Here is a 57,671-nt window from a genome sequence, read left to right on the forward strand (position 1 = left end):
CAAAATGACAATTCGAGCTTTGTTACTAATATCATTTGTTTCATTGTGCCCAGGGAGTATAACAGCACAACCTCTGGACAGTTTGCGGCATCTGCTCGAAGGCATCAACGATACTGGCCTTTCCTATCGAAGGCATGTCATGAAAACTATTCAAAAATATGGTGCGTCTTCATCGCAAATGGATAGCCTGAATAACTTAATAATTCATTTCGATAAAGAATCGCTGGTTACGGTAACTGCGATCATTGAAAAATATGGATGGCTCGGAAAGAGCCAGGTTGGATACAATGGCAATAAAGCTATATTTTTTACCATCCAACATTCTGAAATTAAATACATGGATAAGTACCTGCCCTTGTTAAAGAAATCGGCCAGGCAAGGAGAGTCAGACAAAGGAGACGTGGCGTTAATGATTGACAGAATTCGGGTTTCTTATAATAAACCACAACTTTACGGTACACAATATACTTATAATGAAAAGGAAGGTAAATACAACATTTACCCAATCAAGGATATTAAGCATGTAAACAATAGAAGAAAATCTGTTGGGCTTAATCCACTGGAAGAATCATTTGAGGCGGGCAACTATACTATATTGCAAAAATATTAACTGCTGTGCGTACGTTGTTGTTGAAGAATACCAACAGGGAGCCATTACATATTGATCGCATTTAGCAAAAGTACACCTGCTAATCCGATGATTGATATAATCGTCTCCATCAATGTCCAGGTGCGAAATGTATCGCGGACTGTTAATCCAAAATATTCTTTGAAAAGCCAAAAGGCGGTGTCATTCACGTGCGAGCAAAATAAACTGCCGGCACCAATGGAAAGTACCAGCAGGTTAGGATCTACGGCTTTGTCCTGCATTAGCGGATAGACAACGCCTGCAGCTGTTAATCCGGCAATCGTGGCTGATCCCAGCGCTAAACGCAAAGCTGCTGTGGCAATCCATGCCAGCACCAGGGGAGGTAAGTCAAAATGTTTAAAAGCATTTGCTATCTCGCTGTTCACGCCACTGTCTACAAGAATTTGTTTTAGTATACCTGCACTTCCTATAATCAGCAGAATCATGGCAATGTCTTTTACAGCTTCACCATATACCATCATAACCTGCGATAGTTTCTTTCCCATACCAATGCCGAGTGTGCACGTTGCGATCAATATAGTAAGTGTCATGGCTGTTGTTGGGTCGGCAGCAAATGCTAAAATCTTTACGATTGAATCATGCGTGGCAAAGATGCGCGAAAGGAGGGTGGTGATGGCTATAATCAGCACAGGTAAAAGAGAAGAGACAAAACTGTTACCAACTCCGGGAAGGTCGCACGCAGGCTTGTGAACAAGAACAGGCGCAACCTCCGGTTTAGACGAAATGTTTTTCAGCGTCTGAGCAAACAATGGTCCGGCTATAACAATGGCAGGTATAGCGATAAGCAAACCATACAAAAACGTAGTGGCTATATTGGCGTTGAACTGCATAACAAGCGCCACAGGCGAGGGATGCGGCGGCAGGAAGCCGTGCATTACCGACAGCGATGCCATCATGGGTAACCCGGTATATACCAGTGGAATTTTGTATTGGTACGCAACCGAGAAAATGATGGGTATCAAAAGCATAAACCCCACGTTGTAATACAGCGGTATACCGACTATAAAGCCGGTGAGTGTCATAGCCCAGACTAAATACCGGGTGCCAAAGATGCGTTGCATAACGAGTGCAATGCGCTGGGCTGCGCCGCTCTCGGCCACCAGCTTTCCGAGCATGGCGCCCAGTACAATTACGATTACCAGTGAACCGAGTGTATCGCCGATGCCTTTATTCACCGACCTGGCCACATGTTCAATAGGAATGCCCAGAAGTATAGCTGCCAGCATTCCAACCGCCAGGAAGGCAAGAAATGGATTTACCTTTGCCCAGGTAATGAGCAGAACGAGTAAAGCGATGCAGGCAACCAGCGTTATGAGCGTCATTGGGGAAGTGCTGTCAATGACTATCTCTTGTAACTTTTGAGCCCGACTTGCCAACAAGAAAATCAAGATCAGCACCTTTGTCTGCCTGCTGTACGTGATTTACATAGAGGTTAACATATCCGCGTTCCATGATAGCATCCGGTTGCTTCCAGTTTTTTCTGCGCCTGGCGAGTTCGTCATCCGAAACATGAAGATGAAGTAATTTTGCTTTCACATCCAGCTCGATCAGATCACCGTTTTCAACCAACGCCAGGTTTCCGCCAATGGCGGATTCAGGTGAAACGTGTAGCACCACTGTGCCGTATGCTGTGCCACTCATGCGGCCATCCGAAACACGAACCATATCAGTTATACCTTTGTCCAATAATTTTTTAGGCAAAACCATATTGCCAACCTCAGGCATACCGGGGTAACCAACAGGGCCAACGCTTTTCAATACCATCACGCACGTCTCATCTATATCCAGGTCGGGGTCATCTATACGACTGTGGTAGTCTTCTATATTTTCAAATACTACTGCTCTTCCTTTGTGTTTCATCAGCGCGGGAGTGGCAGCAGAAGGTTTTATAACAGCGCCGTTCAATGCGAGGTTTCCTTTCAATACAACAATGCCTGCTTCTGCTATTAACGGATTACTATAGCAGGCAATTACATCGTTATTATAGCACTCGGCTTTGCCTTTGATATTTTCGCCATGTGTTTTTCCATTTACAGTAATGGCATTCATGTGCAGTACAGACTGCAGTTCTTTCATCACTACGGGTAAACCTCCTGCGTAATAAAAATCTTCCATCAGAAATTTACCCGATGGCATGAGGTTGAGCAGCAATGGTATTTTACTGCCAATGGTATCAAAGTCTTCCAGGTTCAGCTTTACACCAACGCGACCGGCTATCGCTGTGAGGTGGATAATAAAATTGGAAGATCCGCCAATAGCGGCGTTTACTTTAATGGCGTTTTCAAATGCATGGCGTGTAAGGATCTTCGAAATCTTCAAGTCTTCTTTTACCATTTCAACAATGCGTCTGCCCGAAAGCTGCGCCAGCACTTTTCTACGCGAGTCAACTGCGGGAATTGCTGCGGCTCCCGGCAACGTCATGCCTAGTGCTTCCACCATACACGCCATGGTAGAGGCAGTGCCCATTGTCATGCAATGTCCCGGGCTGCGCGACATGCAGCTTTCTGCGTGAGAAAATTCTTCGTAGGTGATCTTGCCGGTTTTCAGATCATCGGTCAACTTCCACACGGCGGTTCCGGAGCCAATGTCCCGGCCCTGATGTTTACCATTAAGCATAGGCCCACCGGGAACAACCAGGGTTGGCAAATCGACACTCGCGGCACCCATAAGGGTAGAGGGTGTTGTTTTATCACAACCGGTTAGCAGCACTACGCCATCAATCGGGTTGCCCCGTATCGATTCTTCAGCATCCATGCTCGCGAGGTTTCGGAATAACATCGCCGTTGGTTTCAGCAACGTTTCTCCCAGCGACATAATGGGAAACTCCAGTGGAAAACCTCCGGCTTCATATACACCGCGTTTTACACTTTCTGCTATATCGCGGAGGTGCGCATTGCAGGGTGTAAACTCAGACCATGTATTGCAGATTCCTATTACCGGCCGGCCATCAAAAAGATCTTCAGGAAAGCCCTGGTTCTTCATCCAGCTCCTGTAGAGAAATCCCATTTTGTCTTTCTTGCCAAACCATTCCGAGCTTCTGTACGTCATACTGTTATTCTTAAAATGAGCCAATGTTTTTACTTCCCTGCGAGCGCGATGGCATTGATCATCGGAGAGTATTGCAGTCTTTATTGAATCCTGTCCTTGGTGCGTATACCGTTAACGAGTCGCCAGATGCCGAGTGGATTTTCATTTTGCAGTTCGGCCGGTAATAGTTGATCCGGCATATTCTGAAAGCATACAGCACGTGTAAAGCGGAATATAGACGCAGTGCCAACCGATGTACTTCGACCGTCTGTAGTGGCCGGATAAGGCCCTCCATGAACCATGGCATGGCAAACTTCAACACCGGTAGGGAAACCGTTGATCACGATGCGTCCCGCTTTCTGCTCGAGTATATCCAGCAGATCCCGGTGAGATGCCAGATCGTTGTCGGTGCCGTGAACCGTTGCCGTTAAATGACCGGAAAGATTTTTGGCTGCTGCCAGGAGCTGAGATTTCGATTCCATCTCAACGATCGTGCTGGTGGGGCCGAAAATTTCTTCCGCCAGATCAGGATGTTTCTCGAATATATCTCCGGTGGTTTTGAAAAGCACAGGATCAGCGCAGTGCTTGCCCGTTGTTTTTTTTCCATCGGCAAATACTTCCAGGTGTTGCAGGGTTGCGCGGTGTGCTATACGTTGCTCGTAAGACTTGAAAATAATTTCAGTAAGCATTGGTCCTCCCGAAGTATTTTCAAACTCCCTGGCAAGACGTTGAAGGAAAGCCGCTGCCGAAGTATTTTTCTCATATACCAGTAAGCCCGGGTTCGTACAAAATTGCCCGACACCGAGTGTAACCGATGCAGCAAATCCTTTCGCGATTTTTTCCTGTTGTGTTTGCAATGCTTCCGGCAGAATAAAGACCGGGTTGGTGCTGCCCATTTCGGCATATACAGGTATAGGTTCTTTTCGCTTTACGGCTGCATCATATAGTGCTTTGCCTGCTGTGAATGATCCTGTTAATCCTACAGCCTTTACTTGTGGATGGGTTACGAGTTTGATGCCCACCACTTGTCCGTCACCATGCAACAGCGAAAATATACCATCGGGCATTTGTGTTTTTGTTGCTGCAGCACGAATGGCTTTAGCAACGAGTTCGGCAGTAGCAGGGTGTGCTGAATGAGCTTTGACAATTACCGGACATCCTGCTGCCAGCGCAGACGCTGTATCTCCGCCGGCAACTGAAAATGCCAGAGGAAAATTACTCGCGCCAAAAACAACAACAGGTCCGAGACCAATGTGGAGATAGCGTATATCGGGCTTCGGTAACGGACTTCGCATCGCATCGGCTGTTTCGATCCGGGCATCTAACCAGGAGCCTTCGCGGAGCATGGCTGCAAACATCAGCAGTTGATGAAGCGTGCGACTTCGCTCTCCTTCAATTCGCGCTTTGGGCAGCGCTGTTTCTGCACAGCATGTTTCGATAAGCTGGTCGCCCAGGTTTTGAATTTCATCAACGATTGTTTCCAGAAATATAGCCTTTTCAATGCCTGACTTTCTGCGGTAAATTTGAAAGGCACTCGCTGCTTTCTCGCTCGCTATATTTACTTCGCTTTCGGTCGCTTTTCGAAAAGTATATTGGAGCACTTCGCCGGTAGCAGGATTGATCGAACTAAAATGTTCATTGCCTGCGGCGCTGTTATCAAATCCAATGAGTTGTATTCCTTCTATCGTTACCATATAATGTTCAGGCTACCGTGTTTTCCAGTGTACCTATATTTTCAATGGTTATCCTGATCCGGTCACCCGATTGTAATGTGAAGTCATCAGGCGGAACAATGCCGGTACCCGTCATGAGAAAAGCACCGTATGGAAACGTGAGCTCTTTAAAAAGATATTGAGCGAGTTCAGTGTGTTTTCGCTTCATGCGGCTGATTGAAATTTGTCCGGAGAAAACAGGTACTGCATTTCGATAAATGTCTATGCTGATATTTGAATTAGCGTCAATCGGATGTTCCGGTATATACACACACGGGCCGATGGCCGTTGATCCGTCATAGCATTTTGCCTGCGGAAGATACAGGGGGTTTTCTCCTTCAATGTCGCGCGAAGACATATCATTGCCAATGGTATATCCTTCAATAGAACCCGATGAGCAGATGAATAACACCAGTTCCGGCTCGGGAACATTCCATTGTGAGTCGTGACGGATGCGAACGGGATCGCCCGACCCAACGGTTCGGTGAGAAGGCGCTTTAAAAAACAGCTCGGGCCGTTCAGCTTCATAGACGCGCGCGTAGAAATCACCGCCACCTGCGCTCTTGGATTCTTCCATGCGTGCTTCACGACTTCGGAGATAGGTTACACCCGAAGCCCATACTTCCTGTTTTGATATAGGAGCCAGTAAATTCGGTTTCGAAAAATCTTCAAGCGATGGATCAGGATTTAATGTTCTGATTTCTTCCAATATTTTTGCGAACAGTTTCTGCCTGTTTATAAAAGCATCCCAGTCAGATTCACGTGATAAAAAAAAACTTCCCAGATGCTCGATCACAATTCCGTGTTTGGTATTATAGGCTTTCATGAGGCAAGTAGAATTATAGTATAGATATAGTTGTTTTTAATACGTTTGATGTGCCGCCTGCCTTTGTATCGGGTTGACAGCCTCCGGCACTGATGTGAAGTATAGGGGAAGAACCAGGCGGAGGTTTTACAACAAATGTTGCTTCGCGCGATTCACCGGCTTTCAGATGAATGCGCCTGAATCCAACCAGCGAGCGAATCGGAAATTTTTTGTTTGCCGATGGCGTTGACGATGCATATACCTGAACAACCTCATCGCCTTCACGTTGGCCAATATTTTTTACACGTACAAAAACCTTTATTGAATCACCGGAAAATTTTGTGGCGTGAAGGTCTGAATACTGAAAGGATGTGAAGCTAAGCCCATAACCAAAAGGATATAGCGGTGTTCCTTCAAAGTATCGATACGTCTGGTTGCTGATTCTATAGTCAGCAAAAGAAGGCAGCTCATCGGTCGATTTATAAAATGTAACGGGCAATCTTCCTGCGGGATTATAGTCGCCAAACAGAACATCCGCAATGGCGCGGCCGGAAGCCTGCCCGGGGTACCATGCCTCTACAATTGCCGGCACGTGGTCATTTTCCCAATTCACGGCCAGTGCACTTCCATTTAATAAAACAAGTATTACCGGCTTGCCCAACGCAGCGATATCTTTGATCAGTTGTTGCTGCACTGTGGGTAAATCAATGCTGGTTCGGTCACCGCCACGAAACCCTTCTATTTTTAAATCCATCTCTTCACCTTCCATGCGTGGCGTAAGGCCCATGCACATGACTACAACATCGGCTTTGCGTGCGGCATCGAGTGCTTTCTTTTTGAGATCCGGTTTCGGCGCTGCCCATACAAGTTCCACTTGTGCATCTGCAAAGGTTTCAATCGCTTCAACCACCACTTTATATTTCTTACCCGCCTTCAGTTCAAGCGGCGCAGACTTTCTAAGCCGCGGGTCGCCATATTCATCACGGAAATGGTAAACGGTTTTCACAACAAGACTATCATCTATATACAACCTGGTGTTGCATGTAGTAATGAAACCGAGCTGGTATGTTCCTGAAATTTCAGGTTTAATTTCTCCCGTCCAGCGTACGCTAAAGTTGTCATCGTCCATTCCTTCTCGCGGAGCTTTATCTTTCCAGTTAGCATTCAGCGTAGGCGTTACTTCTGAAAAAAGTGGCTGACCTGACAGTGTAATGTTGTTAAAGACTTCGGCATATATACCGGGTTTATTTTCCGGTGTGAAGAGTATATTTTCAGGAACGGTATAGAACATCGGCATACCCTCCGCCAGTTCAGAGCCTTGGGCAAATAGTACCTTGGTGTGGTCAGAAATTTTCTCCCGAATGCCTTGCAAGGGAGTGATTGCTTCGGAGGGCACACCATTATAGTTTCCCAGAAGCATCAGCCATTGATCTGCATTTGGTCCGATAACTGCAATGGTGCCAATGTCTTTCTTCAATGGAAGTATATTGTCTTTATTTTTCAGTAGAACAATAGACTCACGGGCTGCTTCCAGCGCGAGTGTGCGATGTTCCTTGCTGTCTACAACAGTATATGGAATCTGTGCATACTTTACTTTGTCTGCGGGATCGAACATGCCTAATTTGAAGCGTGCTGTAAAAAGTCTTTTTACGGCGGCATCAATTTCTGCTTCTGTAATCAGTTTTTTTTCAACAGCCACTTTCAGGTGTTGATATACCTTTCCGCACTCCAGATCGGTGCCGGCCTTCACAGCTATACTGGCGGCTTCTTCGGGCGTGGCTACTACTTTATGGTATTTATAAATATCAGTGATGGCCTCACAGTCGGAAACAATATAGCCGCTAAAGCCCCAGTCATTTCGGAGTATATCGTTCAGTAGTTTGTCGCTCCCGCAGCATGGCTTACCATTGTATCGGTTATAGGCACACATAACCGAGTAAGGCTTGCCCTGCCGGATAGCCATTTCAAAATGTGGCAGATACGTATCATATAAATCATGTTCATTTGTTACCGCATCAAAAACATGTCGTTCAGGTTCAGGCCCGCTGTGCACCGCGAAATGTTTTACGGTAGCAATGGTCTTGAGATACTGCGGATCGTTTCCCTGAAGTCCTTTTATAAATTCAGTGGCAAGCGATCCGGTGAGGAAAGGATCTTCGCCATACGTTTCCTGACCGCGGCCCCAGCGCGGATCGCGAAAGAGATTGATATTCGGAGACCACAGTGTAAGGCCCTGGTATATAAACCGTTTTTCTTTGCTTATAAAATTCTGATGCTTGGCGCGGGCCTCATCGGAGATAGCTGTTGATACACGGTAGAGTAAGTCCTGGTTCCAGGTAGCGCCCAATCCAATAGCCTGCGGAAAAACAGTTGCTATACCTGCACGCGCCACACCGTGCAATCCTTCAGACCACCAGTTATAGGCCGGTACTCCCAGCCGCTCAATGGCGGGAGCATCGTTCATCATCTGACTGATCTTTTCTTCCAGTGTCATTCTCGACATCAGGTCATCAACACGTTGATCTATAGCAAGGGATGTATCTAAAAACGGAAACGCTGCTTCTGATTTCTGAAACGAGCAATCAGTAACCAACAGGCATGACGATAGCAATACCAGGAAAGAATATATAGTCAAACGGACGCTCACAGAATAGAATGTCTGGCTTAGGTGTGCAAGCTGACCAGACTACAGAAAACAAACTTCTAATAAACAACGGTGATGAATTTTAAACACCTGGCATACTTGCTATAATATTAGTCATCATCGTTTGCAGACCGCGCTGTTTTTTCCACATTTGCCATCAGGTAATGTCAGATTACAACGGGTAAGTCTTTAACGGGTGACTATAGATGAATCAGTTTTACTTACGTCAGGAGCATTCGCCAGAGCTGATAGGCTTTCGTCATATCCGTGAATTTGGCGTTCGGAAAAATACCAGTATACAGCTCGACTCTCTCAGCACCACGATTACAGATAGTATAAGGATTTATTATATACTCGATGGAAAATTCGAATGGCTGATCAATGATCGGTGCCATGTTCTTTATCCCGGTGATTTGGCCATCATTCTTCCCGGGCAACCTTTTGGCGGCAGCAAGGGATTTATAGACATCGGTACTTTCTGCTGGATTTGTATTGATGTTGAGCGCGTTGGGCAAAATAGAAAAATGGTACTGGGCAAGTGGAGCGGATTATCAGAAACCGAAAGCCTTACCATAAGCAGTATACTACAACTGAACAACACAGCGGTGCTTGTAAGAGTTAAAGAAGCGTTTGTTACGTTGCAGGCGATCCGAGATGAATTGTTTCAACAGGAGATAGGGTATACTACCCGTGTAAATCATCTTATTGATGACCTTTTGATTTTAATTGTCCGGCAATCAACACATCAAACCAATTTACGAAGAGACTTTCCGCAGACATTTACAAAACTGGAGGAAACATTGAGACAAAACCTGTCGCATCAATGGACGGTAGAAGAAATGGCGGCCCTTATCGGGTTGGGAACAACAGCATTTTCTGAAAAAGTAAAAAACTATACCGGGTTCTCTCCGCTGAATTATCTTATCAACATTCGTATTTCAGAAGCCATAAAACTGCTGAAGAAACAGGAGATGAATGTAACCACCATAGCATTGGAAACCGGTTTCTATTCTTCTCAGCATTTCTCCACAACCTTTAAAAAACTAACCGGATATACACCGGTTGAATTCCGAAAAAAGACATAAACTTTATTTATACTATACCATGGAATGCATCATTACGATAGAATTGGGAACAAATGCGGTGCGCGTTTTTGCATTTGATTTGAAGGGCGATGTAGTTGCATCTGCAAAGGGATCGTATCCAACGTTTCATATTCAGCCTGACTATAGCGAGCAGGACCCTGAGCAGATTTTTATTACCATGCTATATGTGCTTAAAAATCTAATCACCGAGAAGCTGCATCCGAAGATGTATAGCATTCGTTCAGTTTGCTTTCTGGCATCGATGCACAGCGTACTGGCAATTGATCACCAGGGTGTGCCGCTGGGCAATGTGATTACCTGGGCCGACAACCGCGGAAAGAAGGAAGCCAATGAGTTAAAACAATCGCCTTTAGGCAAAGTAATTTACAATGCCACAGGCACACCTATACATCCCATGTCGCCGTTGATTAAAATAGCGTGGCTGAAAAATAACGACAGCGAAAGGTTCTCCAAAGCCTTTAAATTTCTGTCGATGAAGAGTTACATCCTGCAACAGCTTACCGGTGAGTATGTGATTGATTATAGTCTTGCATCGGCTACCGGTTTGCTTAATATACATACCATGGAGTGGGAGCCAACGGCCCTCGAATTTGCAGGCATTACCTCCGATCGATTGCCGCGACTCATGTCGGTGTTCAGCTCACCGGGTAAATTGCGTAAAGAATATCAGACTTCGCTGGGATTATCGCCTGATACGCAGATTATGATCGGTTCAAGCGATGGCTGCATGGCTACATTAGGAGCCGGTACGTGGCGCGAAGATAAAGCAACGGTAACCATCGAAGACAGTGGCGCGGTACGCGTGGTAGGAAAGGAAGTATTGCGCGATGAAAAACAGCGTTTCTTCAATTACCTCATTGCCAAGAACTGCTATGTTTCCGGTGGCCCGACCAATAACGGTGGCGTTGTATTTGAATGGTTTGCAAAACAGTTTGGAGATTTCAGAATACCGTTCGATACCGAGCAGATTATGGAAGGACTTATACGGGAAGCCTGTAACGTTCGTGCGGGTTCTGACGGACTGATATACCTGCCTTACTTACTGGGCGAGCGCGCACCACTGTGGAATGCCAATGCTCGCGGATCTTATTTCGGTATAAATATCAAACATGAACGATCGCATTTTATACGCGCAACCATTGAAGGTATATTGTACGAGATATATAGCATTGGAAAAATATTACAGGAGCATCGCGCCATAAACAGTCTTTCCATCAATGGCAGTTTTGCCACTATTCCCTTTTGTGCGCAACTGATGGCCGATATTTTTAATAAGCCTGTGCATACGGTAACGAATTTCAGCAGCGCGGCAAGAGGAGCTTTTTTACTGAACGCGATCGACATGGGTATATATTCCGATCTTGAGCAGGCTGCGGGAAGCACGCCATTTCAGGAAACTCTTTACCCGAGGGAGCAAGACCATGCAACCTATACGCGTTACTTCCGCATCTTTGAAAGGCTGAGTGTTAAGCTGGAAGATGAATTTGAAGAGATTGCTGACCTTCAGCAGGGAGGGGAATGAAATGATTGATTTCGCCCGATTTTGTACAACTATTAAGGTTCCTTCCCGGAGAGGCCAAAAAAGTTACAATCCGCCTCGGGACAAATGAAGAAAGCTAAAAACGCAAGGGCTGATTTTAAAAAAAACGTTAAGTTTGAGTTTTTGCAATCGTACTTATGGCAGAACTTGAAGTAGTTAAACACTCCAAAAAGGCATATCGTATCTTCGGTAGTGATAATACCCTCATTCATAAGATAAAAGAGTTCTTTGTTGAAATATTCATCATCGTATTTGCGGTGGGTATTACTATTTGGTTTCACGACATGGCCGAACACCGGCATCAACAGAAGGAAGTGAAGGAATTTTTAATCGGACTGAAAAACGATTTAACGAATGACCTTTCTGAAATGCAGGCTGACAAAGCGGGATACAAATATCAGCAAACTGCATTTCTTTATTTTCGCTTTAGGAAAACAGATGCTGTTGGTGCATCAGATAGTTTGAAAAAGTACACAAACGCGATCTTCAATAAGGTAGAACTCGTTCAGAACAACGGACGTTTTGAAGGATTCAAATCTTCCGGCAAGATTGGAAACATCGAGAATAAGAAACTGCAGAACGATATTCTTGATCTTTACCAGGAGTTAATTCCATCCCTGCTTAGCGCAACACAGTTGTATAACCTGCAGAAGGACCGGCTTATCATTCTTGTTGAACAGAACGCCCGTATTGACGAAGCTCAAAAGCGATTGATGATTGAAGATGTTATAAAACTGGATCAGGCGAAAATTATGTTGGCTACATTGAGCGCTTTCCCGACAGAGATTATTAATCGCTATAATACCTGCATATCAAGAATCAATGATATTGTGAAGGGTATTGACGAACAGTATACCGAGTAAGTTATAATATCTATTTCTTTCCCCCGGAATAAATGCCTTAATCAGCATAACAGTATGCTTCATATCGTGATATATAGCTGATAACATTATCACTCGAATCGGTGGTTTCGCGGGTATTATACTCACGTTACAATAACAGAGTGATTGCCGGCTTCCGGTATAAGAAAAGTCCCTGAAGAAATTGCAATTAATATTTACTTAATCTGCAACAATATCCTTCAGGAAAATCTTGAATGAGGTACCCATATTAACCTGACTCTCCACTTCAATTTTGCCGCCCATAGCTTCTGCATGTGTTTTTACCAAATACAATCCCATGCCTTTGCCTTCTACGTGTGTGTGAAATCTTTTATACAGGTTGAAAAGCTGTTGCTGATGTTTTCCCAGGTCGATGCCTAAACCGTTGTCTTTTACCTCGAGACAAATATACCCGTTCTGGGTTGCTGTTTGGAGGATGATGCAGGGAGTGCGGTCGGGATGCCGGTATTTAATCGCATTGCTAATGAGATTAAACAGGATGCTATAGATATAGGGCTTCACACCGTGAATGGTATTGATTGCTGTGAAGTCTGCCCTGATTTCTGCCTTGGTCTCGGTAATTTCATTTGTTAAATTGGCTTGGACCGCGCGCAGCTCCTCTTCCAGGTTTATTTCCGATACATCAAGCTTGTTGTTATTTCGTATTTCCAGAATTGTATTGAGGTCCTTCACGACTCTGTCTAACTCCTGTGTAGTAATAATCAGTTTGTTAAAAATAATTCTTTCATCGTCAGGCTTATTTTGCGAGAGTTCCATGACTTGTCCAAGGCCGAGAATACGCGCTACTGGCCCGCGGAGGTTGTGGGCGGCAATAAATGCAAACTGCTCCAGTTGATGATTGTAAGCAACCAACTCTTTGGTGCGCTCTCTTACTTCCAGGTCGAGGATCTGGTTGTGTGCTTCAATAGTTTCCCGTGCCTCGTTTAGTTTTTGATTCTGTTCGGCCAGCAGATCGCGTTGAGAGGCAATTTCTTCCTGCTTGCTGACGAGTTCATTGTTACGGGCAGCAAGCTCTTCATTCTGTACTTTAATTTCTTCCTCCCGGATCATGAGTTCCGTGTTGATTTTACTAATTTCCTCGTTTGCCATTTGCAGCTGATGGGTTCGCTGAACAACCGAATTTTCCAGCTTCCGGTTTTGTCGTTTGATGGCACGCATTCGCAGCTTATAATACCCGATCGCTGTTCCGCCCAGGAACAGGACAGCAGCGGCTTTAAACCAGGCGGTCATCCACCAGGGAGGCAGGATGTGAATAATTATGAAAGTTCCTTGTTCATTCCACATCCCATCGTTGTTGGAAGCTTTTACCCTGAATGTATAGGTGCCAGGATCCAGGTTTGTGTAGGTTGCCGTGTGACGATTGCCTGCATATATCCAATCTTTATCAAAGCCTTCCATTATATAGGCATATTGATTATTAGCCGGCAATGTGAAATCCAACGCAGCAAACTCAAATGAAAACACCGAGTGTTTATAAGACAGTGTAATTTCCCTGGTCTCGTTGATAGCCGTTTTGAGTACCGAACCTGCTTCTGCCGGTAAAACCGGTTTATTGAATAGCTGAAACCCTGTAATTACAACAGAAGGTAAATGGGGATTATCGTGGATGCTATCCGGATGAAATACATTGAAGCCATTGGTGCCCGCAAAAAACATAAAGCCATCAGGAGCTTTATAGCAGGCATTCCGGTTGAACTCATTTCCCTGCAGTCCGTCTTTTACATCATAATTACGAATTGTCTTTTTAATGGGATTATACCGGGAGATACCCTTGTTTGTACTGATCCAGAGATTTCCCTTATCGTCCTCAAGTATGCCATTGATAACATTATTGGGCAATGCTTCCAGCTCAGCATGGCGAACAAACTGATTGGTTTTGCGATCCAAAGACATAAGGCCTTCTCCCGATGTACCTACCCAAAAAATTCCCCTGCTGTCTTCAAACAAAGAGAAAACGGTATTGCTTACACCATAGTCGAAACGGCTTTTTTTCTGATACCGGATAAACCGTTTACTTTTCTTGTCAAAACGATTGAGTCCCTTGTCGGTGCCAATCCATATATTTCCCTGTTTATCTTCATAAACAACGAATGCCTGCGTACCGTTGAGGCTGGTATTGTCTTTCAGATCCTGAAAATAGTTGGTAAATTTTTTAGACTTCTTATCGAGAACATTCACGCCAAAACCCCAGTCGGTTATCCACAAATTTCCTTCATGATCCTTCAGGATACATGTCTTCGTAAAACCAATCAAATTGCCAGGTATAGGCGGGGAGGGAGTAGCATTATTAGGTTCTCCTTTTTTTGCGAAGTAATGTGTAAAGAGTTTTTTCCGTTTATCGAAAAAGGCAAAGCTGCCCCGGTGATAGCCAATGGCCAGCGTATCTTTGTTATACTCCGAGATGGAGAAGATTACGTTGGTGAGGAATTCTCCGGCATGCTGGTTTGGATAAAAGGTAAAATTTGCTGTCTCCCGATCGAAGCTTACCAATCCTCCATCTTCTACTCCAATCCAGATATTGCCTTCGGCATCTCCCTTTACTGCATAAATGTTCGGGTTATCAAAATTGAGTACTCCATTGTAGTTGGTAAACTTGTTACCATAGCGTGAAAAAAGATTGACGCCACCGGCCCAGGTTCCTACCCACATGTTGTTGCTGCGATCGCGGTAGAGGCAGTGAATGGAATTATTACTCAGCGTTGTGGAATTGCTAATATCCTTCTTCAGGGTTTTGAAACGATTTTTCTTATAGTCGAAGATGCTGATTCCTCCATTTTGTGTACCGATCCACAGCTCACCATTCTCGGCCTGTGTTATGGAAAGCACTTCATTATGACAAAGGCTATTGGGATTGGCGGGATCATGCAGATACCGGGTAAAGCTGTCATCGGCAGGATTATAAAGACAAAGTCCACCGCCTATTGAACCAATCCAGATGTTCCCATCTTTATCTTGAAAAGTAAAGGGGCGTGGTCCGAAGCTCAGGCTTTTCGGGTTGTTTGGATCGTGAAAGTAATATTTCAGCCTTTCGGTTAAAGGATCAAATTTTGCAATAAACCACAACGAATTTATCCATAAAAAACCCTGATTATCCTCCATAATCTGAGGTACATCCATCCGGATAGTGTCTGGCTGTATGTGAAAAAGCATAAAGCGATTTTCCCTTGCATTAAATTTATATAGGCCGTCCCAGCTGGCCAGCCACAGGTTGCCCTTTTTGTCTTGAACGAACCTCGATGCATCTATATCACCTTTATTTGTTCGATAATGAATAAAGATTTCCTTTTGTCTGTCGAAGCGGTCTATTCCCCGGGTGGTTGCAATCCACAAATTATTTGCCTTGTCCTCGAAAACGTGATTGATTTCGCTGCTGGATATACTCGTTGAATCTTTGGGATTATGATGATAAACGATAATCTTATTTCCATCATAACGGTTTAAGCCATCCCGGGTGCCAAACCACATATAGCCTTCGCTGTCGTTTAAGATAGTTTCAACGGTGCTTTGGGAGAGGCCCTCTTCAATGGAAAGTTTTTTAAAGCGGATCTGTTGCGGCTGGGCAATACCGGCGGAGATAATCAAAGTAAGAATCAGAACGAATAATCCCGTTTTCATTGCCGGAATGCCTCCTATACAATAGTTCATAATCTCGCTCGTCCAATTTACTTACTTGTTCAGAAAATACTGCGCCTGACGATTCCAACAATAATCAAAGAATTAATATCACGTTAAGTATTCTGTTCTTTTCCCATTTACTCAGATTCTGTTACGATCAATTTAATAACTTTATTTTTGCCTGAGAAAAAATTAACGTATTCTTCTGGTATATTTTGAAATAAAGCATTGAAATGCTGACTCAAATTACATGCGCTGATGAACAAAGAAGCAGGAGATGTAGTAATGGTGAAAATAAAATGCAGGTGAGTTCACCCTGGCATGTTATCAAAATTGAATACCAGAAATAAAGTTGGCTTACAATTTACAGGCGATTTTCTTTACTCAGTCCTGAGCATAAAAAAACATAAACGCTACTTCTCCGGCCGGTCAATGCTATAGAATTTTGCTGCGTTGTTGTAGAATAAATTCTGCTTTTGTAACTCGGAAAGAAACGGAGCAGCTTCTACATTTTTAATCGAAAGGCTGATAGCATCAGGCCACCCCATCTGATCTGACCCGTACATAATCCGGTCGCCAAATCCTGCATCGATAAGAGCTTCCAGATAATTGTAAAATTCCTTTGCAGGAAGTATCCAGTTAACGACAGACATATCTGCATATACGCGAGGATACTCGTACAGAATTGCTTTGGTCTCTGCAAGATACGGATAGCCCATGTGCATCAGTTGAAGTTTTAATCGCGGATATTTTATTAACACTTCTTCAACCAGTTGCGGATTGCCAAGACTTGTACGGAATTTCGGACAACACATATAGGGTGTATTGGGCGCTCCTAAACCGGTATGAAGTGCGACCGGAATTTGTAGTCGTTCGCATATCTTCAGGTATGGATCGAGTATCGGGTCATTTAACTGCCGCCCTTCATATTGAAGGGCCAGTTCGCCAAACACCAGGAACTTTCCTTCTTTGAAAAGCCGGACAAAGGTTGATGTATCCGGAAGAGGATTGTTTTTTGGATCGGGGTAATCCAGTGAAGGAATAATTACTTTCGGATCAGCTTGATGGAATTCGCTTATCCGATCAAGGCTTCCGGAAGTAATGGCTTTAACGACATTATATTTTTTTAATATCAATAACGTTTCTTTTACCACTTCATCATCACTCTTCCACGCAGGTGCCTGGCCTGTTATCGGGTTGGGAATGGGAGGCTTGCCGTACGAATCAAAGTGACGGGCATGAAGATGTACGTCTATTATTTTTCTTGTTGCATTTTTGGATTGAGCACCGCTAAGAAAAAATGAAGCGGCCAAAAAAAGTGTAAACCAAAATTTCATAAGCATAGCACAGTAGGATAAGCAAACGTTAATGAGTCGTGTAATTCACTTGTAAAACTGTCTTTGTTTAAGGATATGAAGTCTCTAAATATATATTATCACTTTTAAACGTCCATCTTTATTCTGGATAAAGTAATAAAAGAGAAGCTCTCCTGAAGGCTCAGATGTCAGACGGAAAATTTGAAAACTAACTTAATTAAAATTAGCCGGCTTTCCATTTACTGCAAATATATTTTTGATGACAGGCTCTATTCTCCGTTTTATCCAACGGTCTCAATCGGTAAATCAAAATCCACTCACCCTAAATATACCGGCGGAGAAAACATTATTGTGGTTGTTATCAGCAACCAAGACAATTAGGAGGGAAGATCGCGAAAGGTTAACAACCTTTCGCGGTTATCTTACCACTTCGCTAATCAGAATTACAGGTGTTGCATTGGTATAATTTGCGAAGTCGGCTCTTATAGCATCTCTGTTGGGAGCAATGGCCGCCTGGTACTCGCTGAGGTTCTTCACATAGAAAGTTCCAATTGCCATATACGGTAATGGCTGGTTGGGAATGCCGCTGGCAACTCCCTTTTCAATGGTATATTTTACCAGGTTCGAGCCGAGAAATGCTGCAACCATGGGCATGTGTTTCGTTTCGTAGTACTCCATATTGAAAGTCTTGCCTTCTGCAAAAGGATACATGACGGACACTTTGATCAATCCTTTCTCTTCAACAACGGGGCTGTGCTTTTCGGTTTTGCGGGATTGCTTTTCCTGGCTAAAAGAAATAGAACAAGTGCCGGTAAGTAAAAACAATATAAGAAGTGTGTATTTCATAAATGTTCTCTGGTTAATGTTATCTGAAAGTATATACCAATGTACGCAACAAAGGTCATACAGGATATTTACCTGGGTTGTCGTTTAAATTCAGTTAGAAACTTTTATACTGGTTCGTTCACGCCTGCAGATTTGTCCAACGGTATTTACTGAAAGGCGATTAATCGTTTAAACCCCTGTAAAGGTTTAACAAGACTACCTGGCAGAAGGATTTGAAAGTCGCGCGAGGAGTAAAATGATGCAGCAACACTTAAAGGGGCTGGTCACGCGTAATGCGTTAAGACAATAGTGGACAAGACCACAAAACCTGGGCAAAGTAGGATTATAATAATCCAAAAATGCTATATAAAAAGTATACCTACAACGATTGCAAATCAAAAAATCATACCTTCAAACAAAGGATTACTTGACATACTGATCAGGGTAGATCAATCCCACAAGTGGTAATCCGTTGTGTTTGTTGTTAGCCCAAGGTTGAACCGGTGAATTACCGAAGCTGTTGATCTGGAAACGGGTTAATGAAATGGTGCATGCGATAAAAACGCAAGGCTGTTTCATTGTTTTGTTCCCGGTTTTCCATCGCGGTAGCTGGCAGTTTGAACTACCCCATTCAATGCTTTTGATGATGGAATTTCGAACGGGGAATAGAATGAGATTATCAACGTTTTTTTGTGCTGCAGTTTTATCGGTCTGCAGTGGTGTCGGAGTGTTTGGGCAGGATTACCGGTTTACACACGTCAATGCGACTCACGGGCTTTCTCATAATCGGGTTACTGGCATTTGTAAAGACAAAACGGGTTTCTTATGGGTCGCCACGATTTCAGGCCTGAACCGCTATGATGGAAACACCGTCAAAGTTTATCGCCATGATCCGAACGATTCAACCTCGCTTTTACATGATGATATAAGAAGTCTTTTTGAAAGCCCCGATGGAAGAATGTGCGTTGTCACCTCATCCGGTATTTGTTTTTATAATTCCGGGGATGAAACGTTTTCCTATAGCCCATCACAGCTCCGCGACTCCTTTGGACTTCCAACTGAAAATCTGACCAGGATTGTGAAAGACAACGATGGAGAGTACTGGTTCTTACTTTCAGACTCGGGTGTTGTGCGTTATGATCCCGAGCGTAAGCATTCTTTACATCTCAGGCATAATCCACACGATATTACTACAGTATCATCCAACAACGTTACGGCTATCGTACAGCATCCTGACAAATCCTATTGGTTGTTTCATTCGAATGGAGTACTTGAAAACCTGGTATTGACAAAGTCCGGCTCCAGGGTTGTTTACAGGGATCGCACGTTTACCCAGGAAATAAACAGCAGCGATTCTCACCTGTATGGCAATATGCTGATTGACAGTGATGGCAACCTTTGGATTTACTTCGTCAACCGCCCCTTGGGAGCTTTCTTTTATGATGTAAAGATGAAGAAGTTGACACATATCCATTCGAGGTCTGCAGGAGCAAGGCTTACCAATGATATTGTCACTGCCATTGTACAGGACAACAGTGGCCAGATTTGGATATCCACTGATCACGGTGGAATAAACGTAGTGGATAAAAAGACATTCCGCGTTCGCAATATCCAGCACCACTCGGAAAATGAAAGCAGTCTTTCACAGAACAGCATCACTACAATGGTTAAAGACGATGAGGGGATCATCTGGGTAGGCACTTTTAAAAAAGGAGTGAGTTATTACCACGAAAACATCCGGCGGTTTCCGCTATGCAATCAATATTCAGAACCTTATGGTCTGCCGTTCGAGGACATCAATCGCCTGGTAGAAGACGATCTGGGTAATTTATGGATTGGTACGAATGGAGGAGGATTAATTTATTTTAACCGGCAAAACGGAAAGTTTACAACATACCGCCATGATCCTTTGAATGCAAACAGTTTGAGCAGTGATGTAGTTGTCAGCCTTTTTATTGATCATCAAAAGAAACTGTGGATAGGGACTTATTTTGGCGGCCTTAACTGCTTTGACGGAAAGAATTTTACACACTATAAAAACGATCCGGTAAATCCCCAAAGCCTTTCAGGAACCAGTGTGTGGGAGATACTGGAAGATTCTCAAAAGCGCCTCTGGATCGGCACACTGGACGGAGGCTTGAATTTGTTCGATCGCGAAAAAAAGGTTTTCAGGCGTATCCTGGGACACGGTGAAACTACATTGTATTGCCCTTATATCTCCGTGCTGATGGAGGATGACGAGAGGAGTGTTTGGGTTGGAACATCGAATGGTATTTATGTTCTGAAAAAAGGAAGTGAAAATTTTGTTCATTATCACCAGGAAGGAAACAAATCCTCAACATTGATCGACAACAGTATTCTGTGCATATACCAGGATGCAAGGCGCAGAATCTGGGTGGGAACGCTGGGAGGATTGAGCCTTTTTGATAAAGCCACCGAGACATTCAGGACGTTTACCCAAAAAGACGGACTTCCGCATAACGCCGTGGTTACGATGCTGGACGACTCATCTGGACACCTTTGGTTCACTACACCCAATGGACTCACGCAGATGATTATTACAGAGGCAATGAACCTGACGTTTCGCAATTACTCAGAAGCCGATGGACTTCAGGGCAAGCAGTTCAATGAGAATGCAGCGTTAAGAACGCGGGCCGGTGAGCTGATTTTTGGTGGTTCCAATGGGTTAAACATTTTCCGTCCGGAGAAAATCAGGCAGAACGATCGAAAGCCCAAGGTAATCATATCTGATTTTCAATTATTCAATAAAACTGTACGCCCGCTGGAACACATCGATGGACAAGTAATTCTCAATAAATCTGTTGTTGAACAGCCATCCATTGTATTGCCTTCCGGCATGAACGTTTTTTCGATCGAGTTTGCAGTCTTGAATTTTATTCAGCCTGAAAATAATGCGTGCAGGTATAAACTGGAAGGTTTTAATAAGCAGTGGCTGATGGCAGACAGCAAGTCGCGTAAGGTCACTTTTACTAATCTTGATGCCGGAGATTATGTATTTCGCATTATGGCGGCAAACAATGATGGCGTGTGGAATGAAGAAGGCGCGTCTTTGAGAATAAAAGTGCTACCGCCTTTCTGGAAGAGCAACACCGCCTTCGTGCTGTACGTGCTGGTTGTCATTGCTCTTTTATTGGTAGTCCGCAGGATTATCCAGGAGCGTGAAAAAATGAAGTATGCGGTGGAGCAGGAGCGGGAGAAAACACTTCGTGCACGTGAATTGGATAGTATGAAGACAAAGTTCTTTACAAACGTGAGTCACGAGTTCCGAACTCCGCTTAGCCTGATCCTCTCGCCACTTGAAACGATGATCGCACAGACACGCGATAAAGAACAACGGCGATATTTTGAACTTATGCGGAGAAACGGTAAGCGCCTTTTGAACCTCGTTAACCAGCTTCTCGATTTTCGAAAGCTGGAAGTATACGATATTAAATTACATCCCACGCAGGGCGACATCATAGCGTTGATCCGCGATACCGTTTCTTTCTTTTCAGATCTTTCCGAAAAGAAAGACATACGCCTCCATTTCAGTTCTCCGGTTACTTCACTGCAAGCCGTTTTTGATCATGATAAACTTGAAAAGATTCTGTTTAATCTTTTATCGAACGCATTTAAATTCACACGGGCCCAAGGGGAAGTGTCTGTTTTACTGAAGCTCGTGGAAGAGAACAACGTAAACTTCCTTGAAATTAATGTGAGCGATACCGGGATCGGCATTTCGGCGGAAAAAAAGAAACAGATATTTGAGCGTTTTTTTCAAAGTGATCTGCCCCGAACCGTGATAAACCAGGGAAGCGGAATAGGACTGTCCATCACGAGGGAGTTTGTTCAGATACACGGAGGAACAATCCGGGTGGAGAGTGAACCAGGAAAAGGTTCATGTTTTACCGTAAGAATCCCGTTAAAAGAGATGGGGCATTTGCCGGAATATATTCCCCAGGAGGTAACTGTTAGTGAGCCGGAAAACGAGGCTACGGCCCGTGAACATGCTGTACTGAGAGATAAACCCGTGGTGCTTTTGGTTGAGGATAATGAAGACTTCCGTTTCTATCTCAAAGATAACCTGAAACACGAATATTGTATTGCCGAGGCAGACTCTGGCGAGGAAGGATGGAAAAAAATATTGTCCGATCCACCGGATATTGTAGTGAGCGATGTGATGATGCCTGGCATAAGCGGGGTTGAACTTTGCGCGAAGCTGAAAGCTCACGAGAAATTTAATCATATCCCGGTTATTCTGTTAACCGCGCGCGTTGCCGATTCCGATCGCCTGGAAGGAATTGAAAGCGGAGCCGATGATTATATTAACAAGCCTTTTAATTTTCAGATTCTCGAATCGAGGATGCGCACGCTTATTTCTCAGCGCGAACATTTGAAAAATGCATTGATCAGGAAATTTGGTATACATGTTACCGAACTTGATATTACGTCGCAGGATGAACAGTTTATTCAAAACATTGTAGCACTGGTTGAGAAAAACGTTTCCAATGCAGCTTTGAGCGTAGAAGATTTATGGCAGGAGCTCGGGGTGAGTCGTTCCGTTTTTTATAAGCGAGTGCACGAGCTTACGGGAAAATCGCCGAGGGAATTTATTCGCAATATCAGAATGCAGCATGCCACGCAACTCCTGGAAAAAAGCCAGCTTACAATTTCGGAAATTGCCTATCGGGTGGGCTTCAATAACCCGCGGTATTTCGCCAAGTATTTCAAGGAGATTTACCAGGTTCTTCCGTCTGAATATGCCAGCAGGAAGAGAAAGGTTGATGTATAAATTGAAGTTTGAGACCGCATCTAAGCTTATAGAAACGGCAATTGATGGGAAATCTTCGTTTTGGAATTTGTTTAAAGGACTTCTCCATCACCCATTCTGGACGTTCAATACACATTAAACAAACGTATTCGTTATATTTTGCTGGCCTTTCCGTGGATACACGGATGATGTTGAAAACCCATTTGAATCAGAATATGCGCACAATTTTTACGACTACCTTCAAGATCCTTGTAGCGACTTTACTTTTTTTAATTTCTGTACGGGAAGGAAGATCCCAGACGGAAACTTACGTTTCGAAAAATGCACCCATTGGTGGTGGCGGATTTGTGACAGGTATCATTACCCATCCAACCTCTGGCGACCGGTATTGCCGCACGGATGTAGGCGGAGCCTACCGCTGGGATGCAGCGAACAAGAAATGGATTCAGTTGCTCGACTGGCTCAACGAATCTGAAAATGGATTTATTGGCGTGGAAGCTTTAGCGCTCGATCCCCAGAATGCCAATAATGTGTACATGCTTTGTGGTACTTCCTATATCAACAACGGGAGAACAGCGATATTGAAATCCACCGACAAAGGAAATACATTTACCTATACGGATGTTACTGCCAAATTTAAAGCCCACGGAAATGGAAGCGGACGCGGCAACGGAGAACGCCTTGTCGTAGATCCTAAAAACAGCAACATACTATTCTGCGGCACCCGGGCCAACGGATTGTGGAAGAGTACCGATGCCGGTGTTACCTGGAACCAGGCATGGAGTGACGTGACAACCACTCCCAATGGCAACGGGATATGCTTTGTGCTCTTTGATCCTTCGGGAAATGTGGTAAGCGGAGCCAGCCAAACTATTTACATAGGTGTTTCCCGCACCGGTAGCAGCAATATTTACAAAAGCACAGACGGTGGTGCGACCTTTACCGACATTACTGCCACTACCGATTTTATGCCGCACCGGGTAGCTCTGCAGGGAACTACTATGTATGTTACATATTCAGATAATGAGGGGCCATCATCCACGGATGGATATGGAAAACTATACAAGCTTAACACCGCTACAGGAACATGGACAAACATAACCCCGGGTGCAAATGTTACACCGGCGCAAGGGCGCGATTATCCTTATGGAGGTATAAGTATAGACCCTGCAAATGCCAACCGCATAGTAGTCTCTACCTGCGGTATGTACTGGAACAACCAATTCGGTACTGGCTGGGGAGACTTTATTTTTCTCAGTACCGATGGCGGATCTACCTGGACACTTAAAAACGGAAAGAACGCTACCTATGACAATAACGGCATGGCCTGGACGGACGGTGGTGCGGTTAACTGGATGGACTGTATTGAGTTTGATCAGTCCAGTCCCAACAAAGTAAGAGTAATAGGAGGCGGCGGAATATATACCTGTTCGGATATAACTGCTGCAAATCCTTCCTGGAAATATGATGTGATCGGAATTGAAGAGACAGCATTCCTGGACGGCATAAGCATTCCCGGAGGGCCGCTTATTTCTTCCTTTGGAGATGTAACAGGTTTCGTACATGAGCCGCTCACTTCTTACCCGAAAAAAAGACTTTCTCCTTCAGATGGAAATAACCAAAGCATTGCCTACGCCGGGAGTAACACAAGCCGGGTAGTAAGGGCTTCTAATGGCGGAAGTGTTATTTACTATTCGAATGATAAAGGCGCATCATGGACAGGTGTAGCCACCAATAAGGGAACAGATGGAAGAGTTTCCATCAGTGCAGACGGAGGCACGATACTGTACTGTCCCAGAAGCTCGACAACAACCTACTATACCACTAACAACGGAGGAAGCTGGTCGGGCTGTTCAGGTGTATCGCTGGGAGACGCCATTCCGGTAGCCGACCCGGTGAATCCGAATTATTTTTATATCTATCATCCCAACACCGGACAAATGCTAAGAAGCTCCGACAAAGGAATAAGTTTCTCAGCAGCAGGTACACCAGGCGTAACAACGTTGTTTCATCCCTGGGTGGCAACTTTGATACGCACCGTGCCGGGTTTGGAAGGACACGTTTGGGTGCCTCTTGGCGACAACGGATTAAAATATTCTACTGATCATGGAGAGAATTATACAACTGTTTCCAATGTAACCTACTGCAAAGCGATTGGAATCGGAAAGGCAATGTCAGGCTCCGGCTACCCGACTGTTTTCATCTGGGGTACGGTGTCAGGCGTCACAGGTCTTTTCAGATCAACGGACAAGGGTGCTACATGGCTCCGGCTGAATGATGATGCACATGAATTTGCAGGTGTATCATTTCTGATTGGAGATATGAATGTTGACGGAAGAGTATATGTAGGTACAGGTGCCGGAAGAGGTGTAGTTTACTGGGAACCTGCAAATACAGAACCAGTAACCGGTGTCCTCAATGAAAAGACACAGGGATTCCAGATGTATCCCAATCCTACAACGTCAACAATCATAATTCCCAATGCAAGCACATTGCGCCGCGTAACGATTCTTGATGCGCAAGGTAAACCGATCAGTACTGTTGGTATTCAGGGTGATAGTGCAATTGTATCTTTGAAGGATCTGCCCGCCGGAATCTATCTGATTGAATTGGTGGATCACCGGGGCATTACAACGATCAGAAGGGCAGTTAAGAAATAACTTTTTTGCGTTAGACCGGATAGCGCCACAGTAGAGAGTGCGCCTAAAGAGCAAGTGTTCATCCCTTGCAAGGGAAAGGTTTGTGAAAAAGTATGCTACTTTGGTATTTTACTTCAAAGCCTGCTTTATATTTTATAGCATGAAACAGATTTACCATGTCACCGCGATGCTGCTATCATTATTTGTCATTGGATGCACATCTAAAAATTATGAACAAACAGAATTGGGGGTAAAAACCCGCATTGATTCTACCGTTGTAGAGATACAATTTATTACTCCGAAAATTGTTCGCGTGCTGAAATATCCACTCGACTCAGCAATCCATAAAACAAGCCTGTCGGTTATAAAGAAACCTGAAACTGTAGATTTTAAGATAGCGGAAGATGGACATACTGTATCCGTGGCAAGTGATGCTATTAAAGTACTGGTTGATATCAAAACAGGAAGTATATCGTACAGTAAGCCGGATGGCAGCACGCTGTTACAGGAGAAGGCCGGCACATCTGCTTTTAAACCGTTCAACGATGCGGGAAGTTCAACCTACTCGGTAAGTCAGACTTTTACGTTGGAACGAGACGAAGCCATTTACGGATTGGGAATATTGCAGAACGGTAAGATGTCTCAACGAAATCAAAACGTTAAAATGATTCAGGCTAACACCTGGGACTATATTCCCTTTTTTCAATCTGCGAAAGGATATGGACTCTTTTGGGATAACTATTCTCCCACAACTTTTTCGGATGATTCAACCGGTACGCAGTTCTATTCTGAAGTAGGTAATTGCATTGATTATTATTTGATGTATGGAGAAAATGCCGATGGCGTTATTGCCCGCATGCGTGAGTTAACAGGTAGTGCTCCCATGTTTCCACTGTGGACCTACGGATTCTGGCAAAGCAGAGAACGCTATAAAAGCCAGAAAGAAATTGTAGACGTGGTAAAAAAATACCGTGCATTACAGGTGCCGCTTGATGGCATCATACAGGATTGGCAATACTGGGGAGATAACTATCACTGGAACGCGATGGAGTTTTTGAACGAAGAATTTCCAAAGCCACAACAGATGGTGGATGAAATACATCGTCAGAATGCACACATCATTATATCCATCTGGTCTTCATTCGGGCCAAAGACCCGGCAATACGAAGAGCTGAAGGCGAAGGGTATGTTGCTCGATTTCCTTACCTGGCCGCTATCTGCAAAAGATGTGTGGCCACCCGACATGAATTTTCCTTCCGGTGTGCGGCCGTATGACCCTTACAATCCGGAAGCACGTGACATCTATTGGAAGTATCTCAATACCGGATTGTTCTCTATGGGAATGGATGGCTGGTGGATGGATTCGACAGAGCCCGATCACATGGAATTCAAACCGGAAGATCTCGATCTTAAAACACACCTCGGATCGTTCAGAAAAGTACGCAATGCCTATCCGCTCATGACGGTGGGAGGGGTGTACGAGCACCAGCGAAAAGTTACTGCCGATAAGCGAGTATTTATACTCACGCGCTCTGCCTTCGCAGGACAACAACGCTTCGGTTCCAACACCTGGTCTGGCGATATAGTGGCTTCCTGGAAAGCACTGGCAAACCAGATACCTGCAGGTCTTAATTTTTCGCTGTGCGGTATTCCTTACTGGAACTGCGACTTAGGCGGTTTTTTCCTGTGGGAGTTTGACAAAAAACTCGATGACGCCGAATATCGTGAGCTATATACGCGATGGCTTGAGTTCGGTACGTTTTGTCCAATGATGCGTTCTCATGGCGCAGACGCACCACGTGAAATATACCAGTTTGGAAAGAAGGGCGATAAGGTATACGATGCCATTGAAAAATTTATCAATCTTCGCTATAGCCTGCTTCCTTATAGCTACTCTACCGCATGGCAAGTTACCCATGAACATTCCAGCATGATGCGAGCATTGGTAATGGACTTTGCATCAGATCGCAAGACGCATAACATCAATGACCAGTTTATGTTTGGAAAATCGTTGATGATTGCCCCCGTTACCACTCCCATGTATTTTAAGGAAGTAATACAAAAAACTGATACAGTAAAGGTAGAAGACTTCTCCCGGACAGGCTCGGAAAAAGTTTATTTGCCATCAGGAACGAGCTGGTTCGATTTCTGGACAAATGAAAAGCATAACGGCGGTGATAGCGTTGAGAAGAATGTTCCTCTTGATATTATTCCGGTCTATGTAAAGAGTGGTTCCATTATACCGTTTGGTCCGAAAGTGCAATACGCTACGGAGAAGGATTGGACTACTCTTGATATTCGTGTCTATACAGGGCAAGATGGTTCATTCACACTCTATGAAGATGAAAACGATAATTACAACTACGAGCAGGGTGCATACTCCCTGATCAACTTCACATGGGATGACAAGAACAGAAAACTCGTGATCGATAAACGTGAAGGAAAATTTGACGGAATGTTGGTAAACCGCTCATTCCAGATCATTGTAATTGACGGACAGGGCAATCCGGTTTTAAAGAAAGTTGATTACTCAGGTGAGAGAATCATATTGGAGTTGTAACAGTACCAATCATTTCATTTGAGATCAGTTGCCGCTTCTGTGGCCTACACGAGAATATTTAGAAGCAGAAAACCAATTGTGTCGCCAGCGGCGCAACTGGTATTTCTGCTTTTCTCTTTTTCATACATCCTGACAAACACATCGAGGTACAAAAAGTGACGAAACAACCATAGCAGGTAACGTATAACGTCACAACCTTTAACTCTGAACGCCTCTGTTCTCCATTTTGCACCTGCTGTAAATTCCTGAACAGGGTATAAAATGTCCTGAATGTGTAATTCCACGTCCATATCATCAGGTCTGTAGCCTTTGTGGACTCCTGATACTATTAATCAGGACGTATTGATTTTTTGATCTCTATATTTTTATTCTGCAATCGATTACGAATGCCTTTGCAATCCGTTGCGCCTGAAATGGCGGCAGGCAAAGAAGAAATCAAAAAACAATTATTCACCTTAAACATTAAATGCACCTATGGACAAATTTCGACGAATTGATGAGCCTCGAAGGCTGTCACAATCAAAATGGCGCCACCTTAGCCGGCCACGATTTATGGTGGCTTTGTGGCTGATTCTTTTTTGCTTTTCACAAACTAAACTAAGTGCGCAAACAATTGGGAATGTAGCCTTTGGGGGAGGTGGTTTTATAACCGGGATCGTACACCATCCAACATCAGGCGATGTTTACTGCCGCACCGATGTTGGAGGTGCTTACCGCTGGGATGCCACAAATTCTAAATGGATTCCTTTGCTCGATTGGAATTCTGAGGATGAAACTACCTACCAGGGAGTGGAAGCGCTGGCGCTGGATCCTCAGAATGCAAATAATCTATATCTATTTTGCGGGACTGATTACTTTAATGGTGGAAAAACAGCCATTTTAAAATCCACAGACAAGGGAAATACATTTTCTATAGTGGAGACAACGTCACAATTTAAGACGCACGGAAATTCTTTGGGAAGGGGTAATGGCGAACGTCTGGCGGTGGATCCTAATAACAGCAACATCCTTTTTTGCGGAACACAAGCAAATGGCTTGTTTAAAAGTACCAATGGAGGAGCCAGTTGGACACTGGCGTGGAATGGAGTAACAACTACCAGCAATGGAAACGGAATCAACTTTGTAGTGTTTGATCCTTCCAGTGCAGTGGGAGGAGTCACCAAAACGATCTATATAGGAGTTTCCCGCACAGGGGCCGGTAACATATACAAAAGTACCGATGGCGGTGCCACGTTTACGGCTATTCAGCCGGATAATTCATTTATGCCTCACAGGGCTGTTTTATCGTCCGATAATTCTACTTTATATGTATCCATGGCGGATTCTGAGGGACCATCGAACGGCACCAGCGGAAGAGTTTATAAACTTGCTACGGCTACGGGAACCTGGACCAACATTACGCCCAATGGCAATAATTTTCCTTATGGAGGCGTGAGTGTTGATCCGACAAATAAAAACAGGGTCATCGTTTCCACGGTTAACGTCTGGAATAACAACGAGTTTGGCGACACATGGGGAGATTTTATTTTCTTGTCTACTGATGGAGGAAGTACCTGGACTTCGAAGTTGACATCTTCAAGTACCCTGAACACCAATGGCATTGGCTGGATCGCTCCCTATGGGATACATTGGGCAGATTGCATTGACTTTGATCCGAAAAATACGGCAAAAGTAAGGGTTATGTCGGGGAATGGACTTTTTACCTGCGATGATATCAATGCTTCCACTACTTCCTGGAAATTTGATGTAAAAGGACTGGAAGAAACGGTACCCCTTGATGCTATAAGCATTCCCGGTGGTCCTTTTATAGAAGGCGTGGGCGACCAACACGGAGCGGTGTATTCTGATATTTATGCCTATCCGACTCAGTTAATCAACCCTTCTCCGAATGCGATCAGTGGCGTAGCCTATGCCGCGAACAACACGAGTAAAGTGGCAATGGTTACAGATAATAAAATAAATTACTCTACCGACCAGGGAGCAACCTTCCCAACACAGGCTACTGTTAATGGTACCTATGGGAAAATCGCATTGTCGGCAGATGGAAATACAACGCTTCATTGTCCCAGCGGCTCAAGTACCACGTATTATTCAACCAATAATGGAGCATCCTGGACAAGCACCGGAGTTACGAATGTGCAGGACGCTTGTCCGATAGCAGATTACGTCAATGCCAACAAATTCTATATTTATAATTCTAGTAGTGGACAACTACTGGTAAGTACCAATAAAGGAGTAAGTTTTAGCGCTTCTTCCTCTAATCCTGGTGCCGGTGGGTCACTTCGGGCAAGAGCTGTTCCCGGTAATGAGGGACATGTATGGATAGCGTTGGCGAACGGATTAACCTATACGACCAATAATGGATCCTCATGGACAACGGTTCCCAATGTTACGTATTGCAAAGCAGTTGGATTTGGTAAAGCTGCCACGGGCGCTACTTATCCCGCTGTCTATATTTGGGGAACGGTTAGTGGAGTGAAAGGTCTTTTCCGTTCTACGGACCAGGGCGCTTCCTGGACACGAATAAACGACGATGCCCATGAGTACGGTGGCGTGGGGAACGGTAACTTTGTAATAGGCGATATGAACGTATATGGCCGGGCGTATATGGGTACCGTGGGACGTGGTCTGATTGCTTTCGAATCCGGTGGCAGCAGCTGTACGCCTACAACTATTACTCCCTATATCCAGGTTAATGGCGGCACGTGGACTCAAACCAGCAGCGCCACTGTGTCTTCAGGAGCAACCGTAGTCCTGGGCCCTCAGCCTACTACAGGCGGATCATGGAGTTGGAGTGGACTAGCTTCTGGTACTAATCGCGAAGTAACAATAACGCCTACATCGTCAGGCACAGCAACGGCGACCTATACTAATGCATCAGGTTGTCAAAGCACGCAGGTGTTTACCATCACAGTAAGTGGAGGCACAACTTATGTAACGATTACGAACAGAGCCACAGGATTATTAATAGATGGAATGGGAAGAACTTCCGCCGGAGACCATTGCGGACAGTACGCCAGCAGTGGAAGCACGAACCAGCAGTGGACACTTGAAACCAGTGGGTCTTATGTTTATATCAAGAACCGCGCTACTGGATTATACATCGATGGAAGAGGTGTCAGTACGAATGGTTCGTATGCGGGCCAATGGACCAGTTCTACCAGCAACAATTTGCAATGGCAACAAGAAACAGCAGGAAGTTATGTCAAGTTCAAGAACCGCGCAACCGGATTATATCTTGATGGCCTTGGCAACACAACGAATGGCGCGGACCTCGGTCAATGGGCAAGTAGCACGAGCAATAACCAGCAATGGACTGTAACGACAACAAGTGGACGCGTGGAAGCACAATCTGAAACTGACGAGAGTGAAGTTTATGTCTTACAGGTGTTCCCGAATCCGTTTACATCTGCAATCAATGTTACTGTGAAAGAACCTTCCAAAGTTAGAAGCATCGTGCTGTACGATCTTGCTGGCAAACAAATGGAAATCATTGGTGATGGTCACGTTGCAGACCAGCAAACTATGGGTTCGCTTTTAACACGGGGTATTTACATTCTGAAAGTGAATGGTGTTAAGAGAACACAAACAATAAAAGTGATTAAGAATTAACGTTTCAAATTCCGAGTCTTTAACACATTTCACCAGGGAATGCTTCCAACGAAGCATTCCCGTTTTTTTTAGAGTAGCCGAAATAGAACTATGCTCGTAAAAACGCTGCTGTAGGCAGTCTTGTAGATGAGTTCAAGTTTGTGGTGCAGCCGCACATTATGGGAACTCGAAGCGGTAATTTTTTTAGCGGAATGAAAAGCGAACTGGAATTGACGTCTATGCAAAAGATCGACCATGGAGTTATGGTGCTTTGTTACAGCAAAAAAACATTCGATCGTAAAGTAGCTGTTGCCGGTTGGCTATATTATAGCCCTGTAATCAGAACTCAATTAATAATTTCTGACAGTCGCGTAGACTCCATATATCTCGCCTTCAATTTCATACAGCGGCTTGAGTGAATACACTTTTCCTCCGTTCTTCAGATTGAAGGTCTTGTGATCAGCGGCCACCGAAAGGTTACGCAAAATGTCTGCCTGATCGTCTTTTAGTATAAGTTCTGAGCGATAATCAAATGCCAAAAGAGTAGGGCCGTAAAATATAGCGATTACATTGTTGTCGTCCGGCATGGATTTAATATAAAAGTTATAATGAAAAACCAGACGTATTTTATCTTTATTCTTCCATTCTCGATTCAGACTGATGTACGAGTTCGGAGCAGTGTTAATATTTTGTTTTATGTTGTTGATATATACATCAACGTTATTAGCCCACGATGGTGTAAGGAACTTAATGGCAAGTGAGAACTTTCTTTTCGTTTCCACTGTAAAATTAACGACAGAGTCCTGGGGGAAACTTCCTTTTTGTTGAAGTGTAAAACCTTTCTCTGCCCAGGAGACATGGGAGGGAACATACAGATTTACCCATAATGCCGAATCGCTATGATAGTATATTCCGGAATTAAGCAACGAAAAAGCCTCTATACTGGATCCATTGCAACACCGAAAATCATTATTTTTCAAGAATGATTTTTGTCGTGGTGAGCCTAATGGCAGGTGATATACACAAGCACCTGTATGGGCGCTTTGTAATGCTAATACAGAATTGTAAAATGTATTCATGTATGCATTTGCAAATTTTGGATCAACCGTCCAGGTGAAAAGTGTTGCGCTTAACTTTTGTGTATTGTGCGATACGCATGATTCTGCAATCTCTTTGGTCATCGTGCTGCTTAGATGGCCGGGTACACCCCAGTGTTCTGAGGTTAATGACGTTGGTGTTGTTACGTTTGGTCGCGGGCCACTACTTGAGCCATTAGCATATGCATGATTATTAATAAGCATAGACCAAAAATTTACGACAGCATCACGATAAGAAATTTCTTTAGTTATAGAATATCTTTCCGCAAAGCCATTCACAAGTACCAAATGGGTGTTTGAATGAAGTCCGGATAAAATGTCAACATTGTTGGATAGGGGATTGAAAAACCATTCTCGGTCAAATATGTGTGCAAGTGCCAGGTGTTGAGGATCCTTTGATATCTTATATAGTTTGTATAAGACTTCATTCATAGCGCCAGCTTCATTTGCCGGATTAGCTTCCGTAGTATAAAGCATTTTTTCGATAGTCTCTGCATCAAGTTTGGCCATCCGATTGCTGGCATATGATGCCATACCAAGCACCATGTCATAGGCCTTTTTGTTGTTCGTCCGTACAAAGACATCCAGTAAGCCTTGCATGAGTTTATGGTAAGTGTAGTAAGGTGCCCATACTCCGCCAAATTTAGTCTCGAGCGTATCGAAATCATGCTCCGGAAAAGCGCTTAGATATCCATGCCCCAATGCCTGTTGACATTTATAAAGTTCATCAACAATATAGTTTAAGCGATTATGAAGCAGCTTGTCATTTTGTTTTTGCACAACATTCGAAAGAGCAGATAGGTAATGGCCAACGAAATGGCCTCTAAGCCCAATGTAAGGAGCTTCCCAACCCTCTAATGGTTGAGCATTTGATGGAAGCCCTGCATTTATTTTGAAGTTATGGAGTAGCCTGTCAGGATCAAGCGATTTCAAATATTCTGTGTTTAAATCCTCCCGATGTTTTACCCATGACGAATCAAGTTTTACTGCGATGTTAGAAAACGGTAAAGCTTTATATATATTGGTATTGTAAGGGGATTGTGAATACAAGCATAGCTGACTAAGCACAAAAATTAACCCTAAAAGAACTGATTTCATAAAGACTGTGCAATGAGTAAATGGTTTCTCTAACTACCGTTGAAATTTAACTAAATCACCGATGATAAAAAAACAATTACTATGCCTGCCGAAATGAAGTTTGCCCTATCAACATTTGCGAGCGTGAGGTTACTACGGCAATAATTGAGTTACGCTGTAAGATGAAGTGCTGATTATTTCACTATCCCTGCTAATATTGACGCGTTACCTAATAAGTAAGATCTATATTATTTCCTGAAAAATACTTTGACGGTCGTCCCTACATTCACTTCGCTGTCAACTTCAATTTTTCCACCCAGCGATAAAATCTGGGTCTTTGCCAGATACATACCAATTCCTTTACCTTCAATGTGTAAATGAAATCTTCCGTAAAGAGTGAAAAGTTTCCCTCCAATTTTTTGCAAATGCATGCCTAGTCCATTGTCGGTTACTGCAAGGCATATATAATCTTCAGTATCGGTGGCAGTTATGCGGATATCCGGTATTCGATCAGGATGCCGGAATTTTAAGCAGTTGCTAAGCAGCTGATATAGTATATTTTTCAGATATGCATGCGAAGTAGTTATGACCTCCACGTCTGATACATGACATGATATTATTGCATTTGTATTGGTAATTTCTCTTTTAAAAAGTGAAATTACTTCACTGATTTCCGACTGCAGATTAAATTCTTCCAACTGGTTAGGCGTATTCTTTACCTCTAAAATCTTGTTGAGATCTTTAACTACAGAATCAATTTCTTCAGCGGTGGTTAACAGCTTGTCAGTTATAGATTTCTTTTCTTCAGGGTTATCACCTGTCATCCGCAAAACAGTACCCAGTCCCAGCATCCTGGCAACCGGTCCACGTAAGTTGTGGGCCGTAACGAACGCAAATTGTTCCAATTGCTGGTTATATTCAACAAGTTCCTTTGTTCTTTTGTGAACTTCGTCTTCAAGCGTTTCGTTCCGGTTTTTTATTTCTTTGTTTTGACCTTCAATTATTGTGTTGGCATTCTGGAGTTGATCGTTTTTGCTTAATAGTAGGTTGTTGACATAAATCAATTCTTTTGTTTTTTCATTAACAATCCCTTCCAGAATCATTTTTTGTTTTTTCTCTCTTCTTACGCTGTACTCAACAAGTAAATAACCTAGAATAAAAATGGAGCCTATATATACAAGGTAAGCAAGGCGGGTGTTATACCACGGTGGATTAATACGGAACGGAAATGAAGCCGGTTCACTGATAACATCGTAAATATTTTTTGCACGTACGTAAAAAATATAATCTCCTGCCGGTAAATTAGTATAATGTGCCTCTCTTCCGGTAGTCCATTCGGACCATTTGCTTTCAAACCCCTCAATTTTGTATTGATACTGATTCATTTCAGTATTCTCCAGTGAAGAACAAAGAAATTCAAACTTGAGATTATTGAAAGCAAAACGCAGGGCCGGACTTGTTGTGTTAGTAGAATGCTCATAAATCAAAGAATCACTGGCCCACACTTTTTGTACAGATACATGTATAGGATCAATATAAAATGTTTTTTGATCCGGATTGTAACTATAGACTTTTTGGTCACTTCCAATCCAGACTTCACCGGAATTTGTAAACAGTATAGGAGCGTCAACGCTTACTCTTAAATTTCGGAATGACGTAGCAATTTTATTAAAAGGAGTTAGCAGCAGCTTCATTTCTCCATTGGATTGCTTTTGCAAAACCCCGGCTGTCTCTTTGCCTTTCGCATGGGCGCCCCAGAAATATATATCACCTTCCGGACTTTCTGTAAGCGTGTAAATGCAAAAACTGCTACCCAGCGCTTTGTTATATACAGATTCCTGTTCAAAAGAATTGCGCGTCTTGCTATAGCTATATATGCCGTTGCTCGTTGATACAACAATTTTTCCCTGCAGGCGATGTATTTTATTATAAATGTTCGATGGAAGGCCACTGGTTTTATCATAGAATGTATTTGAAGTTACGGAGTCCATCTCCTCATTCAGTTTCAGTTTCCAGATGCCTTTGTTGAGATGGCTGATCCAGATATTGCCTTCTTCATCTTCTAGTATATTGCGGGTTTCCTCTTCAAATCCTTTGATTTTCTTCTTGGACCATTTACCATCTTTATGCTGCAATAACCATATTCCAGTATTGTAAGTGCCCATAATCATACGGTCAGTCCGATTTTTTAGCGAACATAGCGACATTACCCACGGATGCTTAATGATTATTTTAGCTTTGTCGTGATATAATTCCAGCACACTGGAATCGTGACATGCATAAACTGTATTGTGAAAATTGTATAGATTCCAGATACCGCCTTCTACTCCGCGAAGCATGGTGAATGTGCCTCTGTCTTTTTCATAGAAAATGCCCTTTGTTGTTCCTATATATTGGTATTGGGTTGTACTGCCAAACGACATGATAAATCCTTTCAGCCCGTTATTACCATCGTAATAGGAGACAGGAGAGCTGGCAATAACCTGAAGAATATTTGAATCGGCATTAAACCATAGATTGTGCTGCTGGTCTTCCATAACAAATGCATCTCCTTCCAGAAGATTTTCATTGTCGATGCGATATACCAATTCACCCTTGCCATTAAAGAAAAGTATAGCTCTTCCTATATGAACCACAATATTACCATTGCCGGTAGTGGTTATATTCTGTATTTTGAGATTCTGCAGGTTTTTATTGAGCTTTTCAGAAAGCACTCTCCATTCATCATCTGGGCGCTTCTCATCGGCTAACCAAACCTGATTTCTGTCATCGAGCGCCAACAGGTTGTCGCTATAATTATTGGAAAACCACCTGTAGTGTTTGTCTTTCGCTTTTGTAAAATAGGATTGGGAAGCAAATCCCTCTTTTTTATAATTGTATAAGCCGCCTCCCTTCTTCAGGTATATGTTATTTCGGCTTACAATAAAACCTTCACCTCCAGGGTGATGAACTTTAAATTCACCGTTGGTATATATGTATAGATGATTTTCGTTGCAGAAAAATACTTCGTTGTTAAAGACTCTTACACCGGTGCGTTCATCCAGCCTGAAAGAGCCGGGAATCTTATGGGTTAATGAATGATATTCATATTTACCGCCTGATCCAATCTTAAAAACGCCAATCTCGAACGTTGATGATGTGTATATGTTTCCTTCAGAATCAATGTCAGCATAGTAGATAGCTTCCCTGTCTGGCAGGGAAATAAGATCCCAGCGAGTGCCATCATATCGGAGAAGTCCCTCTGAATTGGCAACGTAAATAACGCCATGTTTATCCTGAAGAATAGCCCAGTTTTGACTGGCACCCTGGTAAACCTCAATGGGATAATTCTGCTTAAATAGCTGCTGCGCATGCGTAATAAAACACGTTAAAAAAAATATGCACACCGTAGAGAGGTATCGCATCGGTTAAATATTTAAAAAATTAGATGCCAAACTTCTGATCAATTTTAACCTCAAAGCTATAGCAAATGATCTTATCAACACATGGGATGAACACTAACAGCGACATCTGTATTTTTACTGACTTCCATCAAAGTGGTACTACCTGTTCTCAAGAGGTAAGTTCGTTCTCTATCACCTGCACATTGATTCCAGATATTGCGAACTTGCCTCGTTGTGGTGCTTATCCTGTATTTTAATGCTGTGTAATACAGAACAGTCCTTACCATATTAAGACCTTCCATGATGGTTGCCTCAGATTGCTCGTAGCAACGGTATGGAATTTGAGTATCCTCAGGTTTTAATCATGGCTATCAGGCACAATTTATATTTTCTAAAATCGGGCTTTTAAAAAGTTAGTTTTTATAAATGCCTAAACTGAATGAAAATGTACTTCCGATGCCTTGTTTGCTTTTGATATCGAAGATTCCATTATTTTTTTCAACAAACTCGCGACAAAGCATCAACCCAAGTCCAGACCCTTTCTCTCCGGATGTACCATATTTAGTAAAGTATTCTTTTCGAAGAATCTTGTCGATATCATCTTCAGGAATACCTGTTCCGTTGTCGTGCACAGATACCCATACATTATCAGATTCTATTCTGGTACTGACTTCAATAGTCCCCAACTCAGGAGTGAACTTAATGGCATTACTAATCAGGTTGCGGACGATGAGTTTAATCATATCCTGATCAGCATATACGCACTGATACCCCTCAGCTATTTCTGCTTTAAGTGTGATTGCTTTTTTAATAGCCTGCGGATTGAGCAGGTTAATATTTTCATGAATTATATCCCGGATATCAAATGCAGACTTGTTCACTTGAATACCACCCATTTGTCCTTTAGCCCAGTGCAGTAAATTGTCCGTTAGCGTAGCAACATAGTTGGCCCGCTCTTTCAAGTCAGGCATAAGTTTTTGCTGAAATTCTTCTACTGATATATAGCCTCGATCAATCAAATTAAAGATTTCGCAGAACTGGCGTATCGGCCCGCGCAGATCGTGGGAGATAATCGAAAATAATTTATCTTTTGTATAATTTGATGCCTTCAGTATTTCGGCTTGCTGTTCCAGGGTCTCACTTTGTAAGAGAATTTCTTCGTTCATAGCTATCAGTTCTTTGGTCTTTTTATGAATTTCGCGCTCCAGAACTCCTTTTTGCCTGTTTACGCTTATCATTCGCAAAATGCTAAAACCATATACAGCAGCAATAAATAGCATTGTATATACCATATAGGCCCATACGGTTCTATATATAGGCGGTGTGATTTGAAAAGAGAAAGTTGCAATGTCGCTTTCATTGTGATAAACACTCCGTGCCCGCACTTCAAAGGTATAATTGCCCTCTCGTAAATTTGTAAAGTTTGCTTCTCTCGTACTGCTCCAGGAAGACCACTCTTCATTAAGGCCTGACAGTTTATATTGAAATTCATTTTTTTCAGCGTCTTCGAAGTAAATCACGTTATAATCGAATGAAATATTATTATGAGAGTACGGTATAACCGCTGTCTCCTGGGTGATGCGATCTGCATAAATAGTCGAGTCAGCAGTCATTACCTTATTAATAACAGGCTGGAGTGGCTCCTCATAAAATGTTCGCTGGTTTGGATTATATACTATTACTTTGCTATTGTTGCCAAACCAGCCTTCATTTTGACCAGCCGCCAAGGGTATACCCGAACCAACCCAGGTAATTTTATTAAACGGTGTGAAAAATGCTTCGTACCTGCCGTCTGATTTTCTTGTCAATACTCCTGCAACGTCTATTTCAGATACGGCACTTGCTCCACGGAAGTATATTTGCCCCGCCGGTGATTCCGCCAATCCGTAAATTACAGTTTCATGTAGTGCTTCGGTAAATCTTTCGTCAGCCTCAAAACGATCTTTAGCTTCGTTGTAGCAATATATACCTTGGTCGGTTCCTGCAATGATCTTCTGATCACTCAATTTGAAAATACGGTTTGCATTGGAAGGGAGTCCGGAAGAAACGGTGTAAGTCTTTTTTTCAACGACTGAGTCCATTTTTTCATTTAACCGTAATTTCCAGATTCCTTTTGTTTCGTGCGAAATCCACAAATTACCCCTGTTATCTTCCTGTATATATCGTGTTTCTTCTTCAAAGCCTTTTATCTTGTGCTTTCTCCAGGAGCCCTTACTTTTTTTCAGCAGCCATAGACCCTTATCAAAAGTACCCATCACGATACATTCCGGATTCCGTTCAAGGATACACAACGACAGGACCTCCATACCGGATACCAATTTGGTTGCTCTCTGATTGATCACTTCAAAAACTCCCTCCAAATGAGCGATGTATGAGCGATCTTTGAAACGATAGATATTCCAAACGGTACCGTTCGTGCCTGGAACCATTTCGAACTGGTCATTTTGCTTTTGGTGATACAGACCTATATCTGTACCTATATATCGCTCTTCACCTTGTATTGCCAGGGAAAATACAACTCCCTTAAAACCGTTAGTCTTGTCATAGTACGCGATGGGAGAGCTGGTGGCAATCATCCCGATGAACTCGTCGGTTGCAAACCATAAATTATGACGGGCGTCTTCAAAGAATACTGTATTCCATAAATTACTTTCATTCAGCATTGCGCTCGTTACCCGGTTTTGAATTTTTCCATCCGGGTCCGTAATGATTATCTCGCGATCCGTGAGGAATGCAAACCTTCCATCCGTCAACTGAAGTATCCGTCTTATAAAAAGATCTTTCAACGTTGCATTAATCCCTTCAGAAACAATTTTTATTTTCTGGTTGGGTGATGCAGGGTCGAACGATAACAATCTATTGTATCGATCTAAAATCAACAAATATTTTTCTTTGTGGCTTTGGATTAATCGGATATCATCGCCGTCTATTTGTACGCTTTGTTTTATGAATGCATCATTCTTGAAAAGATAGGTTGTGTACGTTTTACCATCCAGTACATACAATGAATGGTCTAGCGGGAGAAACCATTTATCAGGCGCATCTAGAACAGTAATCTTTCCGTCACGGTATATATAACAATGTTGGGTGTCCCCGAAAAAGACAGATCTGTCGAACACCGCTATAGTCCCAACGGCAGCAATGCGAAGTCGTTCCTTTTCATCCAGTAATGCTGCCAGTGAAATATATTGGAAATTGCCATCCGGTTGCTTTTCGATATATCCGAATTCCTTCTCGGCGCCTACGTATATTCTTCCATTTTGATCGCTGGCAAGTGACCAGCAATATCCTTCACCGGGTAACGTCAGCCTCTCCCAGTGCGTGCCATCAAATATTAAGACTCCATACGAATTGGCGATATAGAGAATACCCTGGCGATCTTGCTGGATATCCCAGTTTTGAAATGCCCCTTTGTGTAGTTCGGTTGGATAACGCTGTATAAAGAGCTGCTGACCAATGGTTGATTTACAGCAACCGAGGAAAACCAAAATAAAGGAGATATATAGGCGCATCTTGTTTGTCAATGCTATCAGGTTAAGTTACTCATTCACGATAGAGCAGCAATAATTTTAATTAACTTGATGATGTCATATCTCGTGAGCAGCTGACGCTGCCATTCTGGAAAGCAAAGAATCTTTGTAAGGCAATTAATGCCGCGAACAACACTTTTACCAGGTTCTTCTTGGGACTAATTTTCCGCATGCGTTTGGATGTTGGTATTACCGGACAGAGGTGAACGATTGCATCAAATGATAAATCGTGTACAATTTTTAGATCATTTATTCAGTTTAAAAGTATAAAATTTACACACACGGCATACAGCAGCTTGTTATAGCACCATGTAATTTTAAGTTTGATTTTACAGAATCAATAATGAAAAGCAAATGATCCGAACAGGTTGCAAATGCCTGTATTTCTATTTGAGAGGATACTAATCCTCTTGATAGCTATGCATTCCGTTTCATCTCTTCCTGTATGCTCCCCCTTGTTGTTTACGTAATATTCATGTTAAAAAAAAAGATGCGATTCAAAAAAAGATTGCCCGATGCGCATCGATGGCTTCAGAATTTGTCAGCTGAGCAGCGGATCGTAAATATTTTATAAACGAGATAGAGGTTAACCAACATGAACAGGAAAGTGCGGGTATATCGTGTTCAGTCAGGGTTAGCAAAGATAAGGGCACGTCTATCGATCTATATTAACCTGTCATCCAAAGTAATTGGCCTGCTGTCAACGATTTTTACGTGACTAAAGTCAGGATGTCCTGGGTTAACGAGAATATTATGATCCGGAGACGTCCCTGACGGGACGATTACAGCGAGGGAGGATAAGTCTTGCAACCACTTTGTTCCCCATTGCTGAACATCATCAAAGTACCCTTTCTTATCCCAGTTCACTGGAAGATTCTTTGTTTCGGTTTTGACTATGCCTTTGTTGCGGGATCTTTTTATTTTTTATAGAGATGTTGGACAAATAAATACAGGTTGTTGTCCCACTCGGTATTGTCATGAGCATTCGAATCGAGATGCCAAACATGAGGCACTTTTTTTTCTTTTAAGTATTGGTGAACTCGTTGACTAACCCAAAGGAGCCCATCCTTATTCCCGCATGCGATCCATAAAAGTTTCAGTTTTTTATTGGCCGCATCAACATCAGGAACTAACTCAACATTTGTATAGATACCCCCGACCTTATTCGTATTGGGAGCGGAAGAAAATCCACCGATATAGGCGAATGTGTCCAGGTGATACAACCCTATATTTAATGATTGCCCTCCCCCCATTGATAACCCGGCAATGGCACGATGTTCAGGATCAGAAAGAGTAGAATAATGTGAATCGATATAAGGAATAATATCATTCAATAAATCTTCCTCAAATGACTTTCCGTAGCCGGCAAAACCATCAGCCCTTCCCGAACGGTTTTCTTTTAAAGTATCTGTCAAGGTTAGCTTAGCATCGCAGTTAGGTAACACGATGATCATAGGTTGGATTTTACCATCAGCTATCAGGTTATCTACAATGTTATCCGCCTGGCACCATTCAGTCCACTGGCGATAGTCTTCATTAAGACCATGCAATAAATACAACACCGGATATTTCGTTTTAGCCGAATATCCGGGAGGAGTATAAATATTCATTTTTCGGCTTTTGCCGAGTGTTTTTGATTCGTATCGAACAGCAGTCAACTTTCCATGAGCCACATCTTGACGTTGAATGTTAAATCCAGTTGGAGGATTAGGAAAAGATTCTGCATCCTCTTTTGATACCGCTGAATCGGCTTGTGCAAAGCCGGTATAGTAAGCGATAATGAACGCGAATGAAATGGTTATTTGTCTGAAGCTCATTTTCTATTTTTTTAATTAATATAATCAAATGGAATTTAAGTATAAAAGCATATGCGCAAGACGCAGTCCTTCGATACAAAATGTACCCTTCGTTGATAGTGAGCGTGTTTAGGGATTCAAATAACAAAATAGTAACAGATATCACCAAAATACAACTAAGCATCTCTGAATATCCCTAAAGAAATTTTTGGTGTTCTGTTACTGGTCCCAAAGGCAAAAGAGCGAGACTATGGTCAATTTGCGTCCCGATACTCTTGGGGAGTCATACCTGTTTTTGATTTGAAGAGGCGACTGAAATAATGCGGATAGTTGAAGCCCAGTTTATAAGCAATTTCACTCACTGAGTTAGACTCGGCTAGCAATAATGTTTTGGCCTTGTCGATGATGAAATTATTAATGTGGTCTTTTGCGCTATAGCCTGTTTCCTTTTTCAGAAGATCGCTCAGATAATTTCCCGAGAGATGGACGCGATCAGCAAAGTATTCTATTCCGGGCGGTCCAAGTTCCCCGAAGCTCCCACTTTTGTAATAATCGCCGAGGTAAGTATGAAATTGACTGACCACATCTGAATTCCGGGCTGATCGGGTGTTAAACTGTCGCTCATAATATCGTCGGGCTAAGTTTAGCAGAAGTTCCAGCGAAGAGGAAATAACAGTCTGGCTGTGATTGTCTATTCGCGCTGAAATTTCCTGTTGAATCAGACCGACGCAATCAGTAATTGTTTTCTGTTCTGTATCCGACAGATGCAGGGCTTCATGTACATCGTAGGAAAAAAAATTGTAGTCTTCGATGGTACTTCCCAACGGCATATTGCGGATCAAATCAGGATGGAAGAACAGCATCCATCCCTGAATCTCATTTAGCGCCTGTGGTTTCATCACAGACGAAACCTGGCCCGGTGCTGTAAAAATCAAAACACCTTCATTGAAATCATAGGTATTTCTGCCGTATTGCAATCCGCAGCTTTTATCCTTGAGCGCAATTGAATAGAGCCCCGTGGTATATTTCACGCCCACATATTTCGCAGGAATCTCCCACTTCGAAACATCAATGATGCTAATCAAAGGGTGCGTTGGTTTTTCAAAATTGAATATCTCATGCAATTTGCTTATTGATGGGATGTTCTGAATTTCTGAATTCATTCGTTGACATTTATTTTAACTGACTCAGGATCACTTTGTCAAAAATGCGGTCCCCAAACCATTTTCGTATTGCGATAGTCGGTTTAGCCATATAGCCTTTTACGTACCTTGTCTTTGGTTTTCGATCCGTTGCGGCCTTGGCAATGGTTTTCCCTAGTACGTCCACATCCGTTAATTGATTTCCGTTGTACGTCTCTTTTATGGTCTTCGCGGCCTTACGCGCAAACGCTGAATACGCCCCATTGCCCGAAGTTTTTTCGAGATTTTCTGCCGCAATGTTTCCCCATGGTGTCTTAATGCCTCCGGGTTCCACCACGACTACATCAATTCCAAATTCTTTTACTTCTAACCGCAGGCAGTCACTCCATCCTTCGACTGCGTGTTTAGTCGCATGATACCATGCGCCGAATGGTGTATAGATTTTGCCTCCCATCGAAGAAATATTTACGATCCTTCCATAGTGTTGCCTACGCATACTGGGCAGCACCAATTGCGTCAGCCTTGCCATGCCAAACAGGTTCACCTCAAATTGTCGCCTCGCCTCGTGGAGCGAAACATCTTCCACCGAACCATAAGATCCGTAACCGGCATTATTGATCAAAATATCTATTCTGCCTTCTTTTTCTAAGATCGAGTTGACGGCATATTGAATGGATTCATCATTGGTCAAATCTAATGAAACGACATTCATTCCCTTTTCCTTAAGGTCATCCATTTCTTCAATTCTTCTGGCAGCTCCATAAACAGAATACCCCTTCGCGTGAAGAATGTTGGCGGTAGATTTTCCCATACCAGAACTTGCTCCGGTAATCAAGACTACTTTTTTCATGATTTCAAAATTTAATGTGTTATTGATTTGAATTATTAACAACACAAAGTTATATGGCCTGACTAGGGTACATTAACACTGAAAAAGGAAGGCTTAACACTAATTCCAGAAAACATTGTCGTCTTACAAACACAATTTGACTGGCCTTTTTGATTAACAAAATCCGTCTTGAAGCATAACATGTGGCGGCTACGAGTATAGCCTCAATATGGCGGAGCAACGTCTTATTCTTCAACTCGGATATGCTACGTTGTTTGGAATGATTTGATGTCTTCTTTGAGAATGACTGTTCCTGTGTATATGTGATTATAAGCTATCGATGCAAAATGTTCCCTTCGTTGATAGTCGGTGTGTTTAGGGATTCCAGTAACAAATGGTAACGAATTCTAATACAATGTATACGTATACATTGTATACGTAATCAACCACAACAATATCTAAATAAGATTCGGCATTATCAGTTCTATTCGAAGAACGTGAAATTGCTGGTGTCGTAAATTACTGAGGCGTGCTTACCTTGGTTTACTAGTTAATATGTTTTCAGAAGTGAATCAATCTAAATACGAGTTTCAGACAAACGATTCCTTTCTCGATTTTGAATTCGAGAGTGACGGCCCCAAGGGTCGGATAAAAAAGGTCGTGCGTTATTCACCGCGCAACGTTGAAGGCACGACCTATTTTAATTTAGGTTTCGGAGACTGGAATGAGGCAGAAGGTCGGATCGATGATGTGTCGACTTCGAATAATCAGGACACACAAAAAGTGTTGGCCACTGTGGCTACTACCGTGCTTGAATTTACGGCTGCATATCCCGATATGCTAGTGTATGCTGAAGGCAGCACACCAGCTCGAACCAGGCTTTACCAGATGGGGATTTCTGCGAATTTGGCCCAAATTGAACCAATTTTGGAGATTTATGCGTTTAAAAAGGGTATAGGCTGGGAGCCCTTCCAAATAGGCACGAATTACGAAGCCTTTATGGCAAGGCGAAAATAATGCTTAAATTTGAAGTGTAGAAAAGAGGTCGAAAAATGGTTAGCGAAAATAAACATATTCAAAAGGCAGGTTCCAAAGCAGTGATAAAATCCACCGTAAAAGATTACGGTAACGAGCCTTTCTTTGTGAAGAAAGCCAACGACTCTAAGCAGTTTCTCGAAAAGCATGGATTACCAAAAGCTTTTCAGAAGCGTAGAGCATAGTTTATAGAGATTCAATTCAAGAATATAAAGGCAATCGAAAGATTGCCTTTTTGCATTTAGAGAATTAACTAAGCACGAAATAGGGCAGACATTAAACGTGTAATTAGTTTACTTGATTATAAACTACTTCCCGATGCAAAACTTCGAGAATATATTATCGAGCAAATCATCGGTAGTGATGGTACCGGTTATTTCGCCAAGGTAGTGGAGGGCCTGACGAATGTCCATCGCTAAAAAATCGCCAGTCACTCCGTTGTACATACTTTCGAGAACGCGGTCGAGGGCTTCATTGGTTTGCAGCAGATTCTGATAGTGGCGCAGGTTGGTAACGAGTACATCGCCCGCCTTCACCGTCTTTACCTGGAAGGATGCGAGTATCTTATCTTTAAGAGCTGCTATATTTGTCTGTTGGGATGCGCTGATGAAAATGAAGTCATGCTTTCTTAATTCTTCCACGAGTATAGGTTCAGCTTTATCTACCTTGTTGCCCACTTTAATATAGGGTATACCTAATGAGGTCAGATGCTCTTCTTCACTTGTGATTTCGGATAATGTTGTTTGTGTGAGGTCGAACAGGTATATAATCAGCGATGCTTTCTTCATGCGATCGCGTGTACGCTCCACACCAATTGCTTCGATTACATCCTGCGTTTCGCGTAGCCCTGCTGTGTCAATGAAACGAAAATTTATACCACCTAATACCATTTCATCCTCTATTACATCGCGGGTAGTTCCGGGTATATCCGATACAATGGCTTTCTCTTCGTTGAGCAATGTATTAAGCAATGTAGATTTACCAGCATTGGGTTTACCGGCTATAACGGTAGGCACGCCATTTTTAATAACATTACCTTCATCAAAGGACTGTATCAGCGGAAGTAAATAGGCCTGTATACGTCTGATGAGTTTTTGCAGATCATCGCGCTTTGCGAACTCTACATCTTCTTCTCCAAAGTCAAGCTCCAGTTCGATGAGTGAAGCAAAGTGTATCAGCTCTTCACGCAGGTTGTTGATCTCTTTTGAAAAGCCACCGCGCATCTGGTTAAGAGCCGCCTGTCGCGCGTTATCTGTTTCTGCATTGATGAGGTCAGCAACAGCTTCTGCTTGCGCAAGGTCAAAGCGCCCGTGCAGAAATGCACGTTTGGTAAATTCTCCAGGCTCCGCTAACCGTGCTCCATTCTTCAATAATACTTTAATGATCTCTTTTATAATTACAGGTGAACCATGACACGATATTTCTACACTGTTCTCTTTTGTAAAGGAGTTAGGTGCTTTGAAGATGGAGACCAGTACTTCATCAATGATTTTAGTACCATCGCGCAATGTGCCGAAGTGAATAGTGTGAGAAGGTTGTGTGTCCAGGTTTTTTCCGGAGAAAACTTTTTGTGTGAGGGTTATAGCATCTTCACCGGAAAGGCGAATAACTGCAATCGCAGAAAGTCCCTGAGCGGTGGCCAGTGCAACGATGGTATCGGTCATTGAATCAAATATTAAAATTGTAAAGATAATGAAAGCAACGCGACCCGTTTCATTGGGGAAACGGGTCACTGTATGCCAAACTCGCTTTTGATTTTTATAGTTTCGTCTCCGCTGTCTTCGTTTCTTTTACAATGAGTATCGGAATATTTACGCGGTGCCGTACCGTATCGAGTGTAGTACCCAAGATCAGGTCTTTGAAGAACCGGTGACCGTGCGCACCCATTACCAACAGGTCAGCATTGAAATCTTTTACCATCTCGGGTATACATTTACCGGGTTTTCCGAAGCCGATTTTCAACTCAGCAGTATACCCTTTGGCGATAATCTGATTTTTATAGTTGCTTAAAGCGGCGTGATCTTTGGCAGATTCCAGGTCAGCAATATCGCTGCCATAGACTAACGCTCCAGCGGTTTCCACCACATGGATGAGGAGATACCGTGCACTCGTTCCACCCTGAGCCAATGCATTGCCGATAGCTTGCGAATCAACGCTGCTGAAATCTACACAGATGGCAATGCGGTTATATTCTGGGCGTGCTATATCAGCAATGGCCTCGCCTGTGCCATGCGGGATCTTGGCTGCTTTTTCTGCGGATCTCTTTTCGATCAACGGTTTGAAGGTAATATAAAGCAGGAGTATCAATGCTGCTATACATACCGGCACGGCTGTTATCCATACGATCCAGGCATAATCGCCAGCGGCAATTATCCAACCTGTTATTTCCTGGTATACTAATTTTACGTTCAGCGATACGATGATGGCTGCAATAATCCAGGCCGCGATCTTTATCCAGGGTTCTATAACAAACGGGCCCATTTTCTCTTTGTCGCTGTTGAAGTGTATGAGGGGTATAATGGCAAACCCGAGTTGCATGCTTAGCACGACCTGGCTCAATACCAGCAGGGCACCGGTTTCTCCTTCACCATATACCAGGATCACAATATAGGCTGGTATAATGGCGATCAGGCGTGTGATGAGTCGTCTTAGCCAGGGAGCAATGCGGAGGTTGAGATAACCTTCCATCACGATCTGTCCTGCCAGTGTGCCGGTGATCGTGGAGCTTTGGCCCGCTGCAATGAGGGCTACGCCAAACAACATCGATGCCCAATGTGTACCCAGCAGGGGAGTGAGGAATCTATAGGCATCCTGTATATCTACGATATCATTCATGCCTGCTTTAAAAAAGGTAGCGGCTGCCAATACTAATATCGCTGCATTAACAAAGAATGCTGCATTGAGTGCAATAACGGAGTCGATAAAATTATAGCGGATGGCGGTCCAGATACCTTTTTCTGATAGGTCAATCCTGCGCGTTTGTACAAGCGAAGAATGCAGATATAGATTATGCGGCATCACTGTAGCACCAATAATTCCGATGGCTATATATAGCGCTTCATCGTTGGGTATAGCGGGGATAAACCCTTGGGCCAGTTCGCCAATAGCGGGTCTGGCCAACACCATCTCTATCAGAAAGGCGCCTCCAATGATCGCTACCAGACTAATAATGAAGGCTTCTATTTTGCGCATGCCGTAATTTTGCAGTACCAGTAACAAAAGCGTATCCAGTACAGTGAGGCTTACCCCCCAAATCAATGGAAGGCCAAAGAGCAATTGCAAGCCAATGGCCATACCCAATACTTCAGCGAGGTCGCAGGCTGCTATCGCAATTTCTGCCAGCAGCCACAATACAAAATTTACCGCCGGGTGGTAGGTGCTGCGGGAAGCTTGCGCAAGGTCGAGTTGCCGTACAATACCAAGTCGCGCACTCAGGCTTTGCAGTAGCAAGGCCATCATGTTCGACATCAGTAATACCCAGATCAATGTATACCCGAACTTACTTCCCCCAGCTATATCGGTTGCCCAGTTGCCGGGATCCATATAGCCTACGCTTACCAGGTAGGCGGGACCGAGAAAAGCAAACAATTTACTCCAGCCTTTGCGATCGGTGAGCACAGACGAATGTACTTCACTAAGCGATTTTCGTTGTAAGGCACTATCGTTATTCATAAATCTTTTTTGTTATTAATGGGGTGTTGTCACGAGGAGGTTCTGCGCGGCTTCATTGGAGATGAAAGCTTTTTTCTTGCCGTCAATGAGAACCTCCAGCGAACCATCGAAATCAACGCGGTCGAGTATGGCTATACCGGCCCCTATATATATACCAATTTTGCTCAGGTATTGTAGAAAGGAGGGACTGCCATGTTTTACTGAATTTACTACAATTTTCTTCCTGCCGTAACATTCTGACAGCGGCACTTGCCGTATCTCCTGTATCTTGCCGGCCCTGTCGGGTATAGGATGCCCGTGCGGATCTACGGTAGGATACTCAAGGAACTCATCAAGCTTTTCAATGAGCAATGGTGATTGTATATGTTCGAGCTGTTCGGCTACATCGTGTACTTCATCCCACGAGAACTTTAGTTTATTTACCAGGAATGTTTCCCATAGTCGATGTTTACGTACTACAGTAAGTGCTTCGGTTCGGCCCTGTTTTGTAATCTTTACACCGTAATATTTCTCATAGGCGATAAGATTTTTACCGGAGAGCTTCTTAATCATGTCGGTAACCGAGGCTGCCTTGGTATTCATCGATTCAGCGATCTCGCTGGTAGAAACAGCCTTCGTGCCACTATCGGATAAGTGGTAAATGGTTTTCAGATAATTTTCTTCCGTATAGCTTAACATACCGATTGATTTAACGGCTATACAAAAATAAAAGTTTAGACGAGTCTAAAAAATTATTTAGGATCTTTAATCGTGAACTGTGGTTTGGGGCTCTAACCGCAGAAAAAATAAATTCTAAATTCCTGTGACGTTTCATAACCATCCGGATTTAAAGGGTAAATAATTACTTAAACTAAACCACCTGGAGTATGAAAACAGAAACAGCAGCTGCCAAAAACTGGGATGACCTGGTATTTGAAAATCGTAACAAGTTGTACGGTGCCTATGAGATGCGAAAATCCTACTCAGGAAATCTCGCCACAGGTTTTTCATTTAGTATAGGGCTCGCAGTAGTAGCGATTGCTATACCTATACTATCAGCATTAATGAAGGATGATGTGGCCATCATTCCATCGATCTTGCCTACAGGTAAGAGTACTATATTTGAGCAACCTCCTGTGATTGAGCCTATCTATGTAGCGCCACCACCAGCGGCGCCTGTTCAAACGGCAAGTAACAACACGCAGATTCGTGTAACCACAGAAGATGTCGACACTATCATTCCTGATAATAACGATTTGCAATTGACAAATTCGGATGGAGTGGATGGTAATGCCGGCACAGATGCTTCTATTACCGGTGATGGCCCGGTGGTGACAGATATTCCGATGGTTGATCCTTCTCCTGTTGTAAATACTGATCCCGTAAATTTTGCGGAAGTAATGCCAGCCTACGATGGTGGAATGGAAGAAATGTATCGCTTTATAAAAAGTAAAGTAAGATATCCTGCCAGTGCCAGACGAATTGGTATACAGGGAACTGTGTTCGTAACCTTTGTAGTGAACAGTGAAGGTAAAGTAGTGAATGTACACACAGTGAAGGGTATTAGTGCAGATTGTGACAAGGAGGCAGAACGTGTTATTGCCCTGTTGTCTAAGTGGAAACCTGGCATGCAGAATCATAACGCTGTTTCTGTGCGCATGACACTGCCTATAAAATTCCAAATGCAAGAATAAATGTTAGCAAGTAGTTTTGGTGTTTAGATGTATCTCGGTGACTTCTGCCGCTCTGTAGTTGTATACGATAAATATACGGAGGGCAGAAGCTCACGGGATAAGTTTGTGTACTACATCCAGTAACTTCACTTCTTCACTTTCCCAGTAAACATTGTGTGGTATAGCGGTGTAAAATTCTATCGTACGAATTTCAGTCAGTATATTTCTTATGTCTGGCGAATGTGCATTGAATACTACCGCTGCATGATAAGGTTCGCATATAGCTTTCCAGGAAATATGGTCAATCAACAATATAGGAAGCTGATACCCGAGGTATTCATATAGCTTGGTAGGAACAGAATGTGTAGTAGATGGATTGAATGGATACGCAACGATGCCGATGGAAGCCGATTCTATTTCTTTCAATATCTCAGCATGAGGCACCAGTATGTCGCCACCTTTTAGCAATATATAGGGCTTATTCGCGATTTGTGAACGAAGCTTTTCCAGCGTTGCCAGCTGTGCGCAATAACCGATAATCGTCAGGCGAACGGACGGATCTTCGCAGTATAATTTTTCAATCAGATCAATTGCTATAAAAATACCTGTTGTCTCTGCCAGTGTTCCGGTAAAGAGGAAGTGAAGATCGTTTACCCGTTTACGCCGGTGCTGTTGTAAAAAAGGTCGCTTCAGTTTGTTTTCGAGTATGGTAAAACGCTTGCGCGGAAATTGTAGCTCCTGTGTATATCCTTTTTCGGCCAGAAAAAAATGGTCGATAAAGGGAGCTGCCAGGTATTCTTTACAGCGTACATATAGCGCCAGCAAAGGCCTGACTATTTTTGGGAAGGCAGCGGTGTAGCGAATGTTCCGATAGTAATTTTCCTGCACGTCGTAGATAATCCGGCAGCCCGTCAGTTTGCAAAGCAGTGCTGTCAGCAGCAGTTCATGCGTGGTGATGATCAACAGATCCGGTTTCAGCTTCGCTATAGCTTTTAACATTTGCCAGCGAACGAGCCATCGTTTTATACTCAACCTTTTGAACAAAGGAGAGGGATGGAAATGTATAGGCACGTCAACCGGTTGACAAATGCTGGCATGGCCGATAATATGAACTTCGTAAAATGTAGCCAGGCTTTTTCCCATTTTTTCATACATGCGTGTATCGTCAATGGGTTTCAGTACGGAAGCAATGACTATTCTCCTTTTTTTTCTTTCTTGCATGTCGATTTAAAACTAAGATAATGGAATTGAAACAACTCATTGAAAAAACGTGGGAAGACCGTTCCCTTCTCCAATCACCTGAAGTACAGGATGCTATTCGTTCAGTCGTAGAGAAATTAGACAAAGGTGAGCTCCGCGTAGCAGAGCCCGTGGCGAATGGATGGCAGGTAAATGAGTGGGTTAAGAAAGCGGTGATCCTGTATTTCCCGATCCAGCAAATGGAGACGATCGAAGTGGGGCCGTTTGAATTTCATGACAAGATTAAATTGAAACGCAACTATAAAGAGCTTGGTGTGCGCGTGGTGCCCCACGCTATTGCACGCCACGGTTCATTTGTAAGCAGAGGTGTTATCATGATGCCATCGTATGTAAACATCGGTGCCTATGTAGATGAAGGCACCATGGTAGATACATGGGCTACGGTGGGAAGTTGTGCACAGATCGGCAAGAATGTTCACCTGAGTGGTGGTGTTGGTATAGGAGGGGTGCTGGAGCCTGTACAGGCTGCACCAGTTATTGTGGAAGACAATGCCTTTGTCGGCTCGCGTTGCATTATTGTAGAAGGCGTGCGGGTAGGGAAGGAAGCTGTGCTTGGCGCCAACGTGGTGCTCACTGCGAGCTCGAAGATCATCGATGTAACAGGACCGGAACCTGTAGAATACAAAAACTATGTGCCTGAACGTTCGGTTGTTATTCCCGGATCGTATACCAAGAAATTTCCGGCAGGCGATTTTCAGGTGCCTTGTGCGCTGATTATCGGCAAGCGTAAAGAAAGTACAGACAAGAAGACATCGTTGAACGATGCGTTGCGGGAAAACAATGTATCGGTTTAAATGTATAGGAAGAGATGTGCCAGCGGTTACGGTTGGCACATGCTTTGAAATTAACATACTGTTTACTGTACAATAAATTGCTTTGTGTAAATTTGGAAACGCAGTATGAAGAAGTTGGCCTTCGGATTTTTTTTGATATCCTTGCTCTCTGGCTTTGTCAGTGACAAGAACGATATCTTTCCGCTTATCCGGAATGAGAGTTTTACCCGCGGAGAAGTCATTAAATTTAAGATGACCTACGGAATCTTTACCGTGGGCAAAGGCAGTGCAACCATTGCACCTACCTATTACAAGGTAAATGACCGCCATTGCTTTAAAGTGGATGTGATGGGTAAAACGGTAGGGATGGTAAGTTGGGTATCTGATGTGGATGATCAATGGGGGGCTTATATCGATACAGCAGCTCTGGTGCCACATCAGTTCTATCGCAAAATACGGGAAGGCCGCTACAAGAAAGATGAGTGGACTAACTTCGATCATTCCAACCGGAAGATTGAAGTAAAAACGATCGATAACAAAACCGGCAAATTCAAAGAGCCTCAGTTTTATGAAGCACCTGCCCATGTACGCGATATGATCGGAGGATTTCTATACCTGCGCGTTATGGATTTCTCCAAACTGAAGATTAAAGATACCGTAACCATCAGCGGATTTTTTGAAGACGAATTTTATAAACTTAAGATAATCTATCAAGGCAAGGAAACCATCAAGATCAAAGCCGGCAAAGTACGGGCATTGGTATTCAAACCTGTGATGCCCAAGAACGATCTCTTCGATGGCGAAAACTCCATTACCGCCTGGTTCTCAGACGACAAGAATCGCATTCCCTTAAAGATCGATGCCAAAATGTTCATTGGCAGCGCCGGTGTAGAACTGATCGAGTACTCGGGGCTGAAGAGTCCGCTCAATATCGTTAAATGAAGGCTGCGAGCCTCTAGCTACAAGCTGCTAGACGGTAATACTAAAATCCATACTTTCCATTACTAATGTCGCTGCTTTATCGCAATCTGCCAGCAACTTGAAGCCAGCGGCCAGCACCCCTTTTAAAATCTCGCAGCTCAAAGCTTGCAACCCGCAGCTAACTCCAACTCCATGCAACCCTTTTATTCCTATCTTGTCTTTACACAAGGAATTGGAATTTGTCGCTTGGAGTCATCGGTATTAAACATGCATGAAGAACTCATCGCCCGTTGTAAAGCTGGCGACCGTGGAGCACATTATACGCTTTACAGGCAGTATTCGCGGGCTATGTATAACGTTGGCTATCGCATTGTAGGCGATGAAGATGATGCCGAAGATGTGCTGCAGGAAGCCTTTATAAGCGCCTTCCGAAACATCGACAGCTACCGTGGTGATTCTACCTTCGGGGCATGGCTCAAACGCATTGTAGTGAACAAGGCGATTAACATTCTGAACAAACGGAAATTTGAATCTATACCCGAAGACGATCGTTGGGATGTTGCCGAGGAGGAGGCTTCGGTTGAATATGGTGATGAACTTACGGTTGAGCGTGTAAAGCGGGCGATCGCTGCCTTGCCTGATGGCTACAGAACGGTGCTCTCGCTATATTTGCTGGAAGGCTACGACCACCAGGAGATAGCCGAGATTATGAACATCTCCGAATCAACCTCCAAGTCGCAACTTAACCGGGCCAAAGCCAAACTCCGTGAAGCTCTTGGGAAGTTAAAGGTTTAAAGTTTAAGGTTCCGGATATCGTACACACATACACACCTAAACACATACACTAAAAAACTCCAACACTTCAATACGGCAACACTTCAACACTTAAAGAAACATGAAACTCGAAGATTTCGTCAACAAGAACAGAGCGTCCTTCGATGACAAAGAGCCTTCAGAAAAAGTCTGGAAAAACATTGAAGCCTCCGTGCGCATGCAACGGGGTGGCTGGTGGAATTCGGTGGCCGTGTGGCGCGTAGCTGCCGCTATATTTATGGCGTTGGCAATCTATGCATGGATACCCGAGGGAAAGGCAACACGTGTCGGAAACAAACCCAATACATCCGATATAGCGCTCAATGACTTTAAAGATGTTGAAGCGTTTTATGTAGAACAGATTTCCCAGAAGGTGGAAATGATTGATGAGCTTCAGAAGAATGAAGGACTCAATGGCTTTACACAAGACTTTCAGCAACTGGAAGCGATGTATATGGTATTGAAAGAAGAGATGCACACACATCCCAGCCAGAAAGTAAAAGATGCGCTGGTGCTGAATTTACTGGTTCGCATAGACCTGCTGAACCAGCAGTTGCATCACCTGGAGAAAAATTATCCGAAGGATAGGAATAAAAAAGAGAGCAATATATAGTATATCAGTTCCAGGACTCAGTCGTAAGTTCGAACGATTCCTTTGCTGAATCATACACTTTTCCGTCTTCGCATTTCAATACGCGTGACGGATTTTTTTTGATGAGTCCGTAACTGTGCGTGGCCATCAATATAGCAGTACCACTCTTATTGATCTGCTGGAATATTTTCATGATGCCATGCGACACTTCGGGATCGAGATTCCCGGTGGGTTCATCGGCCAGCAAAATCATAGGCTCGTTAATTAATGCGCGTGCAATCACCACACGTTGTTGCTCACCTCCTGATAACTGGTGCGGCATTTTCTTTTCTACAGAGCCGAGGCCAACGTGCATCAACACTTCATTCATACGAGCTTTCATCTTGGTGCTGTCGCGCCAGCCGGTAGCTTTCATCACAAAGATGAGATTCTCTGCCACTGTGCGATCGTTCAGTAATTGAAAGTCCTGAAAAATGATACCCAGCTTTCTGCGAAGCAGAGGTATCTGTGCGGGCTTCATGCCGCGTATGGTAAAACCTGCCACCTGTATATCGCCTACGCGAAGCAGGAGGTCAGCATAGAGTGTTTTCAGCAGCGATGATTTACCCGAACCGGTGCGACCTACCAGGTATACGAACTCACCTTTTTCGATGGAGAAGTTCAGATCACTGAGTATGGTATTGTGATCTTGAAAAATGCTGGCGTCACGAACGCTTACTACCGGATCGTTTGAAAACATATACCCTAAAAAAGTTAGAGGTTCAACGTTTAAGATTTAAACATAATCATTTATATCTTAAACGTTAAACCTCATGCTGTGAAGTTTAAAATCGTGCGGTAAAATTACCCGTTAACCTTCTTGTGGTCGGCGAGGAATTTCTCAAGGCCGCTATCAGTCAGCGGATGTTTCAGCAAGCCGGTGATTACGTTCAGCGGGCAAGTAGCTACATCGGCACCGATCTCTGCACACTGAATAAGGTGCATTGCGTGGCGAACAGAAGCTGCCAATATCTCAGTGTCGTATGCATAGTTATCATAGATTAGTCTGATCTGAGAGATGAGCTCAATACCGTCCTGGGAGATATCGTCCAAACGACCCACAAAAGGAGATACATAGCTTGCACCTGCTTTGGCTGCCAGTATAGCCTGGCCTGCAGAGAACACAAGCGTGCAGTTCGTGCGTATACCTTCGCTCGTAAATTTCTTGATTGCTTTTACGCCATCTTTGATCATTGGTACTTTCACTACGATCTTGTCATCGATTTTGGCAAGTTCTTTACCTTCTTTGATGATGCTGTCGAAGTCTGTAGCAATTACTTCTGCACTCACATTGTTGTCAACAATGTCGCAGATAGCTTTATAGTGAGCTTTGATATTGTCGAGGCCCTTGATGCCTTCCTTTGCCATCAGTGACGGGTTGGTGGTTACACCATCCAATACACCCAGGTCATAAGCTTCTTTAATTTCGTTCAGGTTAGCAGTGTCGATGAAAAATTTCATGTTCGTTTATTTCGGTTTGTTGAGGTTGTCTTGTATAGTTTACTTAAGAAAGGATGGAAAACCAGAAATGGTTCATAGGCATACGATATACTCGATTCTGGTTCTGAAAATTCTCAGGAATAAAAAATGGCAAACCGAACATCGCACCGCTACAACCGCCTACCCTTGCTACCTTCCGATCCTGGGGGAGTTCAGCAGGAGCTGGTCGTGCCGGCTTGCCGGGCGCAAAGATAAAAGATATTTAGAATTGACGATGGGTGAGAATAATTTCTTTTGAAGTAGTTTTTACCTCTTAATTTTTTTCTCCACGCACATTTGCATCACACCACCCGCAGCCAGTAACCAGCAGCCAGGAGCTATTCCGCCTCTGCAACACGCAGTTTCCCCTGTGATACAGCCATATAGTTACAAAGTTGGTATAGCAGCCGCGCACCCACATTTGCATCCCAGTCGTTCGAGCCGGGAGCCACTTCACTCAGATCAAAACCGATAATAATTTTTCCTGACAGCGCTATTTTTCGGATCAGGTACACCGCCTGGTGAAATTCCAATCCCCCGGCTACGGGCGTTCCAGTGCTCGGACATAACTTCGGATCGAGTCCGTCAATATCAAAACTGATATATACATGTTGTGGTAACTCACGAACAATTAAGTCGCATTGTTCTGCCCAGGTTTCTCCAGCGTACTGTCTTGCTTTCAGGTCGTCATCAAAGAAAGTAACAACGCGTTCCTGTGAATGCTGTATAGCTTGATGTTCTTCTTCGCAGAGGTCGCGGATACCTACTTGCACCAGTCGGTTCACGGCCGGTATCTTCAACGCATTATACATGATGGAAGCATGCGAATATGTAAAGCCTTCGTAAGCTTTTCGCAGGTCGGCATGTGCATCGATCTGT

36 protein-coding genes, 1 other RNA gene and 1 pseudogene (1 of these 38 running past the window's edge) are annotated in these 57,671 nt (G+C 43.5%); 15 read left to right on the forward strand and 23 right to left on the reverse strand.

Going from position 1 to position 57,671, the window contains the following annotated elements; genetic code table 11:
- A partial coding sequence (locus V7Q33_RS08360; protein WP_333819536.1) for a DUF6624 domain-containing protein occupies positions 1 to 610 on the forward strand: 610 nt, incomplete at its 5' end.
- A gap of 44 nt (positions 611 to 654) precedes the next feature.
- Here V7Q33_RS08360 and V7Q33_RS08365 read toward each other — a convergent pair.
- The 5 genes from V7Q33_RS08365 to V7Q33_RS08385 all read right to left on the reverse strand — a co-directional run bounded on the left by V7Q33_RS08365 (position 655) and on the right by V7Q33_RS08385 (position 8,840).
- A complete protein-coding gene (locus tag V7Q33_RS08365) occupies positions 655 to 1,971 on the reverse strand; it encodes a gluconate:H+ symporter (RefSeq protein WP_333819537.1) in 1,317 nt (438 codons plus the stop codon).
- 13 nt (positions 1,972 to 1,984) lie between these two features.
- Positions 1,985 to 3,697, reverse strand: a complete 1,713-nt coding sequence (locus V7Q33_RS08370; RefSeq protein WP_333819538.1) for an IlvD/Edd family dehydratase — start codon at positions 3,695 to 3,697, stop codon at positions 1,985 to 1,987.
- A gap of 80 nt (positions 3,698 to 3,777) precedes the next feature.
- Positions 3,778 to 5,370 (reverse strand): aldehyde dehydrogenase (NADP(+)), encoded by a 1,593-nt coding sequence (locus tag V7Q33_RS08375; RefSeq protein ID WP_333819539.1) that lies wholly within the window; start codon positions 5,368 to 5,370, stop codon positions 3,778 to 3,780.
- Positions 5,371 to 5,377: 7 nt separating this feature from the next.
- Complete coding sequence (locus V7Q33_RS08380; RefSeq protein ID WP_333819540.1) at positions 5,378 to 6,214, reverse strand: fumarylacetoacetate hydrolase family protein; 837 nt, start codon at positions 6,212 to 6,214, stop codon at positions 5,378 to 5,380.
- Positions 6,215 to 6,227: 13 nt separating this feature from the next.
- Positions 6,228 to 8,840 carry a glycoside hydrolase family 3 C-terminal domain-containing protein gene (locus V7Q33_RS08385; RefSeq protein ID WP_333819541.1) on the reverse strand — a complete coding sequence of 871 codons (2,613 nt, stop codon included), beginning with the start codon at positions 8,838 to 8,840 and terminating at the stop codon, positions 6,228 to 6,230.
- Positions 8,841 to 9,043: 203 nt separating this feature from the next.
- Between V7Q33_RS08385 and V7Q33_RS08390 the strand changes: the two genes are divergently transcribed.
- The 3 genes from V7Q33_RS08390 (at position 9,044) to V7Q33_RS08400 (ending at position 12,346) form a co-directional block, all read left to right on the forward strand.
- Positions 9,044 to 9,922 carry an AraC family transcriptional regulator gene (locus tag V7Q33_RS08390; protein WP_333819542.1) on the forward strand — a complete coding sequence of 293 codons (879 nt, stop codon included), beginning with the start codon at positions 9,044 to 9,046 and terminating at the stop codon, positions 9,920 to 9,922.
- A 19-nt stretch (positions 9,923 to 9,941) separates the two neighbouring features.
- Entirely contained in the window at positions 9,942 to 11,465 is a 1,524-nt protein-coding gene (locus tag V7Q33_RS08395; RefSeq protein WP_333819543.1) for a gluconokinase, read from the forward strand.
- A 155-nt stretch (positions 11,466 to 11,620) separates the two neighbouring features.
- Positions 11,621 to 12,346: a hypothetical protein gene (locus V7Q33_RS08400; protein ID WP_333819544.1), complete on the forward strand. Its 726-nt coding sequence runs from the start codon at positions 11,621 to 11,623 to the stop codon at positions 12,344 to 12,346.
- Positions 12,347 to 12,544: 198 nt separating this feature from the next.
- On the opposite strand, the gene V7Q33_RS08405 is transcribed toward V7Q33_RS08400, so the two are convergent.
- From V7Q33_RS08405 to V7Q33_RS08415, 3 genes are all read right to left on the reverse strand, one after another.
- Complete coding sequence (locus V7Q33_RS08405) at positions 12,545 to 16,030, reverse strand: two-component regulator propeller domain-containing protein (protein WP_333819545.1); 3,486 nt, start codon at positions 16,028 to 16,030, stop codon at positions 12,545 to 12,547.
- Positions 16,031 to 16,413: 383 nt separating this feature from the next.
- On the reverse strand, positions 16,414 to 17,343 hold the full coding sequence (locus V7Q33_RS08410; protein WP_333819546.1) for an amidohydrolase family protein: 930 nt from the start codon (positions 17,341 to 17,343) through the stop codon (positions 16,414 to 16,416).
- 390 nt (positions 17,344 to 17,733) lie between these two features.
- Entirely contained in the window at positions 17,734 to 18,162 is a 429-nt protein-coding gene (locus V7Q33_RS08415) for an EthD family reductase (protein WP_333819547.1), read from the reverse strand.
- Positions 18,163 to 18,811: 649 nt separating this feature from the next.
- Between V7Q33_RS08415 and V7Q33_RS23395 the strand changes: the two are divergent.
- The 5 genes and pseudogenes from V7Q33_RS23395 to V7Q33_RS08435 form a co-directional block, all read left to right on the forward strand.
- A pseudogene (locus V7Q33_RS23395) lies at positions 18,812 to 18,973 on the forward strand (two-component regulator propeller domain-containing protein); the annotation flags it as partial.
- Positions 18,974 to 19,219: 246 nt separating this feature from the next.
- Positions 19,220 to 22,933 carry a hybrid sensor histidine kinase/response regulator transcription factor gene (locus tag V7Q33_RS08420; protein ID WP_333819548.1) on the forward strand — a complete coding sequence of 1,238 codons (3,714 nt, stop codon included), beginning with the start codon at positions 19,220 to 19,222 and terminating at the stop codon, positions 22,931 to 22,933.
- Positions 22,934 to 23,127: 194 nt separating this feature from the next.
- Positions 23,128 to 25,572, forward strand: a complete 2,445-nt coding sequence (locus tag V7Q33_RS08425) for a T9SS type A sorting domain-containing protein (RefSeq protein ID WP_333819549.1) — start codon at positions 23,128 to 23,130, stop codon at positions 25,570 to 25,572.
- A gap of 139 nt (positions 25,573 to 25,711) precedes the next feature.
- A complete protein-coding gene (locus tag V7Q33_RS08430) occupies positions 25,712 to 28,111 on the forward strand; it encodes a glycoside hydrolase family 31 protein (protein ID WP_333819550.1) in 2,400 nt (799 codons plus the stop codon).
- A 474-nt stretch (positions 28,112 to 28,585) separates the two neighbouring features.
- On the forward strand, positions 28,586 to 31,723 hold the full coding sequence (locus V7Q33_RS08435) for an RICIN domain-containing protein (protein WP_333819552.1): 3,138 nt from the start codon (positions 28,586 to 28,588) through the stop codon (positions 31,721 to 31,723).
- Between the two features lie 329 nt (positions 31,724 to 32,052).
- On the opposite strand, the gene V7Q33_RS08440 is transcribed toward V7Q33_RS08435, so the two are convergent.
- The 7 genes from V7Q33_RS08440 to V7Q33_RS08465 form a co-directional block, all read right to left on the reverse strand.
- Complete coding sequence (locus tag V7Q33_RS08440; RefSeq protein WP_333819553.1) at positions 32,053 to 33,897, reverse strand: beta-L-arabinofuranosidase domain-containing protein; 1,845 nt, start codon at positions 33,895 to 33,897, stop codon at positions 32,053 to 32,055.
- A gap of 227 nt (positions 33,898 to 34,124) precedes the next feature.
- Positions 34,125 to 37,280, reverse strand: coding sequence for an ATP-binding protein (locus V7Q33_RS08445; protein WP_333819554.1), 3,156 nt, complete (start codon positions 37,278 to 37,280; stop codon positions 34,125 to 34,127).
- A 392-nt stretch (positions 37,281 to 37,672) separates the two neighbouring features.
- Positions 37,673 to 40,783 (reverse strand): sensor histidine kinase, encoded by a 3,111-nt coding sequence (locus V7Q33_RS08450; protein WP_333819555.1) that lies wholly within the window; start codon positions 40,781 to 40,783, stop codon positions 37,673 to 37,675.
- A 669-nt stretch (positions 40,784 to 41,452) separates the two neighbouring features.
- Positions 41,453 to 41,656, reverse strand: coding sequence for an RES family NAD+ phosphorylase (locus V7Q33_RS23400; protein ID WP_442945924.1), 204 nt, complete (start codon positions 41,654 to 41,656; stop codon positions 41,453 to 41,455).
- Between the two features lie 50 nt (positions 41,657 to 41,706).
- Positions 41,707 to 42,606: an alpha/beta hydrolase gene (locus V7Q33_RS08455; protein ID WP_333819556.1), complete on the reverse strand. Its 900-nt coding sequence runs from the start codon at positions 42,604 to 42,606 to the stop codon at positions 41,707 to 41,709.
- A 233-nt stretch (positions 42,607 to 42,839) separates the two neighbouring features.
- Positions 42,840 to 43,748: a helix-turn-helix domain-containing protein gene (locus V7Q33_RS08460; protein ID WP_333819557.1), complete on the reverse strand. Its 909-nt coding sequence runs from the start codon at positions 43,746 to 43,748 to the stop codon at positions 42,840 to 42,842.
- Positions 43,749 to 43,758: 10 nt separating this feature from the next.
- Complete coding sequence (locus tag V7Q33_RS08465) at positions 43,759 to 44,577, reverse strand: oxidoreductase (protein ID WP_333819558.1); 819 nt, start codon at positions 44,575 to 44,577, stop codon at positions 43,759 to 43,761.
- Between the two features lie 534 nt (positions 44,578 to 45,111).
- On the opposite strand from V7Q33_RS08465, the gene V7Q33_RS08470 reads away from it, so the two are divergent.
- On the forward strand, positions 45,112 to 45,573 hold the full coding sequence (locus tag V7Q33_RS08470) for a DUF6934 family protein (RefSeq protein WP_331980335.1): 462 nt from the start codon (positions 45,112 to 45,114) through the stop codon (positions 45,571 to 45,573).
- A 326-nt stretch (positions 45,574 to 45,899) separates the two neighbouring features.
- On the opposite strand, the gene mnmE is transcribed toward V7Q33_RS08470, so the two are convergent.
- The 3 genes from mnmE to V7Q33_RS08485 form a co-directional block, all read right to left on the reverse strand.
- Positions 45,900 to 47,255: a tRNA uridine-5-carboxymethylaminomethyl(34) synthesis GTPase MnmE gene (mnmE, locus tag V7Q33_RS08475; protein WP_333819560.1), complete on the reverse strand. Its 1,356-nt coding sequence runs from the start codon at positions 47,253 to 47,255 to the stop codon at positions 45,900 to 45,902.
- 94 nt (positions 47,256 to 47,349) lie between these two features.
- Positions 47,350 to 49,263, reverse strand: coding sequence for an Nramp family divalent metal transporter (locus V7Q33_RS08480; RefSeq protein WP_331976349.1), 1,914 nt, complete (start codon positions 49,261 to 49,263; stop codon positions 47,350 to 47,352).
- Positions 49,264 to 49,278: 15 nt separating this feature from the next.
- Positions 49,279 to 49,941: a metal-dependent transcriptional regulator gene (locus V7Q33_RS08485; protein WP_333819561.1), complete on the reverse strand. Its 663-nt coding sequence runs from the start codon at positions 49,939 to 49,941 to the stop codon at positions 49,279 to 49,281.
- A 188-nt stretch (positions 49,942 to 50,129) separates the two neighbouring features.
- Between V7Q33_RS08485 and V7Q33_RS08490 the strand changes: the two genes are divergently transcribed.
- Entirely contained in the window at positions 50,130 to 50,936 is an 807-nt protein-coding gene (locus tag V7Q33_RS08490) for an energy transducer TonB (RefSeq protein WP_333819562.1), read from the forward strand.
- Between the two features lie 90 nt (positions 50,937 to 51,026).
- On the opposite strand, the gene V7Q33_RS08495 is transcribed toward V7Q33_RS08490, so the two are convergent.
- On the reverse strand, positions 51,027 to 52,136 hold the full coding sequence (locus tag V7Q33_RS08495; protein ID WP_333819563.1) for a glycosyltransferase: 1,110 nt from the start codon (positions 52,134 to 52,136) through the stop codon (positions 51,027 to 51,029).
- Positions 52,137 to 52,156: 20 nt separating this feature from the next.
- On the opposite strand from V7Q33_RS08495, the gene V7Q33_RS08500 reads away from it, so the two are divergent.
- From V7Q33_RS08500 to V7Q33_RS08515, 4 genes are all read left to right on the forward strand, one after another.
- Positions 52,157 to 52,969, forward strand: a complete 813-nt coding sequence (locus V7Q33_RS08500; RefSeq protein WP_331976357.1) for a 2,3,4,5-tetrahydropyridine-2,6-dicarboxylate N-succinyltransferase — start codon at positions 52,157 to 52,159, stop codon at positions 52,967 to 52,969.
- Between the two features lie 105 nt (positions 52,970 to 53,074).
- On the forward strand, positions 53,075 to 53,890 hold the full coding sequence (locus tag V7Q33_RS08505) for a DUF3108 domain-containing protein (RefSeq protein WP_331976359.1): 816 nt from the start codon (positions 53,075 to 53,077) through the stop codon (positions 53,888 to 53,890).
- Between the two features lie 246 nt (positions 53,891 to 54,136).
- Positions 54,137 to 54,664 (forward strand): RNA polymerase sigma factor, encoded by a 528-nt coding sequence (locus tag V7Q33_RS08510; protein ID WP_333819566.1) that lies wholly within the window; start codon positions 54,137 to 54,139, stop codon positions 54,662 to 54,664.
- A 100-nt stretch (positions 54,665 to 54,764) separates the two neighbouring features.
- Positions 54,765 to 55,295, forward strand: coding sequence for a hypothetical protein (locus V7Q33_RS08515; RefSeq protein ID WP_331976363.1), 531 nt, complete (start codon positions 54,765 to 54,767; stop codon positions 55,293 to 55,295).
- A 4-nt stretch (positions 55,296 to 55,299) separates the two neighbouring features.
- On the opposite strand, the gene V7Q33_RS08520 is transcribed toward V7Q33_RS08515, so the two are convergent.
- The 4 genes from V7Q33_RS08520 to V7Q33_RS08535 form a co-directional block, all read right to left on the reverse strand.
- Entirely contained in the window at positions 55,300 to 56,013 is a 714-nt protein-coding gene (locus tag V7Q33_RS08520) for a cell division ATP-binding protein FtsE (protein ID WP_331976365.1), read from the reverse strand.
- Positions 56,014 to 56,117: 104 nt separating this feature from the next.
- Complete coding sequence (gene fsa, locus V7Q33_RS08525; protein ID WP_331976367.1) at positions 56,118 to 56,774, reverse strand: fructose-6-phosphate aldolase; 657 nt, start codon at positions 56,772 to 56,774, stop codon at positions 56,118 to 56,120.
- 125 nt (positions 56,775 to 56,899) lie between these two features.
- An RNA gene (gene ffs, locus V7Q33_RS08530) (signal recognition particle sRNA small type) lies at positions 56,900 to 56,994 on the reverse strand.
- Between the two features lie 136 nt (positions 56,995 to 57,130).
- A protein-coding gene (locus V7Q33_RS08535) for an agmatinase family protein (protein ID WP_333819567.1) crosses the window boundary here: on the reverse strand, positions 57,131 to 57,671 show its 3' portion. It continues 524 nt past the right edge of the window; 541 of the gene's 1,065 nt are visible here — the last part of the coding sequence; its start codon lies beyond the right edge, outside the window — the gene reads right to left on this strand; it ends in the stop codon at positions 57,131 to 57,133.

The organism is Ohtaekwangia sp., assembly GCF_036786105.1.
Classification (GTDB): domain Bacteria; phylum Bacteroidota; class Bacteroidia; order Cytophagales; family Cyclobacteriaceae; genus Ohtaekwangia.

Excerpts from the sequence above, each read along its gene's own strand:
- V7Q33_RS08465 (WP_333819558.1), bottom strand. The coding sequence starts at position 44,577 with ATGAAAAAAGTAGTCTTGATTACCGGAGCAAGTTCTGGTATGGGAAAA.
- V7Q33_RS08370 (WP_333819538.1), bottom strand. The coding sequence starts at position 3,697 with ATGACGTACAGAAGCTCGGAATGGTTTGGCAAGAAAGACAAAATGGGA.
- V7Q33_RS08430 (WP_333819550.1), top strand. The coding sequence starts at position 25,712 with ATGAAACAGATTTACCATGTCACCGCGATGCTGCTATCATTATTTGTC.
- V7Q33_RS08455 (WP_333819556.1), bottom strand. The coding sequence starts at position 42,606 with ATGAGCTTCAGACAAATAACCATTTCATTCGCGTTCATTATCGCTTAC.
- V7Q33_RS08445 (WP_333819554.1), bottom strand. The coding sequence starts at position 37,280 with ATGCGATACCTCTCTACGGTGTGCATATTTTTTTTAACGTGTTTTATT.
- V7Q33_RS08390 (WP_333819542.1), top strand. The coding sequence starts at position 9,044 with ATGAATCAGTTTTACTTACGTCAGGAGCATTCGCCAGAGCTGATAGGC.
- fsa (WP_331976367.1), bottom strand. The coding sequence starts at position 56,774 with ATGAAATTTTTCATCGACACTGCTAACCTGAACGAAATTAAAGAAGCT.
- V7Q33_RS08435 (WP_333819552.1), top strand. The coding sequence starts at position 28,586 with ATGGACAAATTTCGACGAATTGATGAGCCTCGAAGGCTGTCACAATCA.
- V7Q33_RS08405 (WP_333819545.1), bottom strand. The coding sequence starts at position 16,030 with ATGAACTATTGTATAGGAGGCATTCCGGCAATGAAAACGGGATTATTC.
- V7Q33_RS08515 (WP_331976363.1), top strand. The coding sequence starts at position 54,765 with ATGAAACTCGAAGATTTCGTCAACAAGAACAGAGCGTCCTTCGATGAC.
- V7Q33_RS08375 (WP_333819539.1), bottom strand. The coding sequence starts at position 5,370 with ATGGTAACGATAGAAGGAATACAACTCATTGGATTTGATAACAGCGCC.
- V7Q33_RS08365 (WP_333819537.1), bottom strand. The coding sequence starts at position 1,971 with ATGACGCTCATAACGCTGGTTGCCTGCATCGCTTTACTCGTTCTGCTC.
- V7Q33_RS08470 (WP_331980335.1), top strand. The coding sequence starts at position 45,112 with ATGTTTTCAGAAGTGAATCAATCTAAATACGAGTTTCAGACAAACGAT.
- mnmE (WP_333819560.1), bottom strand. The coding sequence starts at position 47,255 with ATGACCGATACCATCGTTGCACTGGCCACCGCTCAGGGACTTTCTGCG.
- V7Q33_RS08380 (WP_333819540.1), bottom strand. The coding sequence starts at position 6,214 with ATGAAAGCCTATAATACCAAACACGGAATTGTGATCGAGCATCTGGGA.
- V7Q33_RS08490 (WP_333819562.1), top strand. The coding sequence starts at position 50,130 with ATGAAAACAGAAACAGCAGCTGCCAAAAACTGGGATGACCTGGTATTT.
- V7Q33_RS08520 (WP_331976365.1), bottom strand. The coding sequence starts at position 56,013 with ATGTTTTCAAACGATCCGGTAGTAAGCGTTCGTGACGCCAGCATTTTT.
- V7Q33_RS08480 (WP_331976349.1), bottom strand. The coding sequence starts at position 49,263 with ATGAATAACGATAGTGCCTTACAACGAAAATCGCTTAGTGAAGTACAT.
- V7Q33_RS08460 (WP_333819557.1), bottom strand. The coding sequence starts at position 43,748 with ATGAATTCAGAAATTCAGAACATCCCATCAATAAGCAAATTGCATGAG.
- V7Q33_RS08415 (WP_333819547.1), bottom strand. The coding sequence starts at position 18,162 with ATGAAATACACACTTCTTATATTGTTTTTACTTACCGGCACTTGTTCT.
- V7Q33_RS08425 (WP_333819549.1), top strand. The coding sequence starts at position 23,128 with ATGCGCACAATTTTTACGACTACCTTCAAGATCCTTGTAGCGACTTTA.
- V7Q33_RS08440 (WP_333819553.1), bottom strand. The coding sequence starts at position 33,897 with ATGAAATCAGTTCTTTTAGGGTTAATTTTTGTGCTTAGTCAGCTATGC.
- V7Q33_RS08510 (WP_333819566.1), top strand. The coding sequence starts at position 54,137 with ATGCATGAAGAACTCATCGCCCGTTGTAAAGCTGGCGACCGTGGAGCA.
- V7Q33_RS08485 (WP_333819561.1), bottom strand. The coding sequence starts at position 49,941 with ATGTTAAGCTATACGGAAGAAAATTATCTGAAAACCATTTACCACTTA.
- V7Q33_RS08505 (WP_331976359.1), top strand. The coding sequence starts at position 53,075 with ATGAAGAAGTTGGCCTTCGGATTTTTTTTGATATCCTTGCTCTCTGGC.
- V7Q33_RS08495 (WP_333819563.1), bottom strand. The coding sequence starts at position 52,136 with ATGCAAGAAAGAAAAAAAAGGAGAATAGTCATTGCTTCCGTACTGAAA.
- V7Q33_RS08395 (WP_333819543.1), top strand. The coding sequence starts at position 9,942 with ATGGAATGCATCATTACGATAGAATTGGGAACAAATGCGGTGCGCGTT.
- V7Q33_RS08500 (WP_331976357.1), top strand. The coding sequence starts at position 52,157 with ATGGAATTGAAACAACTCATTGAAAAAACGTGGGAAGACCGTTCCCTT.
- V7Q33_RS08400 (WP_333819544.1), top strand. The coding sequence starts at position 11,621 with ATGGCAGAACTTGAAGTAGTTAAACACTCCAAAAAGGCATATCGTATC.
- V7Q33_RS08410 (WP_333819546.1), bottom strand. The coding sequence starts at position 17,343 with ATGCTTATGAAATTTTGGTTTACACTTTTTTTGGCCGCTTCATTTTTT.